This window comes from Phenylobacterium sp. (assembly GCF_004799515.1).
In the GTDB taxonomy this organism is placed as follows: Bacteria; Pseudomonadota; Alphaproteobacteria; order Caulobacterales; family Caulobacteraceae; genus Phenylobacterium.
The window spans coordinates 1-53,113 of record NZ_SSMX01000009.1; the positions used below are offsets into that span (position 1 = coordinate 1).

59 protein-coding genes and 1 pseudogene (1 of these 60 cut by a window edge) are annotated in these 53,113 nt (G+C 69.6%); 31 read left to right on the forward strand and 29 right to left on the reverse strand.

The genetic code is table 11. The annotated features are described in order from the left end of the window. Positions 1-239: 239 nt before the first annotated feature. Complete coding sequence (locus E8A49_RS04555; protein WP_293376823.1) at positions 240-899, reverse strand: LuxR C-terminal-related transcriptional regulator; 660 nt, start codon at positions 897-899, stop codon at positions 240-242. Beyond that, a complete protein-coding gene (locus E8A49_RS04560) occupies positions 892-2,118 on the reverse strand; it encodes a hypothetical protein (protein ID WP_293376825.1) in 1,227 nt (408 codons plus the stop codon). The genes E8A49_RS04555 and E8A49_RS04560 overlap by 8 nt, the downstream gene beginning before the upstream one ends. Positions 2,119-2,270: 152 nt before the next feature. Here E8A49_RS04560 and E8A49_RS23135 point away from each other — a divergent pair. Next, a pseudogene (locus E8A49_RS23135) lies at positions 2,271-2,564 on the forward strand (response regulator); the annotation flags it as partial. A 97-nt stretch (positions 2,565-2,661) separates the two neighbouring features. Here the strand turns inward: E8A49_RS23135 and E8A49_RS04570 are convergent. Then, the gene (locus E8A49_RS04570; protein WP_293376829.1) at positions 2,662-3,165 is read right to left on the reverse strand and encodes a hypothetical protein; all 504 of its coding nucleotides are present in this window, start codon (positions 3,163-3,165) and stop codon (positions 2,662-2,664) included. Between the two features lie 493 nt (positions 3,166-3,658). Between E8A49_RS04570 and E8A49_RS04575 the strand changes: the two genes are divergently transcribed. Further along, positions 3,659-3,886: a hypothetical protein gene (locus tag E8A49_RS04575; RefSeq protein WP_293376831.1), complete on the forward strand. Its 228-nt coding sequence runs from the start codon at positions 3,659-3,661 to the stop codon at positions 3,884-3,886. Here the strand turns inward: E8A49_RS04575 and E8A49_RS04580 are convergent. Further along, entirely contained in the window at positions 3,871-4,503 is a 633-nt protein-coding gene (locus E8A49_RS04580; protein WP_293376833.1) for an FxDxF family PEP-CTERM protein, read from the reverse strand. The genes E8A49_RS04575 and E8A49_RS04580 overlap by 16 nt on opposite strands. A 397-nt stretch (positions 4,504-4,900) precedes the next feature. Between E8A49_RS04580 and E8A49_RS04585 the strand changes: the two genes are divergently transcribed. Further along, positions 4,901-5,737, forward strand: a complete 837-nt coding sequence (locus E8A49_RS04585; protein ID WP_293376835.1) for a MipA/OmpV family protein — start codon at positions 4,901-4,903, stop codon at positions 5,735-5,737. A 135-nt stretch (positions 5,738-5,872) separates the two neighbouring features. Beyond that, positions 5,873-6,169 (forward strand): hypothetical protein, encoded by a 297-nt coding sequence (locus E8A49_RS04590; protein ID WP_293376837.1) that lies wholly within the window; start codon positions 5,873-5,875, stop codon positions 6,167-6,169. Here the strand turns inward: E8A49_RS04590 and E8A49_RS04595 are convergent. Next, positions 6,166-6,348 (reverse strand): DUF3606 domain-containing protein, encoded by a 183-nt coding sequence (locus tag E8A49_RS04595; protein ID WP_111528073.1) that lies wholly within the window; start codon positions 6,346-6,348, stop codon positions 6,166-6,168. The genes E8A49_RS04590 and E8A49_RS04595 overlap by 4 nt on opposite strands. A gap of 147 nt (positions 6,349-6,495) precedes the next feature. Between E8A49_RS04595 and E8A49_RS04600 the strand changes: the two genes are divergently transcribed. Then, positions 6,496-6,900: a hypothetical protein gene (locus E8A49_RS04600; RefSeq protein WP_293376841.1), complete on the forward strand. Its 405-nt coding sequence runs from the start codon at positions 6,496-6,498 to the stop codon at positions 6,898-6,900. Positions 6,901-7,082: 182 nt separating this feature from the next. On the opposite strand, the gene E8A49_RS04605 is transcribed toward E8A49_RS04600, so the two are convergent. Continuing rightward, positions 7,083-7,388 carry a hypothetical protein gene (locus tag E8A49_RS04605; RefSeq protein WP_293376843.1) on the reverse strand — a complete coding sequence of 102 codons (306 nt, stop codon included), beginning with the start codon at positions 7,386-7,388 and terminating at the stop codon, positions 7,083-7,085. 123 nt (positions 7,389-7,511) lie between these two features. Between E8A49_RS04605 and E8A49_RS04610 the strand changes: the two genes are divergently transcribed. Then, a complete protein-coding gene (locus E8A49_RS04610) occupies positions 7,512-7,700 on the forward strand; it encodes a hypothetical protein (RefSeq protein ID WP_293376845.1) in 189 nt (62 codons plus the stop codon). A gap of 94 nt (positions 7,701-7,794) precedes the next feature. Further along, on the forward strand, positions 7,795-8,592 hold the full coding sequence (locus E8A49_RS04615; protein WP_293376847.1) for an enoyl-CoA hydratase/isomerase family protein: 798 nt from the start codon (positions 7,795-7,797) through the stop codon (positions 8,590-8,592). Positions 8,593-8,614: 22 nt separating this feature from the next. Here E8A49_RS04615 and E8A49_RS04620 read toward each other — a convergent pair whose 3' ends face one another. Together E8A49_RS04620 and E8A49_RS04625 are read right to left on the reverse strand one after the other, a co-directional pair. Continuing rightward, the gene (locus E8A49_RS04620) at positions 8,615-8,818 is read right to left on the reverse strand and encodes a hypothetical protein (RefSeq protein ID WP_293376849.1); all 204 of its coding nucleotides are present in this window, start codon (positions 8,816-8,818) and stop codon (positions 8,615-8,617) included. Positions 8,819-8,968: 150 nt separating this feature from the next. Beyond that, positions 8,969-10,090, reverse strand: a complete 1,122-nt coding sequence (locus E8A49_RS04625; RefSeq protein ID WP_293376851.1) for an energy transducer TonB — start codon at positions 10,088-10,090, stop codon at positions 8,969-8,971. Positions 10,091-10,309: 219 nt separating this feature from the next. Between E8A49_RS04625 and E8A49_RS04630 the strand changes: the two genes are divergently transcribed. After that, a complete protein-coding gene (locus E8A49_RS04630) occupies positions 10,310-11,047 on the forward strand; it encodes a PEPxxWA-CTERM sorting domain-containing protein (protein WP_293376853.1) in 738 nt (245 codons plus the stop codon). 56 nt (positions 11,048-11,103) lie between these two features. Here E8A49_RS04630 and E8A49_RS04635 read toward each other — a convergent pair whose 3' ends face one another. Both E8A49_RS04635 and E8A49_RS04640 read right to left on the reverse strand, forming a co-directional pair. Continuing rightward, positions 11,104-11,298 (reverse strand): hypothetical protein, encoded by a 195-nt coding sequence (locus E8A49_RS04635; RefSeq protein ID WP_293376855.1) that lies wholly within the window; start codon positions 11,296-11,298, stop codon positions 11,104-11,106. Between the two features lie 155 nt (positions 11,299-11,453). Continuing rightward, positions 11,454-12,542, reverse strand: a complete 1,089-nt coding sequence (locus E8A49_RS04640) for a hypothetical protein (protein WP_293376857.1) — start codon at positions 12,540-12,542, stop codon at positions 11,454-11,456. A 251-nt stretch (positions 12,543-12,793) separates the two neighbouring features. Between E8A49_RS04640 and E8A49_RS04645 the strand changes: the two genes are divergently transcribed. Further along, positions 12,794-13,672, forward strand: coding sequence for a hypothetical protein (locus E8A49_RS04645; protein WP_293376859.1), 879 nt, complete (start codon positions 12,794-12,796; stop codon positions 13,670-13,672). A 181-nt stretch (positions 13,673-13,853) separates the two neighbouring features. Here the strand turns inward: E8A49_RS04645 and E8A49_RS04650 are convergent, their stop codons facing one another. The 3 genes from E8A49_RS04650 to E8A49_RS04660 form a co-directional block, all read right to left on the reverse strand. Next, on the reverse strand, positions 13,854-14,276 hold the full coding sequence (locus tag E8A49_RS04650) for a hypothetical protein (RefSeq protein ID WP_293376861.1): 423 nt from the start codon (positions 14,274-14,276) through the stop codon (positions 13,854-13,856). Positions 14,277-14,325: 49 nt separating this feature from the next. Beyond that, a complete protein-coding gene (locus tag E8A49_RS04655; protein ID WP_293376862.1) occupies positions 14,326-14,856 on the reverse strand; it encodes a UrcA family protein in 531 nt (176 codons plus the stop codon). A 112-nt stretch (positions 14,857-14,968) separates the two neighbouring features. Then, complete coding sequence (locus E8A49_RS04660; RefSeq protein WP_293376864.1) at positions 14,969-16,264, reverse strand: MFS transporter; 1,296 nt, start codon at positions 16,262-16,264, stop codon at positions 14,969-14,971. 183 nt (positions 16,265-16,447) lie between these two features. On the opposite strand from E8A49_RS04660, the gene E8A49_RS04665 reads away from it, so the two are divergent. After that, positions 16,448-17,212, forward strand: coding sequence for a methyltransferase (locus E8A49_RS04665; RefSeq protein WP_293376866.1), 765 nt, complete (start codon positions 16,448-16,450; stop codon positions 17,210-17,212). Between the two features lie 162 nt (positions 17,213-17,374). Beyond that, entirely contained in the window at positions 17,375-18,541 is a 1,167-nt protein-coding gene (locus E8A49_RS04670; protein WP_293376868.1) for a GAF domain-containing sensor histidine kinase, read from the forward strand. Here E8A49_RS04670 and E8A49_RS04675 read toward each other — a convergent pair. Continuing rightward, a complete protein-coding gene (locus E8A49_RS04675; protein WP_293376870.1) occupies positions 18,538-18,747 on the reverse strand; it encodes a hypothetical protein in 210 nt (69 codons plus the stop codon). The two genes, E8A49_RS04670 and E8A49_RS04675, sit on opposite strands and share 4 nt — an antisense overlap. Positions 18,748-18,920: 173 nt before the next feature. On the opposite strand from E8A49_RS04675, the gene E8A49_RS04680 reads away from it, so the two are divergent. Next, positions 18,921-19,283, forward strand: a complete 363-nt coding sequence (locus E8A49_RS04680; RefSeq protein WP_293376872.1) for a hypothetical protein — start codon at positions 18,921-18,923, stop codon at positions 19,281-19,283. Between the two features lie 14 nt (positions 19,284-19,297). Further along, a complete protein-coding gene (locus tag E8A49_RS04685; RefSeq protein WP_293376874.1) occupies positions 19,298-19,660 on the forward strand; it encodes a hypothetical protein in 363 nt (120 codons plus the stop codon). 1 nt (position 19,661) lies between these two features. On the opposite strand, the gene E8A49_RS04690 is transcribed toward E8A49_RS04685, so the two are convergent. Further along, positions 19,662-20,723 carry a hypothetical protein gene (locus tag E8A49_RS04690; RefSeq protein ID WP_293376876.1) on the reverse strand — a complete coding sequence of 354 codons (1,062 nt, stop codon included), beginning with the start codon at positions 20,721-20,723 and terminating at the stop codon, positions 19,662-19,664. 147 nt (positions 20,724-20,870) lie between these two features. Between E8A49_RS04690 and E8A49_RS04695 the strand changes: the two genes are divergently transcribed. The 4 genes from E8A49_RS04695 (at position 20,871) to E8A49_RS04710 (ending at position 22,396) form a co-directional block, all read left to right on the forward strand. Further along, positions 20,871-21,122: a DUF3297 family protein gene (locus E8A49_RS04695; protein WP_293376878.1), complete on the forward strand. Its 252-nt coding sequence runs from the start codon at positions 20,871-20,873 to the stop codon at positions 21,120-21,122. Positions 21,123-21,256: 134 nt separating this feature from the next. Next, positions 21,257-21,466, forward strand: coding sequence for a hypothetical protein (locus tag E8A49_RS04700; RefSeq protein WP_293376880.1), 210 nt, complete (start codon positions 21,257-21,259; stop codon positions 21,464-21,466). Between the two features lie 159 nt (positions 21,467-21,625). After that, positions 21,626-21,856 carry a hypothetical protein gene (locus E8A49_RS04705; RefSeq protein WP_293376882.1) on the forward strand — a complete coding sequence of 77 codons (231 nt, stop codon included), beginning with the start codon at positions 21,626-21,628 and terminating at the stop codon, positions 21,854-21,856. A 63-nt stretch (positions 21,857-21,919) separates the two neighbouring features. Continuing rightward, positions 21,920-22,396: a cupin domain-containing protein gene (locus E8A49_RS04710; protein ID WP_293376884.1), complete on the forward strand. Its 477-nt coding sequence runs from the start codon at positions 21,920-21,922 to the stop codon at positions 22,394-22,396. Between the two features lie 131 nt (positions 22,397-22,527). Here E8A49_RS04710 and E8A49_RS04715 read toward each other — a convergent pair whose 3' ends face one another. Both E8A49_RS04715 and E8A49_RS04720 read right to left on the reverse strand, forming a co-directional pair. After that, on the reverse strand, positions 22,528-22,998 hold the full coding sequence (locus E8A49_RS04715) for a DUF992 domain-containing protein (protein ID WP_293376886.1): 471 nt from the start codon (positions 22,996-22,998) through the stop codon (positions 22,528-22,530). Between the two features lie 107 nt (positions 22,999-23,105). Next, entirely contained in the window at positions 23,106-23,630 is a 525-nt protein-coding gene (locus E8A49_RS04720) for a hypothetical protein (RefSeq protein ID WP_293376888.1), read from the reverse strand. A gap of 216 nt (positions 23,631-23,846) precedes the next feature. Between E8A49_RS04720 and E8A49_RS04725 the strand changes: the two genes are divergently transcribed. Next, complete coding sequence (locus E8A49_RS04725) at positions 23,847-27,338, forward strand: tetratricopeptide repeat protein (RefSeq protein WP_293376890.1); 3,492 nt, start codon at positions 23,847-23,849, stop codon at positions 27,336-27,338. Positions 27,339-27,350: 12 nt separating this feature from the next. Here E8A49_RS04725 and E8A49_RS04730 read toward each other — a convergent pair whose 3' ends face one another. After that, positions 27,351-29,270, reverse strand: a complete 1,920-nt coding sequence (locus E8A49_RS04730) for a S9 family peptidase (RefSeq protein ID WP_293376892.1) — start codon at positions 29,268-29,270, stop codon at positions 27,351-27,353. A 105-nt stretch (positions 29,271-29,375) separates the two neighbouring features. Next, positions 29,376-30,074: a pirin family protein gene (locus E8A49_RS04735; protein WP_293376894.1), complete on the reverse strand. Its 699-nt coding sequence runs from the start codon at positions 30,072-30,074 to the stop codon at positions 29,376-29,378. 259 nt (positions 30,075-30,333) lie between these two features. Between E8A49_RS04735 and E8A49_RS04740 the strand changes: the two genes are divergently transcribed. The 3 genes from E8A49_RS04740 to E8A49_RS04750 all read left to right on the forward strand — a co-directional run bounded on the left by E8A49_RS04740 (position 30,334) and on the right by E8A49_RS04750 (position 31,781). Then, positions 30,334-31,122: a peptidylprolyl isomerase gene (locus E8A49_RS04740; RefSeq protein WP_293376896.1), complete on the forward strand. Its 789-nt coding sequence runs from the start codon at positions 30,334-30,336 to the stop codon at positions 31,120-31,122. A gap of 94 nt (positions 31,123-31,216) precedes the next feature. Continuing rightward, positions 31,217-31,393 (forward strand): hypothetical protein, encoded by a 177-nt coding sequence (locus E8A49_RS04745; RefSeq protein WP_293376898.1) that lies wholly within the window; start codon positions 31,217-31,219, stop codon positions 31,391-31,393. Positions 31,394-31,574: 181 nt separating this feature from the next. Beyond that, positions 31,575-31,781: a hypothetical protein gene (locus E8A49_RS04750; RefSeq protein ID WP_293376900.1), complete on the forward strand. Its 207-nt coding sequence runs from the start codon at positions 31,575-31,577 to the stop codon at positions 31,779-31,781. 54 nt (positions 31,782-31,835) lie between these two features. On the opposite strand, the gene E8A49_RS04755 is transcribed toward E8A49_RS04750, so the two are convergent. Further along, on the reverse strand, positions 31,836-32,120 hold the full coding sequence (locus E8A49_RS04755) for a hypothetical protein (RefSeq protein ID WP_293376902.1): 285 nt from the start codon (positions 32,118-32,120) through the stop codon (positions 31,836-31,838). 142 nt (positions 32,121-32,262) lie between these two features. Between E8A49_RS04755 and E8A49_RS04760 the strand changes: the two genes are divergently transcribed. Next, on the forward strand, positions 32,263-33,498 hold the full coding sequence (locus E8A49_RS04760; protein ID WP_293376904.1) for a dicarboxylate/amino acid:cation symporter: 1,236 nt from the start codon (positions 32,263-32,265) through the stop codon (positions 33,496-33,498). Positions 33,499-33,531: 33 nt separating this feature from the next. Next, positions 33,532-34,311 carry a thioesterase family protein gene (locus E8A49_RS04765; RefSeq protein ID WP_293376906.1) on the forward strand — a complete coding sequence of 260 codons (780 nt, stop codon included), beginning with the start codon at positions 33,532-33,534 and terminating at the stop codon, positions 34,309-34,311. A 128-nt stretch (positions 34,312-34,439) separates the two neighbouring features. Here E8A49_RS04765 and E8A49_RS04770 read toward each other — a convergent pair whose 3' ends face one another. Further along, complete coding sequence (locus tag E8A49_RS04770) at positions 34,440-34,970, reverse strand: MarR family winged helix-turn-helix transcriptional regulator (protein ID WP_293376908.1); 531 nt, start codon at positions 34,968-34,970, stop codon at positions 34,440-34,442. Positions 34,971-35,077: 107 nt separating this feature from the next. On the opposite strand from E8A49_RS04770, the gene E8A49_RS04775 reads away from it, so the two are divergent. The 3 genes from E8A49_RS04775 to E8A49_RS04785 all read left to right on the forward strand — a co-directional run bounded on the left by E8A49_RS04775 (position 35,078) and on the right by E8A49_RS04785 (position 38,397). Beyond that, the gene (locus tag E8A49_RS04775; RefSeq protein WP_293376910.1) at positions 35,078-36,502 is read left to right on the forward strand and encodes a PhoPQ-activated protein PqaA family protein; all 1,425 of its coding nucleotides are present in this window, start codon (positions 35,078-35,080) and stop codon (positions 36,500-36,502) included. 75 nt (positions 36,503-36,577) lie between these two features. Further along, positions 36,578-37,219, forward strand: a complete 642-nt coding sequence (locus E8A49_RS04780) for a glutathione S-transferase family protein (protein ID WP_293376912.1) — start codon at positions 36,578-36,580, stop codon at positions 37,217-37,219. Beyond that, on the forward strand, positions 37,219-38,397 hold the full coding sequence (locus E8A49_RS04785) for a pyridoxal phosphate-dependent aminotransferase (RefSeq protein ID WP_293376914.1): 1,179 nt from the start codon (positions 37,219-37,221) through the stop codon (positions 38,395-38,397). Before E8A49_RS04780 ends, E8A49_RS04785 begins: the two co-directional genes overlap by 1 nt. Before the next feature lie 2 nt (positions 38,398-38,399). On the opposite strand, the gene E8A49_RS04790 is transcribed toward E8A49_RS04785, so the two are convergent. Further along, positions 38,400-39,092 (reverse strand): hypothetical protein, encoded by a 693-nt coding sequence (locus E8A49_RS04790; RefSeq protein ID WP_293376916.1) that lies wholly within the window; start codon positions 39,090-39,092, stop codon positions 38,400-38,402. Between the two features lie 57 nt (positions 39,093-39,149). Further along, the gene (locus E8A49_RS04795) at positions 39,150-42,779 is read right to left on the reverse strand and encodes a hydantoinase B/oxoprolinase family protein (protein ID WP_293376918.1); all 3,630 of its coding nucleotides are present in this window, start codon (positions 42,777-42,779) and stop codon (positions 39,150-39,152) included. 59 nt (positions 42,780-42,838) lie between these two features. Between E8A49_RS04795 and E8A49_RS04800 the strand changes: the two genes are divergently transcribed. The 4 genes from E8A49_RS04800 to E8A49_RS04815 all read left to right on the forward strand — a co-directional run bounded on the left by E8A49_RS04800 (position 42,839) and on the right by E8A49_RS04815 (position 45,432). Next, complete coding sequence (locus E8A49_RS04800; protein ID WP_293376920.1) at positions 42,839-43,534, forward strand: molecular chaperone DjiA; 696 nt, start codon at positions 42,839-42,841, stop codon at positions 43,532-43,534. A gap of 111 nt (positions 43,535-43,645) precedes the next feature. Further along, positions 43,646-43,930, forward strand: coding sequence for a hypothetical protein (locus tag E8A49_RS04805; RefSeq protein ID WP_293376922.1), 285 nt, complete (start codon positions 43,646-43,648; stop codon positions 43,928-43,930). A 212-nt stretch (positions 43,931-44,142) separates the two neighbouring features. Further along, positions 44,143-44,436 (forward strand): putative quinol monooxygenase, encoded by a 294-nt coding sequence (locus tag E8A49_RS04810; RefSeq protein WP_293376924.1) that lies wholly within the window; start codon positions 44,143-44,145, stop codon positions 44,434-44,436. A gap of 258 nt (positions 44,437-44,694) precedes the next feature. Continuing rightward, positions 44,695-45,432 carry a PEPxxWA-CTERM sorting domain-containing protein gene (locus E8A49_RS04815; RefSeq protein ID WP_293376926.1) on the forward strand — a complete coding sequence of 246 codons (738 nt, stop codon included), beginning with the start codon at positions 44,695-44,697 and terminating at the stop codon, positions 45,430-45,432. Positions 45,433-45,510: 78 nt separating this feature from the next. On the opposite strand, the gene E8A49_RS04820 is transcribed toward E8A49_RS04815, so the two are convergent. After that, the gene (locus E8A49_RS04820) at positions 45,511-46,788 is read right to left on the reverse strand and encodes a cytochrome P450 (RefSeq protein WP_293376928.1); all 1,278 of its coding nucleotides are present in this window, start codon (positions 46,786-46,788) and stop codon (positions 45,511-45,513) included. 277 nt (positions 46,789-47,065) lie between these two features. Between E8A49_RS04820 and E8A49_RS04825 the strand changes: the two genes are divergently transcribed. Continuing rightward, a complete protein-coding gene (locus E8A49_RS04825) occupies positions 47,066-48,247 on the forward strand; it encodes a hypothetical protein (protein WP_293376930.1) in 1,182 nt (393 codons plus the stop codon). On the opposite strand, the gene E8A49_RS04830 is transcribed toward E8A49_RS04825, so the two are convergent. From E8A49_RS04830 to E8A49_RS04850, 5 genes are all read right to left on the reverse strand, one after another. After that, entirely contained in the window at positions 48,244-49,929 is a 1,686-nt protein-coding gene (locus E8A49_RS04830; RefSeq protein WP_293376932.1) for a response regulator, read from the reverse strand. The genes E8A49_RS04825 and E8A49_RS04830 overlap by 4 nt on opposite strands. Further along, positions 49,926-51,425 (reverse strand): ATPase domain-containing protein, encoded by a 1,500-nt coding sequence (locus tag E8A49_RS04835; RefSeq protein WP_293376934.1) that lies wholly within the window; start codon positions 51,423-51,425, stop codon positions 49,926-49,928. Before E8A49_RS04835 ends, E8A49_RS04830 begins: the two co-directional genes overlap by 4 nt. Before the next feature lie 115 nt (positions 51,426-51,540). Next, positions 51,541-52,452: an SMP-30/gluconolactonase/LRE family protein gene (locus E8A49_RS04840; RefSeq protein WP_293376936.1), complete on the reverse strand. Its 912-nt coding sequence runs from the start codon at positions 52,450-52,452 to the stop codon at positions 51,541-51,543. 47 nt (positions 52,453-52,499) lie between these two features. Further along, positions 52,500-53,018, reverse strand: a complete 519-nt coding sequence (locus E8A49_RS04845; protein ID WP_293376938.1) for a dihydrofolate reductase — start codon at positions 53,016-53,018, stop codon at positions 52,500-52,502. Between the two features lie 61 nt (positions 53,019-53,079). Continuing rightward, positions 53,080-53,113 carry the end of a thymidylate synthase gene (locus E8A49_RS04850; protein ID WP_293376940.1) on the reverse strand. It continues 812 nt past the right edge of the window, so only the last 34 of its 846 coding nucleotides appear in the window; the start codon falls outside the window, past its right edge — the gene reads right to left on this strand; it ends in the stop codon at positions 53,080-53,082.

Consider the following 53,113-nt stretch of genomic DNA (forward strand, 5'->3'; position numbering starts at 1 on the left):
CCAGGTCGCGGACTATGCGCGGCGCAAGGGCTGGGCGGTGAGCGAGGCCGAGCGGTGGCTGGGGCCGATTTTGAATTATGAGGCGGGGTAGGGGGATGCTTCTGACTCTTGCCTGACCTCCGGCAGGTCCGCTGTCGAGCGCTGAGACAGCTTGGCAACGAGCGCAGGTGGCTCATTCAGACGTGGGTAGCAGTGCATGGACGCCCGGTCTCTGCCCAGGCCCGACGCCGCCTTAGCTGTCAGAGCCCCGCAGCGATCCCGATCCGGATGAGGTCGCTGAGACTGCGGGCGCCGGTGCGGGTCATGATGGCGGCGCGGTGGCATTCGACGGTGCGCACACTAAGCCCCAGTTCGTGGGCGATCGTTTTGTTGAGTTTTCCGGCCATCACCTCGCGGAGAACGCCGCGCTGTCGGTGGGTCAGCGTCGAAATCGTAGCGGTAGCGGCGGTGCGCGTCGGCGCGGCTGTCGAACGAAAGGGCTGCGCGCCCAGGACCTGCCTGACCGCATCGGCAAGCGCGGCCCACCCCACCGGTCCATCGAGAACGTCGGCGGCCCCGACCTTCATCACCGCCACCGCCAGAGCGACGTCGCCGCAGCCGCAGACCACCACCGGATGATTTGGCGCCGCCAGGCGCAACCGATCGAGGACGTCGACGGCGCTCCACATCGAGCCGGCAAGATCGAGGACTATGCAACCGGGCTCCAGCCAAGGGGCTGCGACCATGAGGGCCTCCGCCGACGGGTGAAGACGCGCCAGAAATCCCTGTCGGCCGACCCAGAGGGGAAAGCCGTCGCGCGAAAGGCCTTCGACGTCCACAAGGTGGATCCAAACTGGCGCCTGGTCGGCATGGAGCAGGCGTTCGGGCTCGAATTTGGCCGCAGAGGAGAACCTAGACATCCTCTCGCGCCCATTCCCTGACGCTCGCATGGGTCGCGCCAATTTCAGCCGCGAGCGCGGCTTGTTGGAGTGAAACGAGCTGGTACAGGAGCATCGACCTGACAACGCGCCGCGCCGCTTCGACCGTCGTTTTCATCCAGCGGACGAACGCGGCGTCGGTAAGCCGCTGCGGGCACTCCACCGACAGGGCTTGCACACCGGAGTGCTTCAGTTGGGCGAGCGTGGCGGCGGCGGGGGGTCCAAGATCAATCCGCGCCACGACGAAAAGGCAGTAGGGTCGGATCAGCGACACCACGTGAAGCATCACCCCCTGCGGCACGCCCTCGATGTCGCTGATCTCGCAGATCACCCCTCGTTTGACCAAGTCGCGGGCCTCCATAAGCAGCCCGGCGATCGCCGTCCGCCCGCGCTGGCACGAGAGACTGATGAACGAGACCGGCATGATGAGACTGGGCGGCGGCTCGCTCGATTCCGCGGCTCGCAACGCCTCCATTCCCCGCGCCGCCGCCGCCAGATCGATCCGCATGATATCCGCGCGAGAAAGCTTGCGAACCATCTCGGCCGTTATGGTCTCGTCTGAGCCGGCGACGAACACCCGCCGAGCGATCCGAAATCCGATTTGTCCATGCGCTTTCAGCTCGACGACGGGCTCCAGACGGCAGGCGACCCGCAACTCGCGCCCGTCCGATGCGATGAATGGCGTCCAACGGTCCAGGGTTCGCCGCGGACGCGCGGAGGCTCTGGCCTCACGCTCCATCCGTTCGCCCTTCTCCACCTCGGCGGCGCGCACCCGCGTGCCCTGGATCTCGGACGTACTGACCTTAGTGACCTGATGGACCCAGTCGTCGGCGTGGGCGGCGTCCCCGATGAAATGGTTCAGGACATCACGCAGTATCTGCAGGCAGGCTGCTTGACCCGCAAATCGGCCGACTTCCGGTTGGCAGATAAGGAAGTCCGTCTCGGAGATTCTGAGGTGGTAGCCGTCGGAACCTAGCCGACGTTCTATGAACCGAGTGACATAGTCGTGGATTTGGCCGCGGCGCGTGTTCCAGCGTGCGCCGAGCCTCTCCACGATGGCGTCGAGAGCGATCAAGTTGATCTTGCCCTCGGTCAGAAGTCCCGCATCGCTGAACTGGTCGAGAGCAGCGGCCAAGTCGACCGAAGTTATCCGCCTGGCCGCTGCGCCATCAGCACAGGGGTCGTTTTCCGGCTGTTCCATTCGCCTCGTCCGAGAGCCGGGTCCATCGCCCGTAACGAGGTTCTGCGCGAAAATTTCGCGAAGTTCTTCCGACCGAGGCCCCAAATTGGGCCTGCCTGGAGTACCCGCACCGCCTCATGCCGCGTAGCACTTCGCAGATGGCGGAGCCGCACATGGCGCATACAACTGTATTCCTGGTGGACAATGACCTTGCCGCTTGGGCGTCGACCCGGGACGCGCTGAGCGGCGCAGGCTACGCGGTTGATGAGTTCTTGTGCGGACGCCGGGCGCTAGAGCGTATCCTGGCCGAACCTCCCGATGTTCTGATCACCGAAATCCTGATGCCGGACTGCGACGGCATAGAGCTGATCTCTGCCGTGACGCGGGCTCACCCAGCGGTGCGCATCATCGCCGTCGCGGCGCGTCGCTTCCTCGGTGGGTTGGACTTGCTCGACCTCGCGAGCAAGCTCGGTGCTCACGCCGCGCTGGACAAGCCTCTAGAGGCCGAAGGACTTCTGGCCACGGTCCAGCGGGTGATCCCTACAGAGGCGCCTCGAGGCAAAGTTATTCGTCAGGTGATCCCGCGAAACGCTTGCGCGCCAGATCCGCCACCACGCGAAAATTGCTCACCGCGAGATCCTCGATGGCGACGCGCACGCCAGCCAGATCCTGGTAGGCGACCGCGGTAAACCGCAGCTCATTGCCGACGCGTGCTATCCAGCCGGCTTCGATGAGTTCACTGACCTTACGGCGAACAGTCTCCTTAGGCGTGCCCGTGGACTCGGCGACGGACCGCACATTTGTGCCAAGCGTCGGAAAGACGGGGACCTCGCCACTTAGCAGCTGCGCTTGGCTGTAGGCGGAAAAGCGCTCGTGTTCGGTGGTGCGGATCGCGATCACCAGCATGATGAGGAATTTGTCGACATCGCCCCCACAGGCCGCCCGGGAAAGACTGAGAAGATGCAGCAGCGGCCGCAGTAGGCTGCGAGCTATCGCCGGATAGTTTTCGGCGACCAGGCGGCGGATCGCGTCGGGCCCAATGTTCGTATCGTCCGATCGAACCGCCACTTCGTGGCTCCTGTTCCCGACTACATACTGTCACACCCGCAGGCGATAGGCATTCGGAACGTGGGAAATCCCGAGGTCCGCTTCGCGGCGCACTTGAACGTCCAGACATGGCGCAAAGCCGCCATCTCAGCATGCTCCGCCGCCCGGCCGCCTCAAGGACGAACCGCTCCGCGGTCGGCTACGCCGATCCTTGACCCGACCGGGCGGCGGAGCTTTGGGCTTGGCATGGGCTTAAGGGCAGGCGTGGCGCATCAAGGTCGCCTTGGTCCTCTCCCTGAGGATGGCGGCCGTGAGCCCCGGCTCGGATACGCAACCGCCGAGGGTATCCGGCCTGATGGCCGCAGTTCCTTTTCCCAGTTTTCGAGAATCGGCCAGTCGGGCGAACACCTCCGCCGCCGCAAGATTCAGATGTCGGCCCAGGAATAGGCCATAGCTGTCGCCCATCTGCGCAACGCAGGCCAGGCCGGCCTTCTGGGCGCCGGCGCCGGGCGCGGTGTGGGCCGACAAGCTGCGCGTCGACACCATCCGCTGGATGGCCGCGCGCCAGGCGCCGCGCAAATACTGCGAGCGGCTGCAGGTCGAGGCCGAGCTGGAGGAAATCCGCGCCGAGGCGGCGGCGCGGGGTGAGGGCGGCGGCAAGGGGTTCACGGTGATCGTCAAGCGCTTCACCGACGTGACGCCGGAGGAAGTGGTCGCCGCCGAGGCCTATGAGCGGCTTTGAAGCGGGCGGTGCGACGTCGCATCCGCGCGGCGGCGCTGGCGCAGGGTCGCACCGACCGCGCCGAAGCCCATGCACAGCAGCGCCCAGGCGGCGGGCTCGGGAACGGCGCCGACGGAGCCCTCCGAGTCCGAGGCCTGGATGAAGCTGACCGTGCCGCCGAAGCTGGCGGCGGATCCGCCTTGGCCGGTGATGATCAGCTCCTGCTCGCCGCCCGCCACGACGTCCTGGAACGACACGTGCGCTGACGAGACGCCGCCGCCGGTGGCCGTCGACCCGCCGGCGCCGTTGAGGCTGATGCCGGTGAAGGTCAGGTCGTTCGCGGCCTGGCCCGAGAGGGTGGTGATGACTGACGCCCCGGCCTGGCCGGTCGGCAGGACGAAGCTGTAGGTGTCGGTGAACATGCCGGTCGCGACGTCGTAGCTGTGCGTCGAACTGCCCGACGGACCCGCCGGGCTGCCGCCCGCGACGCCCAGGCCGTTGTCGCCGATGGCGGCGGAGAAGTCGCCGCTCGCCGAGGTCGTCCACGGTTCGATGAAGGTCGCGGCCCCCGCCGCGCCGGCGGTCGCCAGGGTCAGGGCGGCCAAGGAGGCGCCCCAGAGGGTGAGTTTAAGCGACATGAGGTCCAGCCCTTCGTCCAAAAAGATCAGCAGACGGCAGGAATTTCATCGCCGGTGCGGATGCCCAATTCGGTTCGAAGGATTACGTTCCATGAATAACGTTCGCGAACGATTTGACGATCTACAGCCTAGGGTCGCAGGTGGTTCGGAGATGCAGCGGAAATGGGAGTTCGAATACAGTGTTCGGGGCTGTCGGAGCCGCCATTTTGCAGGGGAGAAGCTTCAGCTTAGCGGGTCGGCGCCGCCCGCGGCCGCGGCCGATCTTGAGTTGTGGGGCGGGCTAGGCGGGCCGGTCTCTATCCCGGATAGTTCCGGCCGGCGGGAGGCTGGGTCCGGCCGGCGGAACGAAACCCCGCCGCAGGCGCTTGGCCTCTGGATTCCACGGTGGGGCATTTCCATGATCAAGACTTTTGCGGCCTTCGCCGGCGCTGTCGCCGGCGCCGCGATCCTGATGAGCGCTTCGGCGTCGGCAGCGCAGAGCGACGCCCCGCCAAGCGATGGGGGCGCGCGCGGTTGGACGATCTTCGGCTGGTCGGTGTCCGGCAGCGTCTCGGGCCAGGTCGCGCCGGACTACATGGGCTCGAAGTCCTACGAGGTCGATCCAAGCGGCAGCCTGCAGTTCCACCGGCCCGGCGTGCAGCCGAGCTTCGGCGCGCCCGACGACAGTCCGGGTCTGCAGGTGCTCGGGGACAAGACCCTGTCCGCCGGCGTCGTGGTGCGCGGGCGGTCGAGCCGCGACGATAGCGACGACAGCGTCCTGCGCGGACTGCACAAGATCGACTTCGCCTTCGAGCCGGGCCTCTACGCCGAGTGGTGGCCCACGGACATCCTGCGGTTCCACGCTGAGGTGCGCCACGGCGTGGTCGGCAATTCGGCCTGGTCGGGCGATGTCGCGGCGGATCTCGTGCATCAGGACCCTAGGTGGGTGCTGAGCATCGGGCCGCGGGTCCACCTCGGCGACTCGCGCTTCACGCGGACCTATTTCGACGTCACCGAGACCGACGCGGCGCGCAGCCCGTTCGCGATCGGGCCGTACAACGCCGACGGCGCCTATGTCGCGGTCGGGGGCCTGGCCAGCGCCGAATACCGCTGGACACGGCGCTGGAGCGTGCTGGCGAACCTGAGCTACCAGCGGCTGACGGGCGACGCGGCCGACAGCCCGCTGGTCGCCCGGCTGGGGTCGCCCGACCAGTTCACGGGCGCGCTCGGGCTGCGCTATCGCTTCGGACGCTAGGCGGGGCGGGCGCGCGCCGCGCCTGGATCTGCGCGTCCGTCACCACCTCGGCGTGTGTTATGCCTCCGCCACATCTTGACCGATTAGTCCGCGAGGCGGAACCTCCAGTCGGCGGGACGGCGGCAAGGGGTGTCGATGAGGATCGCGGAGGGGCTCTTCGCCCTGGCGGCGGCTCTGGCGGGCGCGGCGATGCTGGGCGCCGATCCGCCGCTGCCCGTGGCGCCGGGCAGTCCGGCCCATGTCGCCAGGTTCCTGTCCACGCCGGGGCTGTTCGGCAAGATCCTGACGGTCGCGCAGGACCAGCGCATGACCCCGCTGGGCGACTGCCCCGCCGGCCTGAAGCCGGGCCGGATGCGCAGGGCGGACGGCAAGGTCGTGGCGGTCGGGGACGTACTGGCGGCCGGGGGCCAGCCCTCGCCGCCGAAGCCCTAGCGCTTCTTGCCGAGCTCGGCGGCGATGTCCTTGGTCAGGCGGCCGACCTTGCGGTGGGCGGTGGTGATCTGGTCGCGGGTGACGCCCCAGCGCTTCATCCAGTATTCCACGGCCTTGCGCTCGGAGAGGTCGAGCCGCTCCTTGTCGATGAATCCGCGCTTGTCCTTCAGGCCGGCCATGGGTGCTCGCTGGGGTGGGCGGGCACTGAAGCAGAACCCGGCGCGGGTCACAACGTCCGCCGGTTGCGGGGCCGGACCGTTGCAGGGCTGGGCGGCCTGTGGTCCCATGGCCAAGCTTGGACCGACATCCGTTTGAGGGGACAGACCATGAGGACCGCGCTTCCCGCATTTGCCGTCTTGGCCGCGCTGGCCGTGACCGGCGCCGCCCAGGCGCAGACGGCGCCGACCAACTGCCAGAAGGTGGGCGACCAGACGATGTGCGACGGCCCGGCCGGCCACACGACCATCCGCCAGGTCGGCGGCCAGACCGTCACCACCTTCGGCGACGGGCGCACGGCCACCACGCGGCAGGTCGGCGGCGGCCAGACGATCACCACTGGCAGCGACGGCTCGGTGGCGACCTCGCAGCAGGTGGGCAATCAGCGGGTGACCACCTTCAGCGACGGCCGGACCGCGGTCACCCAGCATGTGGGCAACCAGACCATCACCACCACCAGCGACGGCCAGACCCGGGTCTGCCAGATGGTCGGGGCGATGAAGGTCTGCAACTGAGGGCCGGGGGCCGCTTTCGGAACCTGAACCGTTGGACGCCGTTACGGTGCGGCTTTCGGTTCAGACAGGCTTGGAGAGGCCCTCATGCGCTCGGTTCTGCTGCTCTTCCTGGGGGTTCCGATCCCGGTGATCCTGCTCTTGGCGTTCTGCACGCACCACTTCTAAGGACCGCTCGCCTCGCCCTAGCGGTGCAGGTTGGTCAGGCGCTTGATCTCGCGGACGTCCATGCCGGGCGCCCAGGCAAGGTCGGCGCGCCACCGGACGTGGTGGCAGGCCGGGCAGTTCCAGCCGATGCGCCGGGCGACCTGCTCCAGCGGCGTGCCGTGGCCGCCGGTGTTGAGCTCGCGCAGCCGGGCGATCACCCGCTCGGGATTGTAGCTCTTCTCCCAGCCGCACAGCGCGCAGGTGATCAGGAGGCGGCAGCCCGGATAGCGGCGGTGGTCGCCCACGGTCCCGCGGCCGGAGAGCGCGATCGGACGCATCTTCATCTGGGAAGCCATTCCAGAACAAAAGCAGAACATACCGCAAGCGCCAAGCGGAAAACGCGAGGCGGGCCGGAACCCAAGCCAAGCTTGCGGCTTCGACCCAGAGGCGGGGCGAAAGGGCTTTGAATGCCTCATCACCTGGAGTTCTGGGCAGCGGTGGGCCTGGTGGCGGCGCTGGGCGTGCTGCTCTTGGCGCGGCTGGCGTTCAAGCGCGGGCCCCGCTCGCGGGCCGAGCAGGCCAAGACCGACCAGGGCGTGCCGCCGGGCCAGGCGGCCGAGGCCGCGCGCGACCTGCCGCCCAGAAACGACGGCTAGAGGGGAACGACGGCTAGGGCGGCGACGGCCAAGGTGGACGACGCGCCACGCGGCCCTATGCTTCCGCCAAAATGGCGGGAGGAGCTGCGGGATCATGGGCAAGCTGGTGAAGGTGTCCGACGCCGGCCACGTGCGGACCATCATGCTGGACCGCGCGGAGAAGAAGAATGCGCTCAGCCAGGAACTGGCCTGGGGCGTGGTCGAGGCGGTGGACGCCGCGGCGGCCGACGACAATGTCTGGGTGGTGGCGCTGACCGGCTCGGGCGACGCCTTCTGCGCGGGCCTCGACCTGTCGCCGGGCGCGGAGCCCTATTCGCCGTACACGGCGCAGACCGCCATGCTCGACGACATCGGCTGGGTGGGCCAGTTCCTGCTGGCGATCCGCAAGCGCTGCGACAAGCCGGTGGTGGGCGGGGTCAACGGCGTGGCGGTGGGGGCGGGGCTGGGCCTGGCCATGGCCTGCGACGTGCGGCTGATCGCATCCAGCGCGCGGCTGATGGCCGGCTACACCCGCATCGGCGGCTCGCCAGACGCGGGGCTGACGATCACCCTGCCGCAGGCCATGGGCTACGAGAAGGCCATGCGCTTCATGATGGAGAACCGCACGGTGACCGGCGCGGAGGCCGTCGACTGGGGCATGGCGGGCGAGGCGGCGGACGACGCGCGATTCGCCGAGCGGCTGGCCGAGTACGCCCAGGGCCTCTGCGACTGGTCGCCGATCACGCTCAGGCTCCTGAAGCGGGGCATGGTGCGGTCCTACGAGAGCGCCGACCTGGAGAGCCAGTTGCGCTACGAGGTCGCCAACATTCGCAGGGCCTTCGGCAGCGAGGACGGCCAGGAGGCCCGGCGCGCCTTCCTCGAGAAGCGCAAGCCGGTGTTCACCGGGCGCTGAGGCGGCCGCCGGGCGCGCCGCCTCAGCGCGGCGCGCAGTCGTCGTAGCGGGGGCAGGCGGAAAGGCCCGAGTCGCAGTCGTGCTGCCGCAGCGCGACCTCGAAGGTCTTGGGCTGGCAGCACGGCAGGATCTGGGTGAAACGGACGAACAGGGCCAAGCCGACCAGCCAGGCCATGATCGTAAGCCAGCGCCGCTCGCGAGGCGTTAGGCTGATTGCCCAGGCCATAATGTCGATCTCCCCGAAGCCGTCCTCGTCCCCGCGGCTCGTGGATTAACCAAGTGCCGACGCGAGGTGCTCTGGGCCATGTGTACGATTGACGCTGCGACCGCTTGGCGACAGGAATGAGGTTAATTCCTGGCAGCTTAACCGTAAGACCTAGCCGCCCACGGCCTTCAGATTGAGGCGGATCGGGATGTGCACGACCCCGCCTTCCACCGGCGCGCCGTCGGTCGACCAGAGGTTCATCTTCATGGTCGAGGCGAGCTTGGCGGCGGCTTCGGAGAAGCCCAGGCCCGCGGGATCGCCAGCCTCGGGCGCGCACTTGGTAAGGCTGCCGTCGTTGGCCACCAGGCAGCGGGCGACGCCACGGCCCGTGGTCAGGCCGCTGGCCACGGCCTCCGGCGGGAACAGCTTGGGCGCGGCTTTCAGATCGAAGCCGGTGATCCAGGCCGGCGCCATCACCGTGCGCTCGGCCGCCGGCGCCGGCGGCGGCAGGCGGATCGGGATGTCCACCCACAGCTGACCGGAATGGCGGGCCTGGGCCAGCTGCGGCGCCACCTTGAACCGGGCCGCCAGGGCCACGGCGGCCTTGCCGAAGCCCCTGCCCTCCGGCGCTTCCTTGATGGCCTCGCAGTCGGTGAGCGCGCCAGTATGCAGCACCCGGCAGTGCACCGCCGCATAGCCCTCCTCGCCGCCGCCCTTGACCGGATAGGCCCGCGCCAGGTCGTCGAAGGTCGCGGCCTCGGCCCACACCGGGTAGTCCAGCATGGTCACAGCCCGTAGGGCGAGCGGATTGCCGGCGCCGACGGTGTCGCCGCCCATCACCTTCTTCATGTCGAAGTCGCGTTCCGGCGGCTTGAAGGTGAGCGCGATGGTCTTCATCGAGGCCACCGGGCCGTCGGGGCCCATGGCCGGGGTTAACTTGAAGGTGGTGCGCAGCTCGAGCGCGGCCTTGCCGAAGCCCCTGCCCTCAGGCGACTCCGAGGCGACGCTGCAGCGCTCGGCCAGGCCGTGGGCGTCGACCAGGCAGCGCAGGGTGACCAGGCCGCGGATGCCGATCTGGTAGGCTGAGCCCGGCCAGATGACCACCTGCTGCTCGACGTCGTCGCCGCTACCCTGCATGTCGATGCGCACGTCGGGCGCCTCGGTCTTGGCCGGCGGCGGCACCTCCACCGGCGAGACGGTCTTTGGGGGAAGCGCTTGGGCCGGGGCGGGCGCGGCGATCGGCGCGGCCTGCGGATCGGCCGCCGCCATCAGGAGCAGAACCTGGGCCAGCATCGCATTCCCCCGAACATCGGTGTCCCTCAGGCCGAATTTGCCATGAGGTCAGACGGTTGGGTAGCCGACGCTCCGGATAACCTGCGCCAATACTCGGATACGTTGCATGGTTCCCGCCGTCCCGGGCACATTTTCGTGAACGCCCGAGAGGTTGGAGATCAGCTCAGCTACAGGTAATACTACCTCAGGTAGGGGGGCTTTCCCCGAGGGAGGCCTTGAATGCGTGGGTTGGTTGGGATTTGCGCTGCTGGTTTGGTGGCGCTGGGGGCGACGCGCGCGGGCGCCGTTGTCGTATTCAGCGATAATTTCGATGAACAGACGGTCCCGCCGGTTGGCGAGATCCTGAACGACAATTCGTTTGTGAACTTCAATGTGGACGGCGGCGGGCCGGGCGGCACGGTGGACCTGCTGACCTCGAAGAACACCTGGAGCCTGCACGGGTCGGGCGCCAACACATCCGGCAATTTCGTCGACCTCGACGGGTCGTCCAACGACGGCGGGTTCCTGCAAACCAAGCAGGCCTTCAGCTTCAACGCCGGGGACACGGTCACCCTGTCGATTGACGTCGGCGGCAGCGAGCGCATGGGCACCGACACCATGTACGCGGGCTTCCTGTTCTCCGGGATCCCTGACATCACCGGCGTGACCACGACCAACTTCAACCAGCCCAACCAGACCCCGGGGCAGGAGCTCCTGGGCTTCTCGCAGGTCGGGAGTTCCGACCCGTTCCAGGTCTTCACGATCAGCTTCGTGGCGACGGCGCCGGGCAGCGTCATGGCGCTGGTGGGCACCACCAGCAAGGACAACGTCGGTCCGTTGCTCGACCAGCTGACAGTCACCGACGACCCGGCGGCAGACGCCCTGGTGCCCGAGCCGGCCAGCTGGGCGCTGATGATCCTGGGCTTCGGCGGGGTGGGCAGCCTGTTGCGCCGCCGCCGCACTGAGGTTTTCGGCTAGGGGCAGCCCCCAAATCCGCCCATCCCGGCGAAAGCCGGGGGCCTGCAACGGAAAGTCTAGGGCGTCTCCGGCGGCTTGGGCGGAGGCGGCCTGGCGGTGATGTCGCGGTAGGCGAGCGAGAAGTCGGGCGTTCGCCGCCGCGCCAGCCGTTGCTCGAGAAGGGCGGCCAGCAGGGCGGCGACGACCACCAGCGCCAGCGGATGGGCCGCCAGCGCGTGCAGGCGATGCAGGACCTCGAGAAACTGGCTCATGCCTGGACTCTGGGCCGATACTGGATGCGACGACGCCAGTCTAAACGCCCATGCCTAACCGGCTGTGAAGCAAGTTGGCTAACGATGACAGATAGATAGCAAAAGGCCCCGGCGTGGACGCCGGGGCCTGTAGCTTTGCGATTCAGCGGTGTCGGCTACTGGCCGCCGGTCGGCGCGGCCTTAGCCTTGGCGGCCGCTTCCTTTTCCTGACGGCGCGCGCCGCCCAGCATGCCGGGCAGGGCGTAGTTACCTTCGTGGCAAGCGTATTCGTAGATGATGCCCTGCAGCTTGTAGAACTCGTATTCGCCACCCCACGGCTTGGCCCAGGTGGTCGGGTCGTCGATCGTGTAGGAGTAATAGACCCGGTCGGCGCCGTCGCGGCTGAAGCGCTCGGTGACCTTCAGGTTCTTCCACGAGCCGTTGTAGGCCTGGGTCTGCGGGATGTTGGTGGTCTCGACCACCAAGGTGTTGCCTTCCCAGTGGCCGACCGAGTCGCCCATCCACGGCCGCACGCCGTCGGTGCGGTGGGTGGCGTTCATGCGGATCACCCGGGTGTCGTGCACCATCTCCACTTCGATGACGAAGTTGTCCTTGGTCTGCACGAACTCGTAGTTGTTGTTGTAGAAGCCGTTGGGCAGCATCGGCGGCCCGGCGTTGCGGCCGAAGCCCATGATGCAGCGCTCACCCAGCGAGCGGTTCTCTGGATTGTCGAACGAACCCATGCCGCGCGGGAAGCCGCCGGCGCCTTCGGCGCTGGCCAGGCGGGCCGGAGGCTGGCCGTCCGGCGTGGTCAGGAATGAGGTGCGGGGCTCGCCGTGCACCCGCATCACCGAGGAGCCGGGATCCAGCCAGCCGCGGTTGTAGCCGCCGACGTCGCCGCCGGCCGCGGCGAATTCCGGGCGCAGGTTCTTGGGGTCTTCCTTGCCGCCCTCGACGCCGGAGTTGGGGTCGGTGGGCTTGTTGCCCTCCTCGACCTCCTTGACCACGGCGGTCTCCATCTTCTTCGCCTCGTCAGGGGTGTAGTTGAGGCGGTTGCCGAGCTTCGCCGGGCGGCGTTCCGGCGTCAGGGTGGCGTTGGACCAGAAGCCCGAGAGGTCGGCATGGCCATCGGCCGCGATCGGCGTCTTAGCGGCTTTCGCCGAAGCGGGCGGCGCGGCGGTCGGAGCGGCGGCGGTTTGGGCGGAGGTCGCGAGCGGGACGGCGCAGAGCGCGGTTCCAACGGCGAGGAAAAGGGCGCGGTTCACAGCTAACTCCAGAAATTTCGGGGCGCGTTTTTTGAGGGCGCGTCTGAGATCACCTAACAAAATACGGCGACGGCGGCCCTTGGACAATGAGTCCCACGCGGGCCAAGCCTTCGGCGTCGCGCGCTCCTTTGCGCTCTGATCTTTGCGGAACTGTTTCAGGGACGGGCCGCGGGCGTCCTCGGGGGGCTCGAATTCGACGAAGTCCAGGCGCTGCCTGCGCCGCCGAGGGGCGGCCTTCAGGAGTTCGCCAGATGGACATGACGGACAACGAGACGGGAACCGGCCAGGGGACCGGCGGCCGGGCCTTCGAATTCACGGTGACCGGCGGCGCGGTGACCGCCGAGCAGGCGGTCTTTGGCCAGCACACCGAGACGGTGCGCATCCCTAGCGATGCGACGTTCGCGGTGGGAAGCGGGACGATCACCGAGACCCTGGCCGGGACGCACGACACCGACACCACCCAGTTCACCGCCGAAGCCGCCAACGCCAACCTCTACCGGGTGAGCGCGGAAACCCAGACGGTGGATACGCCCACGACCACCGACCCCAACGGCCATGTCTTCGGCTTCAGCTTCACCGAGAGTGGGACCAGCGTGACGGCCGAGCAGGCGGTGTTCGGATCGAGCGCTTCCTCGACCCACAGCCACACCGTGCCCACCCCGCCCGACGCCGAGTTCACCGTGAGCGGCTCGACGGTCACCGAGACCACCGTCCAGGGCCACGAGGTCGACACCACCACCTTCACCCAAAGCGGGACCGCGGGCCTCTTCGCGATCAGCGCTGAGAGCGAGAGCTTCATCGCCGAGGGGAGCGCGACCACGGCTCTGTCGGTCGACCCCTTCGAGCGGGCGGAATTCACCTTTGGCGCGGGCGGAGCGGTGAGCGCGATCTCAGCGGTGCATGCCGACGGCTCGACCACCGCGTTCACGCCGGGCGCAAACGAGACCTTCACGCAGCTCGCCCCGGACTTCGTGCAGGAGACCATCACCCACGGCTCGCACGCCGAGTTCGTGGTGTTCGCGGACGGCAACGGCGACGGGATCTACACCGCCATCGCTCACGGCGAAGGCGCGTCCGTCGACCTGACCGGCCTGCAGGCGCAGCTCGCCACCATCGAGCCGTTCCTCTAGAGGGGCCGGTCAAGAGCCCCCGGCGCTGATACTCTCCCGGCGCCGGGGGCTCGGCCGCCGACCGGCGGTCCAGCGGGGTCCGTCCGCGACAAGGCACGCAGCCGCGTACGGACGATCCCATCCTGGGCGCCGGCGCCTGACCGGCGCATGAACCACGGTGACGGTTGGGAGCAGGCCAGGCCTAGGTCGGCGGATCGAGGTCGGGCTGCGGCGCGGGCGCCGTCTGCGGGCTGGCGTCATCCGAGGCCGCCGGCGCGGCGGCCGGGGTCGGGGCGTCGGGCGCGGAGGCCGCGGTGTCCTGGGCCGCGCCCGAGGCGTTGGGGGCGGCGGCCGGCGGGGCGCTGTCGTCCGCGGCGGCGATCTTGTGCGCGCGGAGCGGCGCGGCGGCCTGCAGGACCGGGGCGGGTTCGGCCTCGGCGATCTTCTGGTCGCTGGGCGCGCGGAGCTGGGTGGCCGGGAAAGGCGAGGGGCCGCGCGGTTCGAGCTGGCGGCCGAGGCCGGAGGCGAAGGCGGCCGCGCCCAGCACGAGCAGGCCCGCCGCCGCCAGGCCGCTCAGGCGGTGCGAATGGGGACGGATATCCAGGGGGCGGGACGCGCCGGGCATACGAGTCAAATCCCGCGCCCGGCGCATCGTTCCGGCTTCGGCCTTAGAACTAATTGCCGCTGGCGGCGGTGCGCTTGCCGGCGTTGGAGTTCGGACCGCCGTAGCGGGCGCGGTTGGCTGGGGTGTCGGGGATCGGGCCGTTGCCGACGGTCGCGGTCTGATAGCTCGCCGTGTCGGGGACCGTGGCGCTGGCCTGGGCGCCGTAGGCGTTCACATAGGCCGTGGAATCGGCGCTGGCGAAGGCCTGGCGCACCTGGCCCATGGCGCCGCGCACGGCGAGGTCCTGGCAGGACTTGCCGAGGTTGTGCTGGTTCGGCGAGGCCTCGTTGAGCTCGGTGCAGACGCGGCGGGCGGCGTTGTTGACCCGGTGCTCCAGCCGCGCGCGGTCGCCGGAAAGGCGCAGGTCGAGGTCGGCGTAGCTGACGGTGGCGCTGAGGCTCATCGGACGCGCGCCGGGGGCGGGCGGAAGCTGGCCGGTGACGGTCAGCTCGTCGACGGCGCTGTTGTCGTAGCGCTGAGCGACGGCGGGCGCGGCGCAGAGCGCGGCGGCGGTGAGGGTGGCGAGCGCGAGGGTGCGCATGGGTTCGGCTCCTTGGTCCAAGGGATCGGGCGGGCTCGCCGCGCCGGTCCCGGAATGGAAAGCTAAACCGCGCCGGCGGAACGCGGGTTCCTACGGCCCCGGCGGTGTCCGTTCAGGCGTCGTGGCCGGCGGTGATCCGCTTGGGCACGAAGGGGATGACCAGGAGGATGGCGGCGTAGACCGCGATGGTCGCCCAGAGCGTGGCGTTGAAGCCGCCGTGGTGCTGGTAGAGGTCCGCGCCCCACAGGTCGCCGCCGCGCAGCGCGATCCAGTAGAGCGCCAGGAACAGCATGATCATGGTGCCCTCCAAGCCCTTGGGGCTGGAGCGGATGGTGAGGTCGGTGAAGGCCGCCTGGCCGATGCCGCCCAGCAGGCCCATGGGCACGGCGGCCCAGAGCGCGCCGGTCGGCGAATGGATGAACAGCAGGCTCGCCATCTGAGGCACCGCCAGAACGCCGCCGATCCACACCAGGGGGCGCAGGGCCACGCGCCGGGCGAGCCAGCCGTAGACGCCGTACATCGGGATGAAGCCGACGTAGAAGATCGTGTAGAACAGCCCCACCTGGGCGCCGCTGGCGTGGATGTCGTTGCTGAGGTGGAACTGCATGGCGATGCCCGCGCCGGGGGCGAACTGCCAGAGCAGCTGGATGAGCAGGGCCGGATAGATCGGCCAGTACTTCAGCAGGCGGATGAAGTCGCGGCCCGGCGAGATCGCCTCCGGCTCGGTGCGCCCGTCCTCGTAGATCCGCTTGGGGCCGAAGGCGCCGAAGGCGCAGACCAGCACCATGAGCGCCGCCCCGATCAGGAAGACGGGCCTGAGCGCCTGGCCGGCGGGCAGGCCTTCGATGGAATCGGCCAGCAGGCCGCCCAGCCAGCCGCAGGCCACGGCGGGCACGATGATGGCGGTGTTCATCCCCGTGCTCATCTGGCCGGACATGGCGTGCCGACGGCCGATGGCGGTGGCGATGCCGCTGACCGCGGCGCTGACGAACTGCAGGAAGATCCCGACAAACAGGCCGCCAATCAGCAGGACCGCATAGGTGGGCGGGGCGAAGGCCAGGGCGGCGTAACCGGCCACGCAGGCCAGGCCGAAGACCACCAGATAGCCGCGGTCGCCGCGGCCGAACGGGTTCCAGCGGTCGCGGACGAAGCCGAAGAACCCGCCCAGATAGGTCGGGGCCGCGGCCACGAAGGCGAACAGCGCCACCTGGTCCGGGCTCTGGTGCAGCCGGTTCTTCAGGAAGAACACCAGAGGGAGCGCGATGAGCTGCAGATAGGGCGCGGCGAAGTTGATGATCAGGACGGGGAAGCCGATCCCCAGCAGGAGCCAGGTGCGCTGGGCCGCCGGCAGGGGTGTGGCCAGGACGCCCGGGACCTCCTCGACCGTGGAGTCGGCGCCCGCCGTCACGCGCCGAGCCCCGCCGTGGCGGCCGCCGCCCCTTGGAAATTCCGCATGCGCTGTTCCCCGAACGCGTAAGGCGTAGCGCGCGCGTTCCCGGAGCGGAAGGGGCAAGGCGCGCGAAACCGCGGGCTGCGCCGGTCAGCGAACCGGTGATAGGTTGCCGCAACAGCCTGGCTTGGGAGGGACGACATGGCGCGCGGTCTTATGGTTTCGGTTCTTGGGGCTTCGGTTCTGGCGGCGCTCGCCGTCGGCGGAGTGGCGATGGCGGCGGTCCCGGCGAACATCACCGCGGCCCTGGGCGACATCAAGCGCCCGCCGGCCGACTCGTCGCGCGACGTGGCCCGCAAGCCCGCCGAGCTGCTGGCCCTGGCCGAGGTGAAGCCCGGCCAGAAGGTGGCCGACTTCATGATGGGCGGCGGCTATTTCACGCGCATCCTGTCGCCCGCCGTCGGGCCGAAGGGACAGGTCTACGCCTATCAAATCGGCGAGCTGATCAAGATGCGTCCCGCCTCCGGGACCGATCAGCAGAAGGTGGTGGCGGACTACGCCAACGTCACCGCGCTAAACGGCCCCATCGCCCACGCGGGATTGCCGGAGGGCCTGGATCTGGTCCTGACGGTGCAGAACTACCACGACCTGCACCTGAAGGCGTTCCCGGCCGACAATGCCGACACGGTCAACAAGGAGGTCTTCAAGGCCCTGAAGCCGGGCGGCCTCTACGTCATCGTCGACCACGCCGCGACGCCCGGGTCGCCGCTCGCCGTGGCCGACAGCCTGCACCGCATCGACGAGGCGATCGTCAAGCAGGAGGTCGAGGCCGCCGGCTTCAAGCTGGTCGCCGAGGACGACAAGCTGCTCGCCAGCCCGGCCGACGCGCACGACAAGAACGTTTTCGACCCCGCGATCCGCGGGCATACCGACCAGTTCATCCTGAAGTTCCGCAAGCCGAAGTAGCGGCGGGTAAGTGGCCTGGCCGACAGATCGGACGCGCCAGGGCTGCGGACCCGTGTTCGGCGAAGATGCTTCGGCCTATGTCGGGCGCCCGTCAGACGCGACCGGCAGCGCATGATCCTTTAGGATCGAGGGGCTGGCGTGAGAATGAGGGGCGGATTGTCCGTGGACATCGCCGAAGACGTCGACGCGATCGGTCGGATCGAAGTCGTTCCGATGATCCTGGAAGTGATATGCCGCACCACCGGCATGGGCTTCGCCGCCGTGGCGCGGGTCACCGAGGACCGCTGGGTCGCCTGCGCCGTGCGCGACGAGATCGCTTTCGGCCTGGCGCCGGGCGACGAGCTGGCGGTGGGCACCACCATCTGCGACGAGATCCGCAAGAGCGGCCAGGCGGTGGTCATCGACCACGTGTCCGAGGACCCGGAGTTCCGCGGCCACCCGACCCCGGCGCAGTACGGCTTCCAGAGCTACATCTCCCAGCCGATCTTCCGCGACGGGATTTTCTTCGGGACGCTCTGCGCCATCGATCCCAAGCCGGCGCAGCTGAAGAATCCGCAGGTCATGGGGATGTTCAAGCTGTTCGCCGACCTGATCGCCCAGCACATGGACACCCAGGACCGCCTGGCGAAGAGCGAGGCGGCGCTGTTGAGCGAACGGCAGGCCGCGGAGCTGCGCGAGCAGTTCATCGCCGTCCTGGGCCACGACCTGCGCAACCCCCTGGCCTCGATCCAGGCGGGCGGGCGGCTCCTGGCGCGGACGCCGCTCGACGCGCGCGCCGTGACCCTGGTCGGCGCCATGCAGGCGAGCGTCAACCGCATGGCCGGGCTGATCGACAATGTCATGGACTTCGCCCGCGCCCGGCTGGGCGGCGGGTTCGAGATCGAGCGGCGCAGCGACCCCGGCCTGCAGGAGGCGATTCAGCAGGCGGTGGACGAGCTGCGCCTGGCCCATCCAGACCGGGTGATCCTGGCGGACCTGGACCTCAGCGAGCCGGTGGCCGCCGACCGGGCGCGGGTGGCGCAGCTCACCTCCAACCTGCTGGCCAATGCGCTGCGGCACGGCGAGGACGGCGCGCCGGTCAGCGTGCGGGCGCGGGTGGCGGGCGGGCGGTTCGAGCTTTCGGTCGCCAACCAGGGCCCGCCGATTCCGCCGGAGCGCCAGTCGATGCTGTTCCGGCCCTTCGAGCGGGCCGAGCACCATCACGGCCAGCAGGGCCTGGGCCTCGGCCTCTACATCGCCGCCGAGATCGCCCGGGCGCACGGCGGGACCCTGGGCGTGGCGTCCGACGCCACCGAGACGCGGTTCACCTTCGCCATGCCGCTGAGCTAGGGCGCCGGCGGCCGCAGCTCGGCGGCGATGCGGCGGGAGCCCGCCACGGCGATGAAGCGGCCGCCCTGCCAGAGCTCGGCGCGGATGTCCCCGCGCTTCGGCGGGTGAAGCTTGCAAACCGCCTCTTCATCGGTGGCGCAGTAGAAGCTCTCGTCGGGTTGCAGGCGTCCGTCGTCGTGCACCAGGTAGATTCTGTAGACGGCCATTGGTCTGCTCCTTCAGGCCCCGGCGTCTTCTAGGCCTGGGAGGCGACGCCGGTATGTCGAGTGCAAGACCGGCCCGTCATGCCCGTGCCTTAGTTATGGCGGAGCTTGCCGCCCGGTGACCCACGGGGAAGAATCCAAGGCTCCGCTCGGCGGGGCGAAGATAGGGAGTCCGGATGTTCCGAACCCTGATGTCAGCCTTCACCAGCCCCGCGGCGGGGCCGGTGGGCTTCGCCTTGGCGGTTGTCATGTGCGGCTTGTTGATCGCCACCACCCTCACCGCGCAGCAGCGGGACACCGAGCTGCGGGCGCGGATCGCTGGCCTGACGGTGCAGAACCAGCGCGACGGGATCGCGCTGCACGCCCGCCTGGCGGCTTGCGAAGGCGCGCCGGCGGACCTGGCGAAGAGCCGGCTGACGAACGCCAACCTGACGCCCGAGCAGCGCGCCCAGAAGCTGGCCGGGCAGGAGCCGCAGGGCTTCGACGTCTGTGCGCGGATGGAAAGCGCCGACCGCGCCGTCCTCGAGACCCTCAAGTGAAGCGTTTGGGGGAGATGAGCCGCCTCCAGATGGGGCCGGTCCCTGCGGCGGCGCTCTGCGCGCTGGCGCTGGCGGCCTGCCAGAGCCTGAAGCCGAAAGCCGCGCCGCAGATCGCGGTGGCTCCGCCGCCGGCGCCGGCGGCCGCGCCGGTTCCGGCCGCCGCGCCGGCTCCCGCCCCGCCGGTGGTGGTCCGGGTGCCGGTGAAAGAGGCCTGTGTGCCGAAGACCCTCTCCAAGCCGCCGAAATACCCCGACACCGACCAGGCCCTGCGCGACGCCGGCGGCGCGGCCGACCGCTACCAGCTGATGGCCGCCGGCCGGATCCTGCGCGAACGCCGCCTGGCCGAGCTGGAGAAGGTGGTCGAGGGCTGCCGCTGACCTAGTTCGTCCCGCCGCCGCCGGGCGCGGCGGGCTTGCCGGAGGCGAGCGCTTCCTTTTCCTGCTGTCGGGCGCCGGCGAGGATGCCGGGCAGGGCGTAGTTGCCCTCATGGCAGGCGTATTCGTAGAGCGGCCCCTTGGTGGCGTTCAGCGCCACCTCCCCGGTGTAGGGGGCGGTGTAGGTCTGCGGGTCGTCGACGGTGAATGCGTACTTGATCTGGGTCGGGCTGACCCGGGTGAAGCGCTCGACGATCTTCGAGCCCATGGAGGCTCCGCGGAAGTTCTGTTCGGGGCGCATGTTGGTGGTCTCGACCACCAGGGTGTCGCCTTCCCAGTGGCCGATCGAGTCGCCCATCCAGAGCTTCATGTTCGCCGGGATGTGACCGCCGGTCAGGTGGATGTGGCGCACGTCGTGGACCATCTCCACGTCGATGGCGATCTCGTCCTTGGTCTGCACGATCTGGTAGTTGTTGTTGTAGAGCAGCGGCAGCATCGGCGGCCCGGCGGAGGAGCCGAAGCTCATCAGGCAGCGCTCGCCCAGGGACCGGCCCTCGGGGTTGTCGGCGGCGCCCGTGCCGCCCCGGCCGCCCGCCGAGGCCAGCCGCGCGCGCATCTGCGCCTGGGCTTCCGGCTTCATCGGCGGCAGGCGGCCGTTGGCCGGCGAGACCAGGATCGAGTCCCGCCTGACGCCTTCCATGTCGATGATCCGGGTGCCGGGATCGACCCAGGCGGAGTTGTAACCGCAGTTCACGCCGGTGAAGCCGCGGCCGCAGTCGGTCGGCAGGTCGGTGACCTTGGCGTTGGGGTCGGTGGGCTTGTTGCCGTCGGCGACGAGCTTGGCGTTGCCGTTCTCCAGGTCCTTCACCTCCTGGTCGGTCAGCGCCAGGCGGTCGCCGTACTTCGCGTCGCGCTCGAAGGGGGTGATGGTGGCGTTGGACCAGTCGCCCTGCAGGTCCGGCTGGCCGTCGGGGGTGCGCGGGGCCTTGTAGGGGGCGGCGCCGGCCGCGGCGGCGACCGCCAGAGCGCCCGCGGCGGCCAGTATGGATAGGCGGTTCAGCCTCATGGTCAGCGCCTCCCTGCGCTTGCATCGGCCGGATCCCGTTGGCGGGACTCTCGATACCGATATTTCGGATATTACGCCCGACCCCGTGGCAGCGCCAAGAGGCGCCGCGGCTTGAATCCGCGGGCCGGCTGTGCGAGGCGGGCGGCCATGAGCGAGCAACTCCCCAACGGCCTGCCCGACCGGCTGGCCACCGATCCCGACAGCCCCTACTACGACGCCGATATCCTGGCCCGGAACGTCGGCGTGCGCTTCAAGGGCGAGGACAAGACCAACGTCGACGAGTACTGCGTCTCCGAAGGCTGGGTGAAGCTGGCGGTCGGCGCGGGCAAGGACCGGCGCGGCAAGCAGCTGACCATCAAGCTGAACGGCCCGGTCGAACCCTACTTCCGCGAAGGCTAGGGCGCGGCCGCGCGGCGGCCTTAACCTGCCGGTGAGGGCGATTGTGGCTTCTTGTCAGCCGACTGCGACCATCGGACGCCGCGAAAACGACGGCCGTTCGGTGAAATAAGGCGGTCCCAAGGCAGGAGAGCGCGATGTTCGATCTCAGCGTTGTGGCGTTCGACGGCCGTTGGCTGCTGCTCGACGAGGCCGAGGGCGAGCTGGGCCGGTTCGAGACCCGCGACCAGGCCCTGAAGGCCGTTGGCGACTTCGCCATCCTCGACCGCGAGCCCCGGCACATCCTGATCCAGGACGAGGTCGGCGAATGGCACGAGACGGTGGTCGAACCGCCCCTGATGCACTGAGGGCGCAACGCCTGCACGCCGGCTGGTCCGCCCCGACATCTGCGGCGGCGCTTCGTTTCGTCCCGCCGGAACTCTGAAACAGAGCGGCCCTAGGGTGGCCCCGTTCCCGCGCGAGCAAGTCTGACGCCGCCTTCGGCCCGCCAGCGGGAGATCAGAGCCTTGCCCAGCTTCATCTGGCCGAACCTGAAGAGAGCCCGCGTGGGCGCCGCCGGCGCCGTCGGGCGGTTCCTGCACTGGACCGGGGTCATCGTCGCGGGGCTCTGCGCCCTGCTGGCGGTGGAGCTGCTGGTCGAGGGCTGGGGCCAGGACCTGTCGCACACCCTTCTGATCGTGGCGCTGGGGCTGACCTTCGGGACGCGGGGGCTGCGCTACGTCCTGGCCCGCGAGTAGGCCGGCCGCCGCTTACCAAGCCCACGCTTGCCAAGAACCGGGCGCCCGCGCTCTTCTGGCGGCATGAGCGATCCCTCCGAAACGCCGCCTGACGGCTGGAAGCACAGCGGCGTCCGCGTAGTGCCCGGCGACCAGCTGGGCGAGGTTTCCGCCACCACGCCCGGCATGGACCGCGCGGTGGCCATCGACCGGGCCCGCATGGGCGCCCAGAAGCTGTGGGCCGGCACCGTCCACATCCACGCCAACGCCAAGACCGGCGCCCATCACCACGGCCCCTTGGAAAGCGTGATCTATGTGGTCAGCGGCCGGGCGCGGATGCGCTGGGGCGAGGCGCTGGAGTTCACCGCCGAGGCCGGGCCGGGCGACTTCATCTATGTGCCGCCCTTCGTGCCGCACCAGGAGATCAACGCCTCCACCGACGAGACCCTGTCCTGCGTCCTGGTGCGCAGCGATTCGGACGCGGTGGTGGTGAACCTGGAGATCGAGCCGGTCGAGAAGCCCGAGGGCGTCGCCTGGATCGACCCGATCCACAAGAGTTAGGGTCGGAACGCCCTGAGACACCAAGGCGGTGTTGTGAACCCGGGATCGAGCCGGCCGAGCCGCCCAAAGGCCTGGCCCGCACCGACCCGATCCGCAGGTCCTAGCGGCCCCGTTAGGGCCCGGTCGGCGCCCTATTCCTCGGCGCGCAGGGTCATCGAGCCGATGCCGGCGGCGACATCCAGGCCGGTGGTGCCGTCGACGCTGACCGGCTGCAGGGCGATGCTCCGGTCGAGGCCACCGATCAGGGCGTTGGCGCCGATGCCGACGCCCGCCGTGGCGCTGGCGGTGCCGCCGGCGTAGTGGCCGGCGAGCGCGCCGTGGCCGGTGTCGGTATGCGGGGCGATCACCGTCCAGAAGAGGGCGCCGGAGTGCTGGTATCCCAGGTCGAGACCGATCTTAGTCATCCGGCCGTCGTAATGCTCGATCCGGTCGCCGCTGGTGAAGGTGCAGCTCATCGCGCGGGACGAGCCCAGGACCAAGCCCCAGCCGCCGTGCTCGTTGCAGGACAGGGTGCCGATCTTCACGCCGCCGGATTCCGCTTGCGCCGGAACCGCCAGGCCAACCGCGCCGATGAGGGCGGCGCACGCCAGAAACTTGTTCATCACTCAACTCCCGTAGGCCCCTCCAGGCCTCCAGGTTGCCCGTAAGGCCTAGCCCGCGAGGTGGTTCCCGCCGCGAATCCGGGGCGCCGGGCGGCGTGGATTTAATGTCACTTCACCCGATGCAGCACGCCGGTGGCGATGGTGTGCAGGGTGGAGGTGCCCTGCGGCAGCATGCCGAAGGTGACGGCGAGCGTGTCGGGAGCCTTCAGCTCGTACTCCAGGCGATAGGCCGGCTGGCCCTCGTCGGAGGGGCTCATGAAGGTCACCGAACGGCCGGGCCTGACCTTGGCCTGCTGGTAGTGGATGACGTGGCCCTCGCCGTCGCTGTAGTCGGCGCGCAGGCCGCCAGCCTCGGTGTAGATCAGCATGACCTGACTGAACCCGCCGGCCGGCTTGCCGTCGGCGCCGGTGAGGTCGGTGCGGTCGCGGCGCAGCAGCGACCAGCCGTCGCTCTCCACGGTGATGTGGCTGGTCCCCGCCGAGGTCCCGCCGGTGTCGGCCACCTTGCCCGCGTCGCTCTTCCAGTCCCCGACCAGGAAGCCGAGCGGCGCCAGCACCGGCTTCAACGCCGGTTGGGCCAAGGCGGGAGCCGCAAGGGCCAGGGTGGCGAGCGCGACCAGGGCGAGTCTCAAGGTTAGCCTCCCACGCCTGTCCCGACGCGGCGCCGGAACCTGAAGCTGAGCCGGATGCGCGCGCGGCGCAAGCGGTCCCGCATTCGCCGCGCACGTGCAGAAGATGGTGGGCGTGCGCCGGTTGTGGCAGCTTCACCGTGGGGATGTGAGGAGGTGCTTGCGGTGGGCGCGTGGCGGCGGCTCGGGAGCGTGCTTGGCGCGGCGTTGACGCTCGCCATGGGCAATAGCGTGGCGGCGCAAGCGCAGCAGACCCAGGCGCTTCAAGCGTTGCAGGCGCGCCCACAATCGGTGGTCGGTGCGGCGCCCGTCGGTGCTGACGCGGACGAGGCGCGGCGGCTCAACGGCCAGGGCCAAACCCTCATCCGCCAAAAGCAGCTCGAGGCCGCCGAATCGCTGCTCAACCAGGCGATGGCGATCTGCAACGGCGCCCTGCACGGCGAGCACTATTGCGTCGCCGGCGTCAGCCAGAACCTGGCTGATATCGCCGAGGCGCGGGGCGATCTGATGGGCGCTGAGCGCCTGCTCGCCCGCGCCGCCCAGGTCACCCAGGCCGCGATGGGGCCGCAGGATGTGCAGTTGGGCGCAATCGAGCGCAAGCTCGGCCGGATGCTGGTCCTGGAAGGCAAGTACCGGCAGGCCGAGCCGGTGCTGAAGGCCGGCATGGCCATCGGGCAGCGCGCCGGAGATATCCGGGGCGTGGGGATCTCCGCGGACGACCTGGCGAAGGTCTATCGCTGGACGCAGCGGGACCCAGAGGCGGAAGCCTTGCTGCGGCAGCTCCTGCCGATCTGCCCCCGCGTCGACCCGACCTGCGAGGCGACCACTCGGACGCGGCTGGGCGAGGCGCTCTGGCGCCTGAACCGGCGCGAGGAGGCGGAGGCTGAAGTGCGCAAGTCGGCGGACCTCTATGCCGCACTGGGCAGCGAGGACTCCCGCGAGGGCGCCCTGCTCGCGCTTAGCGACCTCTTCCTCGACGCCGAGCTCTATCCGCAGGCCGAGCCCCTGCTCAAGGCGCAGATCGCCGCCGAGGCGACGAGCCAGACCGTCACGTCCCTGACTCGTGCGGCCCACGAGATGGACCTCGCCAGGGTCTACGCCAACACCAATCGCAAGGCGCTGATTGAGCCCTTGCTCAAGGACGCCCAGGCGCGGCTGGCGGCGGCTCCGCCGTCCTCGCTCGAGACCGGGGCCGCCGAGACGAAGGTCGCGGCCGTGCTGTTGTTGCTCAACCGGACCGCGGAAGCCAAGCCGCTGTTGGAGCGCGCAATGGCCATACCGACGCCGGGTCTGGCCCTGCCACCGTGGTGGAAAGTCGAGGCCGAGTCGCGTCTGGGCGACATCGCCTATGTCCAACTTCGTTCGGCGGAGGCGGAGGTCCTCTACCGCAAGGCGGCGGACGACTATGAGAACGCCTCCTCGTTGGGCCGGAGCCGGTATTGGCGCGACAGCCAGGCGGCCGCGATCCTCGACCAGCACCGGCTGGACGAAGGGGAGGCTATCCTGAAGACCCTGCTGCCTCAGATGAAGGCCACGCGGCCCGAGGATCCGCGCGGCGTGGCCATGGTCGAGGCGAACCTTGCCCGCGTGGCCAACGAACGACTGGACTTCAAGACCGCCGAAGGGCTGGCTGCCGAGGCGCTGGCGGAACAACAGAAGCTCGCGGCGCCTCCGGGCCCCGATCAACAGATGTCCGGCATCCTCTATGCCCTCGGCGTCGCGGAGAAAGGCCTGGGCAAGTTCGCCGCCGCCGAGACCCATATGCGCGCCTCGCTGGACCTCACGGCCGTTTCCGAGGAGAACCCGGGCTACGTGGTGAGCGAGCGTCATCAGCTTTGCCAGATCCTCGCATTTGAGGGAAAATTCGCCGAGGAAGCGGCATGCGCTCGCGATCAGGTGGCGCAGGTCGACCGCTGGACCGGCGCGACGCCAGCCGTTCGGGTCGGCGCGCTGATGATCCAGGGCAATTCTCTCATAGATCAGTCGCGCTACGTTGAGGCGCGCGATGTCTTTCTGAAGGCACGCGCGCTGCATCCGGCGGGCGAAGCGCCGGACGCCCAACTCGGTGGCGTGGCCATGAGCCTGGGCCAAGCTTACGCCTTTTCCGGCGATCCGCTGAAGGCGGCCGTAGCGCTGGGTGAGGCGCGGGCGATCTTCGCCGAGCTGGGGCTCGGCGACAAGGAAGAGGGGATAGAAGCGGCCCGGCGGCTGGGCGACGTCGACATCACACTTGGCCACGCCCACGAGGCGGAGCCACTGATCCGCGCCTCGGTCGCCTGGTTTGAGGCACACATCGGGCCGGAGCATCCGCGCACAGCCACCCAGTACCGCAGCCTGGGCCAGGTGCTGGCCACACAAGACCGGCTAGTGGAGGCGGAGGCGGCGTTCAACCGGGCGCTCGCCATTCGCAAGGCGGCGCCGAACCTCGGGCTGGTGGCTCAGAGCCTCGGCGACCTGGCCGACTGCGAGAAACGCCTGAGCCGGTTCGACCAGGCCCGCGAGCTGTTGCGCCAGGCCGAAGCGGCCGAGGTCGCGGCGCATGGCAAGTCCGACTGGACGGTGGGCGAAGTCGCCCGAGAGCTGGGCGAACTCGACGCCGAGCAGGGGCACAGGGCCGACGCCGAGGCCAACTACAAACGGGCCCTGCCGCTGCTGGCCGCCGCCGGCGCGACCCAACAGCGCCAAGCGATGACGCTGCAGAACAACATCGGCTGGCTCGACGAGGCCGAGGGCCGCTACGCCGAGGCGCGCCGCGTGTTCGAGGCGAACCTCACCCAAGAGGAGAAGGTGCTGGGCCCGGACGATGTGATGCTGATCGACCCGCTATCGGCCCTGGCCGCGCTGGACCGCAACGCCGGGCGCTTCGACGCAGCCGTAGCGCGGTTCGAGCGCGTGCAGGAGATCGCGCGCAAGACCTACGGCGACAGCTCCACGCGGCTGGAGGGCGCCTGGCTCGACCTGGCGGGGATCTACAGCTCAACCGGTCGCGCGGCGGAGGCCGAACAGGCCGTGGCCGCAGCCCTGGCGCTGCAGCGGGCGGGGCCGGGCCTCGACAATGGGAGCAGTGTCCTGCAACTGGCGCGGGCGGCCGACATCTATGACGATATCGGCAAGCTGGCCGAAGCCCAGGCGGCGGCGGACCAGGCGGTTGCGGTGGCCCGGGCCCACCCTGGCGATACGGGACACGGCCTGATCGTCGCCCTGCTGGCGGAGGCCGCTTGCGACCGGCGGTCCAAGAAGTTTGCCGACGCCGAGGCGGCCCTGGCCGAGGCCCTCGCCAAGAGCCGCGCCCTTTGGGGCGACGACAGCGTCGCCCTGGTCTCGCCGCTGGCGGTCGCCGGCGGGGTGCAGCTCGACCTTGGCCGGGCGGAACGGGCGGAGGAGCTGTTCGCCCAGGCCGCCGACATTGCCGCCAAGCAGATGCCGCCCGAGCACACGATGAACGCCTATCTGACCAACGACCTGGCGCAGGCCTACATCGCCGAAGACCGGCCGGGAAAGGCCGAGGCGGTCCTGAAGCCCCTGCTGGCGCGGCTGACAAAGCAGGGCGACCCGGCCGCCTTGGTCGCCGCCTACGCGGAGATAACGCTCGCTAAGGCCTACGCCGCGCAGGAGCGGCCGGCTGAGGCCGCAGCGGCCATCGCCGACGCGCGGAAGTTCCTGGGCCAGGCGCCCCTGAAGCCGGTGTTCGCCGAACCGGCCCGCAACTGACGGGGCGGCCTCTTACGGCTGGCCGAGGTACTTGTCGAACCAGGCCAGGGTGCGGCGCTTCAGGTCCTCGCGGTGCTCGGCCTCGCGGATGCCGTGGCCTTCGCCCGCGTAGATCACCAGGCTGTTGGGCACGCCCATGGAGTCGAGGCCATGGTGGAACTGCAGCGACTGGTCCGGCGGGCATTCCACGTCGCGTTCGCCGACGTAGATGAAGGTCGGCGTCTTGGCGGCGTGGATGTAGCGGATCGGCGACATGCGGTCGTAGGTGGCCGGGTCGTCGTAGGCCGTGGCGCCGAAGAACGGGACCATCCACTTGTCGATGCCGTTCTCGCCGTAATAGCTGACCCAGTCTGCGATGCCGGCCCCGGCCACGCCCGCCTTGAAGCGCTGGGAGTGGGTGACGGTCCACATGGTCATGAACCCGCCGTAGGAGTGGCCGTAGACGCCCAGGCGCTTGTCGTCGACGGGGGCGACTTTCTCCACCGCGTCGACGCCCGCCAGGATGTCGCGCAGGTCGCCGCCGCCGAAGTCCTTGATGTTGGCCTTGGTGAAGGCCTCACCCTGGCCGAAGGAGCCGCGCGGGTTGGCCTGGAAGACGAAGAAGCCGTGCTGCACCAAGTCGTTGGTCGTGCCCTTCCACATGTAGGTGGGCTGCACCGCCGAGCTGGGCCCGCCGTGGACCAGGACGATCATCGGATATTTCTTGCCAGGCTCGACATGGGCCGGGCCGGTCAGCCAGCCCTGGACCTCGAAGCCCTCGTTCTTCCAGGTGATCGAGCGCGCGGTGACCTGCGGCGTGACCGCATCGTTCTCGTGGGTTATCTGGTGCGGCGAGCCGACCGGACCCGCGCCGATGTGCGGCGCGGTGGTGAAATCCTCGGAGACGCCGGCCAGGATCTTTCCGTCGGCGCTCAGCGACACCTTGCCCTCGCCGGCGGAGAAGGTGGCCGGGGCGGTGAACAGGGTCTTGGTCGCGCCGCTGGCCGGATCGACGGTGAGCACGGCGTTGTTGTCGCCGACGATGGCGGTGGCGAAGAGGGTCCCCTGCCGCCAGGCGAGCGAGGTGAAGCTGCCCTTGAAGCCGGGCGTCTTGTCCGTCGCCCTGCCGCCGGCGAGGGGTACGGTCCAGATGTCGCCGCCGGTCGGGCCGAAGTCGGAGTGCAGGCCGCCGATGAAGCTGACGCTGCGGCCGTCCGGGGAGGCCTTGGGCCACTTCATCTGCACGCCGGGGTCGGCGATCACCCGGAAGGAGCCATCGACGCCCACGGCGGCCAGCTTGGCGATCCACCAGTTGTTGTCGCCGTCGCCCTTGGCCGCGGTGGCCACGAAGGCCTTGCCGTCCGGGGTCCAGTCGTACTCGTAGACGAAGGTGTCGGCGGGGGAGAGGAACTTCAGCGGCCCGCCGGCCGAGGGCAGGATGGCGATGCGCTGCTCGTCGGTGGCCGCGCCGATCTCGCCCACCAGGGCCGCGCCGGCCTGGGTGGCGCCGGTCTGCTTGCGAGGCCGGTCGGTGGCCAGCACGGCCAGCGTCTGGCCGTCCGGCGACCAGCGCGGGGTGTCCAGGAGGCCCGCGAAGTCGAGGGCGACGGCGGCCTTGCCGTCGCGCACGACCTCAAGCGTCGCGGTGCGCGTCTTGCGGTTGGAGGAGACGAAGGCCAGGGCCTTGCCGTCCGGCGACCAGGCGGCGCCGGCGTAGAAGCAGGTCGGGCAGGGATCGTAGGTCGCCAGCACCTTGCCGTCGGCGCGGCTGCGTACCACCACCACCGGATGCGGATCGGCCTCGGACTGCAGGGGATCGTCGGATTCGATGCCGGCGATCAGGTCGCCGGCCGGCGAGATCACCACGTCGTGGTACTGGTGGACCTTATCGGGCGGCGTAGGCCCCGCCGCCGGCGCCGCGGCCAGCGCCAGCGCCATGATCAAGCCCGCCATCAGGTCCTCCCCCGGAAATCCGTACCCGGAGGTGGCTATGGGATTGGACGCGCCGCTTCAAGCCCCAGGATGCCCCACGGGAACCCCAAGCGGCGCGCCTTGTCATCAGGCGGCGTCGACCAGCACGACCTCGGAGTCTTCCAGGGCCTTGATGGTGAGCCGGCTCTCGCCGGTAATGGCCGCGCCGTCGCGGGCGTCGAGGCGCACGCCGTTGACTTCCACAGCGCCCACCGCGGGCACGAGATAGGCGTGGCGCGAAGGGTCGAGGTCATAGTCGGCGGTCTCGCCGGCCTTGATGGTCGCGCCGGCCACGCGGGCGGTGGTGCGGATCGGCAGGGCGTCGCTGTCGCCGGGCAGGCCGGACGCCAGGGTCACGAACTTCCCGGCCCGGTCGGCCTTGGGGAAGGGCTTGGCGCCCCAGGCGGGCGGGCCGCCGGCCTGGTCGGGCTCGATCCAGATCTGGAAGATGCGGGTGAACTGGTCCTCGAGGTTGTACTCGGCGTGGCGCACGCCAGTTCCGGCGCTCATCACCTGCACGTCGCCGGCCTCGGTGCGGCCCTTGTTGCCCAGGGAGTCCTGGTGGGTGATCGCGCCTTCGCGGACATAGGTGATGATCTCCATGTCGGCGTGGGGATGCGGCGGGAAGCCGGACTTGGCGGCGATCTCGTCGTCGTTCCAGACGCGCAGCGCGCCCCAGCCCATGCGCTTGGGCTCATAGTAGTTGGCGAACGAAAAGTGGTGCTTGGCCTTCAGCCAGCCGTGGTCGGCGCCGCCGAGGCCCGCAAAGGGTCGTTTGTCGATCATGGTGTGATCCTTTCTCGACGCCCAAGATAAGCTGCCGTTTCGTGGGGGAAAGCCGCGATTGGGCGGAAGATTGTTTCCGGATTGGATGCAAAGCTCCCCGCGCGTCATCCCGGAAAGCGCGCAGCGCTTGTCCGGGACCCATAGACGCGAAAGTCTCCGGATGGGCTTCGAAACGTGGGCGTATGGGTCCCGGTCTCCGCGTGCCGCGAAACCGGGATGACAGAGGGGTGGGGCGATGCGGTGGGCTTGTTTGGCGGTCATGGCCGCGGCGGTTCTGACGATCGGCGCGGCGCCTGCGAGCCCCGACTGGCGGGCGCTGGATCCCACCCAGACCCTGGTGATCGACACATCCAAGGGGCGGATCGTGGTGGAGATGGCGCCGGCGCTGGCGCCCTTGGCCGTGGCGCGGGTCAAACAACTGGCGCGCGAGGGCGTCTACGACGGCCTCCTGTTCCATCGGGTGATCGAGGGCTTCGTCGACCAGACCGGCAATCCGAACAACCACGACGGCGGGACCTCGGCCCATCCCGACCTGCCGGCCGAGTTCTCCACCCGTGTGCCGGCGGAGGCTCTGACGACGGTGGTCAGCCGCAGCGACGGGATCGAGGGCTTCGTGGGCTCGGTCCCGGTCGCCGGCGTTTCGGCCAGCGAACAGAAGCTGGGCGGCGACCATCGCCCGCGGGTCTGGGGCGCCTATTGCGATGGGGTGGCCGGCATGGGCCGTCAGGCGGGGATCGACACCGCCAACTCCGAGATCTTCTTCATGCGCGCGCCGGCCCGGCGGCTGGATCACGACTACGCCGTCTGGGGCCGGGTGGTGCAAGGGCTGGAGGTGGTGCGCGCGATCAAGGTGGGTGAGCCGCCGGCCGATCCCGACCGGATGACCCGCGTGCGCCTGGCCGCCGATCTGCCGGCGGCGGAGCAGCCGCGCCTGCTGGTCGCCGACACCGCCGGACCGGCCTTCCGCGCCCAGGCCGTCCGCCTCAAGGCGCAGGCGGGCGCAGGGTTCAGCGTCTGTGATTTGAAGATCGGCGTTCGGCAACCCTGACGTGCGACAGCGCGCCGCAGCGAGCGGGCCGCACACGCGGCAGGTGTCTTAACGTTCGCGCGGGTACCGCTGCGGTCGCAGTGGACGGAACTCCATGAAGTTCGAAGTACTCGAAGACACCGACGCCTGGATCGTGCGCCGGGACGGCGTCGAACTGGCGCGGTTCGACGATCAGGACCAGGCGCTGGCCGATGTCGCCCAGCGGTTACGCGGTCCTGCCCGGCCCGACCTCAGCTATTCGCTGGCGGTCCGCTACCAGGTGCGGGGCTGAACGACAGACGTCATCCGTCGGCAGCCGCTCCGGGTAAGCGCCAACACAGTGTCGGGTGGCGGACAAACACGGTGTTTTTACTCGCGAGTTCCTGAAATTTGCTTTGGCCTTGGCTGTGGTTAGGAGCAATCTGACGCCAATCGGACGGGAGGTCTTCACTCCCGCCACGCTTGGAACGGTGATGGCCTACTTCTGCTACATCCACCGCAAGGCTGGCGGCGTGCCGCACTTCGAGGTGCTGCCCGAAACAACGCAGGGCAATGCGGTCGACGCGGCCCAGCGCCTGCTGGCGCAACGCGAAGACGCGGTGCGCGCGGAGATTTGGGAGGGCGAGCGCCTGCTGCTCACCCTGCCGCGGACCTCGCCGATGCAGTCCTCCGCCAACTGAGCTGACGGTCTGCATCCCAAGGTAGCGCTTGGTGGTTCGCCGCCGGGGGGCGGATCAGACCCGCATTTCGAAATAGGCGACGTCGGCGCCCTCGGAATGGCCAATCAGGGTGATGCGGAAGCGCGCGCCATCCTGCAGCTTCAGCTCCGCCTCGCCGGCGCGGAACGCCTCGGCGGCCACCTCCGGGGTGGTGGTCAGGAAACCGCGCAGCCGCGCGGGCCCCAGGCGCAGGGCCGAGGGCTCGCCCTGGATCTCATAGTCCACCGTTCCGGTGAAGCCGCGGTAGTGGAGCTCGCCCGCCCCCAAGTGGGACGGAAGCTGTTTACGCAGGCGCGCCATCGAGACTCCTTGTGGGGCTGAGGTTGGATAACGCCCAAGGCGCAGGTTCGATCCCTCAGCGGCGGGCGGTTCCTTGCGCGTGGCGACGGCGCAAGCCTAGGGTCCTTCAAGGTTGGCCCACGGGCCGCGGGCGGGGGCCGGAATGCTGCGATCGCTGAGCGTGCGGGTGATCATCGCCCTGGTGCTGGGCCTCAGCCTGGGCGCGGCGGCGGCGGCCTTCGGCGGCGACCTGGCGCGCCAGGCCATCGAGCTGATCGCCGCGGTGGGGACTCTGTGGTTGAACGCCCTGCGGATGACCGTGGCGCCCCTGATCTTCGCGGTGATGGTGACCGGCATCGCCGGGGTGGCGGACGCCGCGGCCACCGGGCGGCTGGCGGTGCGCGCGCTCTTGCTGATCGCCATCCTGATGACGGTGAGCGCCTGCTTCGCCCTGGGGTTCGCCCGGGTGTTCTACGCGGTCTGGCCGGTGGTGGGGCCGGGCGTCGAGGCGCTCCGGGCCGGGGCCGTCGCCGCGCCGGAGATCGCCAAGGCCGCGCCGACCTTCGTGGGCTTCGTCTCGGGCCTGGCGCCGGCCAATGTGCTGAAGGCGACGTCCGAGGACGCCATCCTGCCCATGGTGGTGTTCGCGGCCTTCTTCGGCTTTGCGGTGACCCGCCTGCCGGAGCCGCGGCGCGCGGCCTTCACGGCGTTTTTCGAAAGCCTCGGCGAGGTGATGGTGACCATCGTGCGCTGGGTCCTGTGGGCCGCGCCGGTAGGCGTGTTCGCCCTGGCGCTGGGCGTCGGCCTGCGGGCGGGCGCCGGCGCGGCTGGCGTGCTGCTGCACTATGTGTCGGCCATCGTGCTCGGCAACATCGGCATGACCCTGGTGGCCATCCTGGTGGCGGCCATGGGCCGGGTTCCGCTTGGCCGTTTCCTCCGCGCGGTGGCGCCGGTGCAGGTCACCGCCTTCGCCACCCAGTCGTCGCTGGCCTGCCTGCCGGCGATGATCGAGCGGTGCCGTGACGACCTGGCTGTGCCCGACCGGGTGAGCGGCCTCGTCCTGCCCCTGGCGGTGTCGGTCTTCCGCATCACCGGGCCGGTGGCCAACTTCGGCGTCGCCCTCTTCGTGGTGCAGGTCTACGGCGTGCATCCCAGCGCCGTGCAGTACCTGGGCGCGACCTTCGTGGCGGTGGCGACCTCCATGGCCTCGGTGGGCCTGCCGGGTCAGGTGTCGTTCTTCGCCTCCATCGCCCCGATCTGCCTCAGTCTCGGCCTGCCGGTGGACCTGCTGCCGATCCTGATCGCCGTGGAGGTGATCCCGGACATCTTCCGCACCGTCGGCAACGTCACCGGCGACATGGCGGTCACCGCGGTGCTGGCGAAGGGTGAGGCGGCTTGATCGGGAGCGGCCGCGCCTCTACCCAGCCTGGCCATGACGAACGAACCCTTTTTCATCATCGAGGGGACGCACTACGTCCCGACCCCGACAGCCCGCGGTCCATGGAACCCGAACTCCCTGCATGGGCGGGTGATCGCCGGTCTGCTGGGCGCGGAGATCGAGCGGCTGCACGGCGATCCGGAGTTCATCCCGGCGCGGCTGACCGTCGACATGTACAAGCTGCCGGATCTGTCGCCGGTGGAGGTGACCACCCGGGTGGTGCGCGAGGGCCGGCGCATCAAGGTGATCGACGCGGAGTTCATCTCCGGCGGGGTCAGCGCGGGCCGCGCCACCTGTCAGCTGCTGCGCCGCACCGAGAACCCGCCGGGCAACGTCTGGAAGCCGGACGACTGGGTGGTCCCCAAGCCCGCCGACATCCCCGCGCCGGAGCCGCGCGCCGGCATGGGCGGCATGTGGGCCATGCGCCGCATCGCCGGCGACTTCGGGACGGTCGGCCAGAAGCGCACCTGGCTCAGTGAAGTGCGCGAGCTGGTGGGCGGGCGGCCGCTGACCCCATTCGTGCGCGTGGCGGTCTCGGCGGACTTCGCGAGCCCCTTCGCCAACGCCGGCGACGCCGGGCTTGAGTTCATCAACTCCGACGTCAGCATCTACCTGCACCGCGAGCCGGCCGGCGAATGGATCGGCTATGAGGTCACCGACCATGGCGCGACCGACGGCGTCTCCCTCGGCGCCTGCCGGCTCTATGACGAGGAAGGCCCGATCGGTACGGCGTGCTGCGCGGCGCTGGCGCAAAAGATGCGGCCGCGCAGCTGAGACAAAATAAGCAGGGCCGTCCTGGAACAGCCCAGGACGGCCCTGCCGACGCTCAGACGTGTGGTTGGGAGCCGCCGAGCCACCGCAGATTGCGGCAAAGCCTGCTGAGTCGTTAACGTGGCAGGGCGTCACATCGTAGTTGTACGGAGGCTGGCTTCGCCGTCGGCGTGACGTTCGGCGTCGGCGGCCAGTTCGGCGGCGCTGCGCCATTGCGGCAGGCGGTCGAGTGCGTCGACGGCGTTCTCGATGGCATGGCGGTCGTCGGGACTGAGCGCGGCCAGGCGCGCGGCGATGCGGTCGCGGCGGATGCGGGCCATGCGCGTCAGGACCGCGTGGCCGGCGGCGGTGACCGCCAGGCCGACGCGGCGGAGGTCCGCCCGCTCGACCCCATCGCGGGCGATCAGGCCGGCGGCTTCCAGGCGCTTGACGCGCTCGCTGATGACGGAGCGGGCGACCTGACCCATGCCGGCCAGGTCGGAGACGCCGGCGCCCGGATGGCGGCGCAGGTCGAACAGCACCATGGCGTCAGCCGAGGAGACGCCGATCTCGGCGCTTTCCCAGCGCAGCTCGCGGTTCAGGCGGATCACCAGCCGCTGCAGGCGGTGAGCCAGGTCGGACTCCTCCGGACGCACCTGTGCTTCCCACCTCCAGAAAGCCATTGGGAACTTGTTCGGCTGCCTAACAATCAGACGGGCGCTTGGCCCTGTCAACGACCGGCGCCATGGTGGCGGCAAGGGCTGCGTGGATGGCCCATGGGAGGCGTTGAATGAGACTCGTGAAACTGTTGGGCGGCGCGCTGGGGAGCGCTCTGGCGCTGAGCGTGATCGCCACCGCTCCGGTGCTGGCCAATCCGAAGAATGCGCTGGACGCCTATGTGGCCAAGCCGGACCCGGCCTTCGCCTGGAAGGTGGTCGCTCCGGTGTCCGGGCCCGGCTACCACGGGGCGGTGCTGGAGCTGACCTCGCAGAGCTGGCTGACCGCCAAGGAGGTGGACAAGCCGCTCTGGAAGCACTGGCTGACCGTGATCGTGCCGGACAAGGTCGAGCACCCGAACGCCTTCATGTTCATCACCGGCGGGAACAACACCGACGCCGCGCCGAAGACCGCCACGGAGCGCTTCGCCAAGATGGCGGTGGAGACCCATTCGGTGGTCACCGAGCTGGACGACGTGCCGAACCAGCCGCTGCGCTTCACCGAAGACCCGAAGCCGCGGGTCGAGGATCAGATCATCGCCTATCAGCAGGCGAAGTTCGCCAAGGACCGCAACCCGCTCGACCTGGTGCGCCTGCCGATGGTCAAGAGCGGGACCCAGGCGATGACCGCCATCCAGCAGTACCTGGCCAGCGACGCCGGCGGGAAGCTGAAGGTCGACGGCTTCGTGGTCTCCGGCGGCTCCAAGCGGGCCTGGACCACCTGGCTGGTCGGGGCCATCGACCGGCGCGTGGTGGCGATCATCCCGATCGTCATAAACGTCCTCGACGTCGACGCCACGGCCAAGCACCACTGGGAGGCCATGGGCTATTTCTCGCCAGCCCTGCAGGACTATGTGGAGAACGGCCTGATCCCGGGGCTGATCGGCTCGCCCGGGATGATGGCGGTCAACAAGCTCGAAGACCCGCTGAACTACCGCGACCGTCCGGCGATGAAGATGCCGAAGTACATTATCAACGCGGTGGGCGATGAGTACTTCCCGCCGGACAACACGCGGTTCTCCTACCACCTGCTGCCGGAAGTGAAGCGGCTGCGGATGATCCCCAACTCCAAGCACTCCACCGCGGGCACCGACATCAACGAGAGCATGACCGCCTTCTACAATGCGGTGCTGAACCACCAGCCGATCCCCAGCTACTCGTGGACCGTGCGGCCGGACGGGGCGATCGTGGTCAGGTCGGGGGCGAAGCCCACCGAGGTCCGGCTCTGGCAGGGGAGCAACCCCAAGGCCCGCGACTTCCGCGTCGACACCATCGGCAAGGCCTTCACCTCGACGGTGCTGACGCAACAGGCGGACGGGACTTGGGTCGGCAAGGTCGACAAGCCGGCCAGCGGCTGGACGGCCTATTTCGTGGAGCTGACCTACCCCAGCGCCTCGCCCTATCCGTTCAAGTTCACCACCGAGGTTTCGGTGATCCCCGACACCTTGCCCTTCAAGTGGAAGGACGCCCGCCCGATCACCGCGCCGGACGGAAAATGACGCCCAGCACGGGTCGCTTCACGCGGCGGGTCGTGTAGAACCCGGACGAACTTACCGAGTCTGGGGACGCCGCCGATGATCCTGATCGGACAGTACGATTCGCCGTTCGTGCGGCGCGTGGCGATCGCGCTTGCGACCTACGGCCTGGCCTTCGAGCATCGGCCCTGGTCGGTGTTCGGGGATGTCGAGAAGATCGCCAAGCTCAATCCGCTGCGGCGGGTCCCGACCCTGGTGCTGGACGGCGGCGAGGTGGTCACCGACAGCCTGACGATCCTGCTGGCGGTCGACCAGCTGGTGGGGCCCCAGCGGGCGAGCCTGGCGCGGGGCGGGGATGACGGGCGCGAGCTGCAACGCCTCAGCGCCTTCGCCGCGGGCGTGGCCGAGAAGGCGGTCAGCCTGGTCTATGAGCGGGAGCTGCGCGACGAGGCGTTCCCGCTGTGGGTCGAGCGCTGCCGCGCGCAGGTGGGCGAGACGCTCGACCTGCTGGAGGCGATGCGCGAGGCGCGCTCATCCGTCTATCTGTTCGACGACGCGCTCAGCCACGCCGACGTGATCCTGGCGGCCGCGATCCGCTTCGTGCGCGAGGCCCTGTCCGCGGAGTTCGGCTGGAGCGGCTGGCCGGCGCTGATCGCGCACTCGGACCTCTGCGAGGCCCTGCCGGCGTTCCGGGAGATGTCCCAGCCCTTCAAGCTGGCCACGCCGGACGGCGCCGCCTGATGGCCGACCCGACCGCCAAGGCTGTCGCGCGCCCGGAAGTGCTGGCGCTCCGGATGTCGGAGATCCGCGAGGTCGCCAACGAGGGCATGGGCCGCCCCGACGTGCTGAAGTTCTGGGTGGGCGAGAGCGACCAGCCAACGCCGGCCTTCATCCGCGAGGCCACCGCCCAGGCCCTGATGGACGGCCACACCTACTACACCCACAATCTGGGGCGGCCGGACCTGCGCGAGGCGTTGTCGGGCTATCTGGAGCGGCTGCACGGGCGGCCGTTCGGGATGGATCGGCTGGCGATCACCTCATCCGGCGTCAACGCGCTCATGCTGGTCGCCCAGGCGGTGGTCTCGCCGGGCGACAAGGTGGTGGTGACCACGCCCGCCTGGCCGAACATCGTGGAGATTCCGCGCATCCTGTCGGCGCGGCTGGCGCTTGTGCCGCTGGACCCGGCGCAGGGGCGCTGGCGGCTCGACCTCGACCGGCTGATGGACGCGCTGACGCCGGACACCAAGGTTCTGTTCCTCAACTCGCCGAACAACCCGACCGGCTGGACCTTGCCGGCGGAGGACCGCGCCGCGATCCTGGCGCGCTGCCGCGAATACGGCATCTGGCTGATCACCGACGACCCCTATGAGCGGCTGATCTTCGGGCCCGGCAAGTCGGCGCCGTCCTTCCTGCCGCTGGCGGAGGACGACGAGCGGGTGGTCTCCACCAACACCTTCTCCAAGGCCTGGCGGATGACCGGCTGGCGGATGGGCTGGATGGTGCTGCCGCGCTCGCTGACCGACCGCATCGGGGTGGTCGTGGAGTACAACACCTCCTGCGCGCCGGACTTCATCCAGACCGGGGCTGCGGTGGCGTTGACTAAGGGCGAGGCCTCGATCGCCGATCTGCGCGCCGAGCTGACCGCGGCCAAGGACCTGGTGCTGGGCGCGCTGCGCCAGATGCCGGGCGTCGAGGCGCCGGAGCCGGAGGGCGGCATGTACGCCTTCTTCCGCGTCGACGGGACGGTGAGCTCGCTGGCGCTGGCCCAGGACATGCTGCGGAAGGCGGGCGTGGGCCTGGCCCCTGGCTCGGCCTTCGGCGACGAGGGCCAGGGCTGGCTGCGCTGGTGCTTCGCCAACCGCCCGGAGAAGAACGCCGAGGGCCTGCAGCGGCTGGCGGATTATCTCAAGGGGCGCTGAGGTTAGCGGCCCGCGGCCTGCGGCGTCTCCGGCTTCGGCGCGTCGAGGAGGGGCGCGGCGGGGTCGGTGGATGGCGGGGCGTCCGTGGGCGCGGGCGTGGGCGAGGCCTGTGACTCCGCGGGCGGCGTCTCGGTGGTCTCGTTGATCTTGAAGGCGCCGCCCAGCAGGGTGGCGTTGGACTTCAGCGCCTTGGCGGTGGTCTCGCAGCGGGCGGGCAGCGCCCAGCTCATCCACTCCTGCGCCAGGCGCGCGGGCGTCACGTCGGGGGTGATGCGCCAGATGTCGTGGCCCTTGGCGACGGCGGCGGCGCCGGCCGTGTTGATCGGCTTGAGGCTGGCCTTTTCCGCGGCGGTCATCGCCGCCTGGAAGTCCTTCAGCTGGGCTTTGCCGGCCTTCTGCATGTCGGCGTAGACGGCCAGGTCGTCGGAGAGCTTGCGGTCCGGCGGCCGGTAGGTGGATTCGATCCGCGTCACCTCCGGCATGACCTTGTCGTGCAGGTCCAGGTAGCCGCGCAGCGAGCCGTAGCACCAGGCCACGAACTGGTAGTCGTCGCGCGGCGCGCCGGTCGGGAAGGGCGCTTCCTCCGGCGCGGCGGCGGCATCTGCCTCGGCGGACGGGGGCGGCGCGGCCGCGGCCTCGGCGGCGGGCTGGCCTTGCAGGAAGAGGGCGGCGAGGACGAAGGCGATCGGCGTCATGGATTTGGAACTTACCTTGGAAACTCAAGCGAAGATCTGGGGAAACTTCAGCGGAATTCAGGCGGCGCCGAAACCGCCGCCGCCGGGGGTCTCGATCTCGATCAGGTCGCCGGCGGCCACCTCAACGGCGAAACAGCCTTTCAGTTCTGTAACCGCCCCGGACGCGGCGATCAAACGTTGCCGGCCGGGGAGCGCGGCGCCGCCGCCCTTCAGCCCCTGCGGCGCGTGCTCCCGGCGGGAGGAGAGCAGCGCCGCCTCCATAGGGGCGAGGAAGCGGATACGCCGCACCGCCCCGTCGCCGCCGCGCATGCGCCCGGCGCCGCCCGAGCCGTGGCGCACGCCGAAGCTCTCCACACGGACGGGATAGCGCCGCTCCAGGATCTCCGGGTCGGTGAGGCGCGAGTTGGTCATGTGGGTGTGGCAGGCGCTGGCGCCGGGCGCGCTGGCCGTGGCGCCGGAACCGCCGCAAATGGTCTCGTAGTACTGCTTCGTCGCGTCGCCGAAGGTGAAGTTGCTCATGGTGCCCAGGCAGTTGGCCATGACGCCGAGGGCCGCATAGAGGGAATCGACCAGGTGCTGGCTGGTCTCGACGTTGCCGGCCACCACGGCGGCGGGCGGGTTGGGATCGAGCATGGAGCCCGGCCGCGTCAGGATCTTCAGCGGCTCCAGGCAGCCGGCGTTCAGCGGGATGTCGTCGTCGACCAGGGTGCGGAAGACATAAAGCGCCGCGGCGTCGACGATGGCCGAGGGGCCGTTGAAGTTGGTCGGCAGCTGGTCGGAGGACCGGGTGAAGTCGAGCGTCGCGGTCCCGGCTTCGGCGTTGACCGTGGTGGTCACGACGATCTCGCCGCCGCCATCGAGGGGGATGCGGGCGTGGCCGTCGGAGAGCTTGCCGACCGCCCGGCGCACCGCGGCGGCGGCGTTCTGCTGCACGAAGGTCATGTAGCGGGCGACGACGTCGGCGCCATAGCTGCGGATCATCTCCGCCACCGCCGAGGCGCCAGCCTGGCAGGCGGCGATCTGGGCCTTCAGGTCGGCGAGGTTCTGCGCGGGCGTGCGGGCCGGATAGGGGCCGGCGACCAGGGCCGCGTGGGCCTCGGCCTCTAGGAAGCGGTGCTCGCGCATGATCGGCAGCGCGTCCAGCATGACGCCTTCTTCGTCGATGGTGCGCGAGAAGGGCGGCATGGAGCCCGGCTGCACCCCGCCCACGTCGGCGTGGTGGCCGCGGGCGGCGACGTAGAAGGTTGGCTCACCGCCGGAAACCCCCTCCGTCGGCTGCGCCGCCACCTCCCCCTGGGGGGGAGGAATAAACACCGGCATGACCACGGTGATGTCGGGCAGGTGGGTGCCGCCGGCGTAGGGGTTGTTGAGCGCGAAGGCCTCGCCGGGGTACAGGACCGGATGGCGGTCGCGGACGGCGCGGACGGATGCGCCCATGCTGCCCAGGTGCACCGGCATGTGCGGGGCGTTGGCCACCAGGCCGCCGTCGGCGTCGAACAGGGCGCAGGAGAAGTCCAGCCGCTCCTTGATGTTCACCGAATGCGCGGTGCGCTCCAGGGCCGCGCCCATGGCCTCGGCGACGCCCATGAAGCGGCGGTTGAACAGCTCCAGGGTCACCGGGTCGGGCTTGTCGAGGGCGATGGCGTGACGGCGGCCCGCGCCGGTGGCGGTGAGCCGGATCAGGCCGTCGGCCTCGGCCGTGGCGCGCCAGCCGGGGGCCAGCGCGATCTGGGTGTCGGGGCGCACGATGAGGGCCGGGCCCTCGATCTCGCAGAAGGCGTCGGCGGGGATGACGGGGGCGTCGTGCCATTGGCCGTGGGCGAACATCCTGATCCGGTCGTCTTCTGAAACCACGGAAGGTGCGGATTTCACGGAAGGCGCTTCGAGCGGAGCGGGACTCTTTCCGTGCTTTCCGTGGTTCTCTTCCTTGGAGGTGGCCTCGGCCTCCACTGTGGCGATCAGGATGGGGCGGGCGGGTTCGATGAAGCCGAACAGGCGCTGGTGGGCGGCCTCGAAGGCGGCCTTGGCAGCGGGGAGGGCGCTCAACGGAACCGGCAGCTCGGCGTCGGCGCCGTCGTAGCGCAGACGGAGCGTCTGGCGCACGGTCCCGGCGTCGGCGCCCTGGTCGGCCAAGGCGGCGCGGGCGGCGGTCTCGACCTCGGCGAGGAGGGCCTCGGCGCGCGCGAGGCCGGCGGCGTCCAGGGGCGTTTCCAGACCGGCCTGGCGCAGGGCGGTGACCTCGGCCTGGCCGATGCCCCAGGCGCTGAGGACGCTGCCGTAGCGGGGGCAGAGGATCTCCGAGACGCCCAGGGCCTCGGCGGTCTGGCAGGCGACCTGGCCGGCGGCGCCGCCGAAGGCGGTCAGCGCATGGTCGCGTGGGTCGAAGCCGCGCTCGGTCGAGATGCGGCGCACGGCCTGGGCCATCTGCTCGACGGCCACGGCGACGAAGCCTTCGGCGGCGGCCTCGACGCTGGCCGCGCCCATGGCGTCCGCCAATTCGGCCAGCCGGGCGTGGGCGGCGGCGGGGTCGAGCGGGGCGTCGCCTGCGGGGCCGAAGACCGACGGGAAGTCGCGCGGGTCGAGGCGGCCCAGCACCAGGTTGGCGTCGGTGACGGTGGCGGGGCCGCCGCGGCCATAGGCGGCGGGACCGGGGACGGCGCCGGCGCTGGCCGGGCCTGCGCGGGCGCGCATGCCGTCGAAGGTGAGGATCGAGCCGCCGCCGGCCGCCACGGTCTCGACGTCCAGCATGGGGCTGCGGATCTTGGCGCCGGCGACCCTGGCCACGTCGCGCCGCTCCAGGTGACCCGCGAAGCGGCAGACGTCGGTGGAGGTGCCGCCCATGTCGAAGCCCAGCACGGCGGGCGCCTCCGCCGCCGAGGCGGTCTTGGCGACGCCCACCACTCCGCCGGCCGGGCCGGAGACCACGGCGTCCTTGCCGCGGAAGGCTTCGGCCCGCACCAGGCCGCCGGCCGAGGTCATGAAGTAGAGCGGCGCGCCGGCCACGGCTTTCGCCACCTGCTGGACGTACGACTGCAGGACGGGCGTCAGATAGGCGTCGGCGATGGCGGTCTCGGCGCGCGGAATAAACCTCGGCAGGGGTGAAACCTCATGGCTCAGCGCCACGAATGGGAACCCGGAGGCCCTGGCGATCTCGCCGGCGGCCAGCTCGTGAGCGGGGTTGAGGTCGGCGTGCAGAAAGGCGATGGCGCAGGACTGATAGCCCTCGGCGAGCGCGCCCTTCAGGGCCGCAGCCAGGGCCTCGCGGTCGAGCGGGCGCACGACCTGCCCCTGGGCGTCCAGCCGCTCGTCGGCCTCTATGACGCCAGAGTAGAGCGGCGCGGGCCGCACGATGGTCAGCGCGAAGAGGTCGGGCCGCGCCTGGTCGCCGATCAGCACCCCATCGGCGAAGCCCTGGGTCGTGACGAACAGGGTCTTGGCGCCGGCGCGTTCCAGCAGTGCGTTGGTGGCCACCGTAGTGCCCATCTTGATCGCTTCGACCCGGGCGGCGGGAAAGGGCTCCCTGGGTTTGGCCCCCAGTATGCGGCGCATGGCCTCCACCGCGGCGTCCGGATAGGCCGGCGAGGCCGACAGCAGTTTCGCGGAAACCTCCTCGCCGTCGGACGCATGGCCGATGACGTCGGTGAAGGTGCCCCCGCGGTCGATCCAGAAACGCCAGGACCTGTCCAAAACTTAACCCGTCCCGCGATTGTTTTCCGAGCCGTCCGCTCGTATGGCTGCTTATCCCAATGAGCTTCTGGCGCAAGATAGCCGGCCTCGCCGCCCGTAACCTCGACGAGGCCGAGTGCGACGTGTGCCCGCCCGGCCTGCCCGGCGAGGATCCGGCGTTCACCACGGCGGTGACGGCGCTTGGCGCGAAGCTGGCCAAGGCCGACGGCGAGGCCCAGGCCCGCGAATACGCCGCCTTCTCCCAGGTCTTCCATCCGGAGGCCGGCAGCGAGGGCAATGTGCGCCGCCTCTACCAGCTCGCCCGCCAGACCACGCGGGGCTTCGAGGGCTACGCCCGGCGGCTGACCAAGCGCTACCACGCCTGCCCGCAACTGCTGGAAGACGTGCTGGACGGCCTCTTCTACATCGCCACCTCCGACGGCGTGGTGACGGCCGAGGAGCTGGCCTATCTGGCGCGGGTCTCCGAGCTGTTCGGCCAGGGCCCGCTCACCTTCCGCCGCATCCGAGCCACTCACCTGGGCCCCGAGGCCGACGATCCCTACGCCGTGCTGGGCGTGGCTTACGACGCCCCCGACGAGGCGCTGAGGCTGGCGCGGCGGGCCATGCTGTCGGAGGCGCATCCCGACCGGGCGCGCGCTCGCGGCCTGCCCAGGGAATTCATCGAGGTCGCAGAGGCGAAGTCCGCGGCGATCAACGCCGCCTACGACGCCGCCATGCGCGAACGCCGGGCATCGAGCTTGCAAGGCGTGGCATAAGTACGCGTGAGCGTCCCTTTGCGGTTGTCGAGTGTTGACGACCGGAAACCTTGGGACAACATTCGAGGTTCAGGTTCGGCCTCAACAAGAGGCTGGGCCAGAGAGGACGCCATGGTGAAAGAGTTCGCCGTTCGGCACGGATCCGCCCTTCGCAGCCTGGCTGTGCTGGTGGGCCTGCTTGCGACCATCGCCGCGGTGGTGGTGGGCGCGGTTCTGGCCGTGGTCTTCGCCGCCACGGTCGCGGTGATCGCGGTGATGGCCAGCGCGCTGCTTGGCTTCGCGGGGCTGGCGCTCCGCGCCCGGCGCACCGCTCGGGCCCGCAACGACGGCGTCATCGAAGCCCGCCACCTGGGCGGCCACCACTGGGTGGCCTACGGCTGGAACGAGCGGCGGTAGTCACGCCCAGGGCGCCATCCCGGTTTCGCATAGCGAAGACCGGGACCCATGAACTCCGAATTTGAAGATTGAAGGCGGTTTGCGCGCCTGCGCCTTTGTCCTTCGGCGTGAGCGCGTATGGGTCCCGGACAAGCGCAGCGCGCTTTCCGGGATGACACGTGGAGAGGCCTTCTCTACCGTCCGTTCAAACAACTGTTTTGCTGGAGGACGGCATGAGCATCGGCGTGATCGCGACCTTGAGGATCCAGGACGGCAAGGCCGCCGAGTTCGAGGCCTTCTTCGGCGAACTGGCCCAGCAGGTGCGCGGCCAGGAGCCCGGCAACCTCGCCTACCAGCTCACCAAGAGCCGCACCGAGGCCAACACCTACAAGGTCCTGGAAGTCTACAAGGACCAGGATGCGCTGACCCATCACGGCGGCACGGACTACTTCAAGGCCGCCGGCCCGAAGTTCGCCGCCGTGCTCGCCGGGCGGCCGGACATCGAATACCTGGACGGCGTGGGCTGAGCTTCCCAAGCTGTACCTTAGACGTCCCGCCTGACCCGGCGATCTCCCCATAATAAACCAATAAGAATTCGCCGGCTGGACTTGCGGTTAGGTTTAACTTTTCTCGCCTGGGGCGAGTTTTCGCATCTCAGGCGTGCTGCGCGCACGGAAACACCTGAATTTGCTTGCTATAGTGTGGAAGGCATCTAAAGGATTTGTTGACCCTGTCCTCTCGGACGTGGGCGCTGCCCTCCTGGACCGAGGGCGATGGGGACTAGAATGAAGCTTATCGCCTTTACCGCCGCCGCCGTTGTGGGCGTCGCGCTCGCCGGATCGGCCGCCGCCGCTGGGCCGAACCTGATCACCAATGGCAGCTTCGAGGACGCCGGCACGACCGGGCCCGCCGCGATCATGACGCCGTGGACCTATACGTCGAGCTTCGGCACCGACACCACCCACCCGGCGACGATCATCCAGTACAATTCGACCGCCGGCTATCCGTCTGGCGCGTTTGGCGAGTCCATCCCGACGGCGCCGCAGATCTCCGGCGACCCCGATCACCCGGGCAACTTCGCCGCCTATTTCGTGGCGGATGACGCGACGGAGACGCTGTCGCAGACGATCCACCTGAATCCGGGCACCTACACGATCGGCTTCTCGGCCTACATCCCGCTGAACGGCTTCGACAACAGCGGCGACGCCTCCTTCACCGGTGAAGTGGCGGGCCAGAACCTGGTGACCTTCGACGTCCACAGCTCCGGGCTTCCGGTGCAGGAGTGGCAGACCTGGGACGAGACGCTGACGGTGGCGACCGCCGGCGACTACCTGACCCAGTTCACGTACCACTCCGGCGCCGCGCCGGCCGCGGACGTCGTCATCGACGACGTCTTCGTGGTGGCGGGCAACATCACCAGCAGCGCGCCGGAACCGGCCGCCTGGGCCCTGATGATCGTCGGCTTCGGCGGTGCGGGCGCGGCCCTGCGCAGCCGCCGCCGTCAGGTCGCCGCCGCGGCCTGATCGCAGCGACGAGCCTACGAAACTTGAAAGCCCCGGCCTCGCGGCCGGGGCTTTTTCGTTGCGCCCGTTTGGGGCCGCTCAGTTGCGGGTGGGGATGATCACCTTCAGCTTCTCGTAGCCCTTCACGAACGGCGAGTTCACGTGCACCGGCGGCGCGGTGACCTCGATCTTCGGGAAGCGCTTGAGGATCTCCTCCCAGATGATCTTCAACTGCAGCTCGGCCAGGCGGTTGCCCACGCAGCGGTGGATGCCGAAGCCGAACGAGAGGTGCTGGCGCACCCGCTCGCGGTCGATGATGTAGTCGTTGGGCCGCTCGATGACCTCTTCGTCGCGGTTGCCCGAGACGTACCACATGGCCACCTTGTCGCCGGCCTTGATGGTCTTGCCGCGCAACTCCACGTCGCGGGTGGCGCTGCGGCGCATATAGGCCAGGGGCGTCTGCCAGCGGATGGTTTCCGACACCATCGACGGGATCAGCGCCGGGTTCTCGCGCAGCTTCCTGTCCTGGTCGGGGTTCTGATGCAGGGCCAGGACGGAGCCCGAGATGGTGTTGCGGGTGGTGTCGTTGCCGCCGACGATCAGGAGGATCAGGTTCCCCAGGTACTCCATGCGGTCCATGTCCCGCGTGGCCTCGCCGTGCGCCAACATGGAGATCAGGTCGGGGCCGGGCTCGGCGTTCACCCGCTCGTTCCACAGCCGCGTGAAGTAGTCGGCGCACTCGAAGAGCTCCATGCGGCGCTCCTGCTCGGCGATCTCCGGGTCGCTGGAGGAGAACAGGCCGCTGTCCGGCGCCGCGGTGGCCACGTCCGACCAGCGGGAGAGCTTGCGCCGGTCCTGCATCGGGAAGTCGAACAGGGTCGCCAGCGTCATGGCGGTGAGCTCGATGGACACCTTGTCCACCCAGTCGAACTCCTCCCCGATCGGGCATTCGTCGAGGATGTCGGCGGCGCGGGCGCGGATGATCCCTTCCATCTTGGCCAGGTTCGGCCCGGCGACGATCGGGCTCACCGTCTTACGCTGGGCGTCGTGCTTCGGCGGGTCCATGGCGATGAACATCGGAAGGGTGAAGTCTTCCTCCGGATCGGGCAGGACGATGGTCGGTTCGGACGAGAAGGCCTCGTGGTTGGTGTCCACGGCCATGATGTCGTTGAACTTGGTGACCGACCAATAGCCGCCGACCTCTTCCTCGGGGCTCACCGACCAGTGCACGGGATCCTCGGCGCGCAGGCGCTCGAAGTAGGGGCCCCAGGTGTCGGTGCGGAAGATCTCAGGGTCCGACGGATTGATGTCCGCCAGAGGCATGGCGTAGGCGGTCTCACGCGCCGCGCGTTTCACGTCGATCGAACCGTCGTCCATGGCGGGGTCCTCCTGCGGGGCCGTCTCAAGCGGCCCGTTATCGGCGATCAGTATGCGCGCCAAATCCCGCCGAAAGGAAGCCGCCACAAGCCCCGGCGCTCTCGGAAAACACGTTCTGCGAGCATCAGCCTTAACCGATTTGTAGAGCTTCCTCCGGATAGTGCCCTCCAAGTCAGGGCAGTCGGGGGACGGTCCGCGCGGCGCGCCGCCGCGCCCGCCGTGCTACGCGCCGTTCTGAAGCCGCGACGCCCGGGGGCGCCGCTTTCGGAGGTGGATCGTGGTCGCGCGCGCACAAGACCGCTCGTTCCGGAGCCTGAGCGGGCTCGAGCGGACCGCCTCGACCAGCCGTGTGCTCAACCTCGCCGCCGTCGCCAACCAGAACGCCGGCGACCCGGAATACGAGGCCGCCCCCTTCTTCAAGGCCAGTTCGCTCAACGGGGCGGTGATCATCAAGCACCGCCTGCGCGCCGACGAGCAGTACATCTTCGAACAGGCCAAGCGGATCTCCACGAAGGTGATCATCCCCTTCGAGCGCACGGACCTGGGCCTCGGCGGCCGGTCGCTGTTTGTGGGCCAGCGCGGCTGGCAGGAGCTGCTGTACCAGCTGCGCGGCGACCAGGACGAAGAGGCGCGCGACATCGCGCTCCTGGAAGCGCTGGACGAGCTGCCGTCGCTGGACCCCTTCCTGCTGCGCGAGCATCTGAAGCGGCGGGATTTCCGGATCGCCAACTGCTACTTCGCCATCTCGCCGGCGGACCTCGACCGCATGCAGCGCTTCGTCTCCGGCGAGATCTCGAAGCTGGTGGAGCTGGCCTACGGCCGCTCCAGCAGCGGCGCCAACGCCAACATCTCCAAGCTGGTGAGCCTCCTGCTCTCGGGCCAGGACGACACCCGCCTGGAGCCGTTGCGCCTTACGCTCGGCCTGGAGGGCGAGAACTTCCGCGAGGGCATCTTCAGCTGGAAGGGCTTCCTCTACTACAAGTGGGTGCTGAACAGCCTGTGGCCCGAGCTGCGCGACGTCATCGCCGAGCTCACCGAGATCAAGGTGGTGGGCCCGCGCGACAACGAGCTCTTGAACCAGGTCAAGGACGTGGGCGCGCGGGTGAACCAGGCGATCCTCGGCCAGGTGCGCAAGGTGCGGGTCACCCTGCAGGTCTACGATGACGCCTTCGCCGAGCTGACCCAGGCCGGCAACCCCATGGCCTTCCGCAACTTCCTGCTGAAGTCGCCGGAGATGTTCATCACCCTGGGCGAACGCACCGGCATGGTCAGCCACATCGCCAGCTTCTGGCGCTACCGCTTCCCCAAGGGCCGGCCGCTGAAGGTCGAACTCGACGAGCTGTTCGACATCCTGCAGGACTTCCACACCGGCCTGGGCGACGACGAGGACAAGGCCAAGGCGGAGAACGCCCTCGTCGACACCACGAGTTCCGAGACCCTGGGCCGCGCGCTGATCTAGGCCGGCCGCAGGACCGAGCTCAGCTTGGCGGCGAGGTCCTTTTCCACGAACGGCTTGCGCAGGATGCCGTCGTCGCCGGCGGCGGCCAGGGCCTCGGTGTCGGCGTAGCCGGTGAGGAACAGGATCGGCAGGCCCGGCCTGCGCGCATGCACCTCGCGGGCCACCTCGGCGCCGTTCATGCCGGGCATGGCGAAGTCGAGCAGCAGGAGATCGATCCGATCCTGGTGGTCGAGCAGGTCGAGGGCCGCGCCGCCGCTGCCGGCCTCCACCACGCCATAGCCCAGGTCCTGCAGGATGCCGGCGGTGACCTCGCGCACGGCGCTGTCGTCGTCGACCAGGAGGACGTTAAGGTCGCGCGGCGCCGGGGCGGCCTCGCTAAGCCCATCGACGGCCTCGGCGTCCGGCACGCCCGAGGCGCGCGGCAGGAAGACCTGGACGCAGGTCCCCTCGCCAGGGGTGGAGTCGATGCGCACCCCGCCGCCCGACTGCTTGGCCAGACCGAACACCTGGCTAAGGCCCAGGCCCGAACCCTTGCCGACCTCCTTGGTGGTGAAGAAGGGCTCGAACACCTTGGCCAGCACTTCCGGGGTCATGCCGGAGCCCGTGTCCTCCACCGCGATCCGCACATAGTCGCCGGCGGCCGGCGCCTCGGGCGTGGCGGGCGGCGGCAGGGTGACGTTGCCGGTCTCCACGGTCAGCGTGCCGCCCACCTCCATGGCGTCGCGGGCGTTGATCGCCAGGTTGAGGATGACCAGCTCGATCTGGGTGGGATCGATCATCGCCGGCCAGAGGTCCGGCTGCAGGCCGGTCTCGATGCGGACGCTGCCGCCCATGGTCGCCTGCAGCAGGTCGCGCATGCCGCGGACGGTGTCGTTGAGGTCTACAATGCGTGGCTCCAGCCGCTGGCGGCGGGAGAAGGCCAGCATCTGGGCGGTGAGCTGGGCGCCGCGCTCGGCGGCCTGGGCCATCATCGCCAGCCGCCGGCCGGTGGGGGGATCGGAGGCGGCCTTCTGCATCTGGCGCACATTGCCCAGGATGACCATCAGGAGATTGTTGAAGTCGTGGGCGACGCCGGAGGTGAGCTGGCCCACGGCCTCCAGCCGCTGGGTCTGGCGCAGCACCGTCTCCACCCGCTCGCGCTCGGCGATCTGGCCGGCGAGCTGGCGGTTGGCGCTTTCCAGCTCGGCGGTGCGTTCCTCGACGCGGCGCTCCAGCAGGGTCTCGGCGGCGCGGATGGCCTCGATGCGCTCGCGGGCCTCGTACTGGCGGCGGCGGCCGCGCAGCGCCGTCTCGATGACGCTGACCAGGGTGGTCGGATGGAAAGGCCGCTCCAGGAAGGTGACGTTGCCGAGGGCGGCCGCCAGGCGCCGTGCGAAGGGGTTGCGCTCCATGCCGCCGCCGCGGTGGGCGATCAGCACGATGGGCAGGTCCGACCAGGCCGGCTGGCCGTCGATCCAGCGCACCAGGTCGGGATAGTCCGCGCTCTGCAGGGCCTCCTCGGCGATCAGGGCCACGCCGACGCCCTGGGCGAACTCGGTCAGCAGGCAGGGCAGGTCGCCGCAGACCAGCAGCGAGGCGCGCGCCTCCTCGAGGATCGCCCCGGCGATGGCGGCGTCACGGCCCATCGGGGCGACGATCAGGACCCGTTCGGAGACCGATGCGGCCGGCGCCGCGACGTTCATGCGGAGGGGTCTCCCATCAGCCCGGAGCCCTTGCCTACGAAGTTCGGGACGCCACGCAGCACCCCGTGGAAATCGACCAGCGGATCGCCGACGGTGAGGCCCTCGTCGCCGATCTCGAACTCGCGGATGGTCTTCTCGTGCTGGCCGCTGCGCTTCTTGATCACCGACATGGCCCGGCGCACCTCGCCCGTGGCCTCGAAGTAGCGCAGCAGGATGACGGTGTCGGCCAGGTAGGTGACGTCCACCGGCGCCTTCATGTCACCGACCAGGCCATGTTGGGCGACGGTCAGGAAGGTCGTGGCGCCCTGCCGGTTCAGGTACTGCAGCAGCTCGTGGATGTGCAGGACGAGGAAGTTCTCCTCCGGCATTGCCGCCTGGTAGCCGTTGAGGCTGTCGATCACCACGGTCTTGATGCCCTTGGCGTCGACGCACTCGCGGACGTTGGCGGTGAACTCGCCGGGCGACAGCTCCGCGGCGTCCACCTGCTGGACGATGAGGTCGCCGGAGTCGCGCATGGCCTCCAGGTCGATGCCGAAGGCCTTGGTGCGCGCGAACAGCAGGCCCAGCTCCTCGTCGAAGGCGAAGAGGGCGGCCTTTTCGCCGCGCTGGATGGCCGAGAGGATGAAGTAGAGCGCCACCAGCGACTTGCCGGTGCCGGCCGGCCCGAGGATCAGGCAGCTCGACCCGCGCTCGATCCCGCCGCCCAGGACCGCGTCCAGGCCCGCCACGCCGCTCGTCATGGGCGTGCGCTTGAAATCGGTCTTGTGCTCGGCGGAGACCAGCCGCGGATAGACCTCCAGGCCGCCGGTGCGGATCATGAAGTCGTGGAAGCCGCCGCGGAACTTGCGCCCGCGGTACTTGATCACCCGCACGCGGCGCCGCTCCGCGCCGTACTCGGGCGCCAGCTCCTCCAGGCGGATGACCCCGTGGGCGACGCTGTGGACGGTCTTGTCGAGGCTCTCGGTGGTGAGGTCGTCCAGCATCAGGACTGTGGCCCCGTGCTTGGCGAAATAGTGCTTCAACGCCAGCACCTGGCGGCGGTAGCGCAGGGAGCTTTGCGCCAGGAGGCGGATCTCCGACAGGCTGTCGATCACCACCCGGCGCGGCTGGACGCGCTCCACGGCCTCGAAGATCATGCGGGTGGTTTCGCCCAGCTCCAGGTCGGAAGAATAGAGCAGGCTCTGCTGCTGCTGTTCGTCGAGCAGGCTTTCCGGCGGGACCAGCTCGAAGACCTCGACCCCGTCCAGGTTCCAGCCGTGGGAGTGGGCGGTGTCGCGCAGCTCCTCCTCGGTCTCGGAAAGGGTGATGTAGAGCGCCGTTTCGCCGAGCGCCGCGCCGGCGCGCAGGAAGCTCATCGCCGCGGTGGTCTTGCCGGTGCCCGGGCTGCCTTCCAGCAGGTAGACGCGATCGCGCGCCAGCCCGCCGATCAGGATATCGTCCAGCCCAGGAATGCCCATGGAGGCGTCGGCTTCGCCGGCGAGCCTCATGTTGTTCATCACGCCTCTCTCGTTGACCGCGGCGTCTCTGGCTTCAGAAACCCCCACCCTGAAGCCGTTAAGCGCTCAAATCGCTCGATTGTTCCCGCTCAGCTTTGCGTGGGGAGGGGCGATCCTAGGCGTTGAAGTTCAGCTTCAGGCCCGGGCGGGGCCAGCGGGCCTTGTAGAGCTTGCCGGTGGACGAGGCGGTCACCCAGGCGTCGCGCAGGTCGGCGCCGCCGAAGCAGATGTTGGTGCAGATCAGGTCGGGGAAGGCGTGGTGCTCGACCCCGCCGCCGGGGTCGAAGGCGGTGATCCCGCCGTTGATGATGGTGGCCACGCAGACCTTGCCGCCCGCCTCGACCGCCAGGCTGTCCAGCAGCTGGTAGTCCGGCAGGTTGCAGATCACCCGGCCGGGCGCGAAGCCGGGACCGGGCGCGAGCACGCCCGGCTCGGCGACGTCGAAGGCCCAGAGGCGCCCGAGCTGGGTGTCGGCGGCGTAGACCACCGTCTCGTCGGGCGACAGGCCAATGCCGTTGGGCGCGATCAGGTGGTCGCGCTGGCGGCTGATGTGCGAGCCGTCGGTCTTCGCATAGTAGATCCCGCCGTACTTGCGGCCCTCGGGCGTGGCGCAGCCGTGGTCGGTGAACCAGACGCCGCCCTGGCGGTCGAAGACCAGGTCGTTGGGCCCGATCAGCCGTCGGCCGTCGCAGGCCTCGTAGACGGTCTCCAGCTTGCCGGAGGCGAGCTCGTAGCGTTGCAGCGAACCGCCGATGTGGCTGGCGGCCGTCGGGCCGGGGATGGTCAGGCCGTTGACGTCCAGCCAGGTGAACACCCCGCCGTTGTTGGTGATCCAGATGGCGCCGTCCGGGCCGATGGCCGCCCCGTTCGGCCCGCCGCCGGTCTCGACAACCGTCTCCTTCCGGCCGTCCGGCGTGACCCGGGTCAGGCGGCCGGCCTTGATCTCGGTCAGGACGATAGAGCCGTCGGCCATGGCGATCGGGCCTTCGGGGAATTCCAGGCCCTCGCAGACCAGCTCGATGTCCATGGCGCGTCTCCCGGCATTTCTCGTTGGACGCGAGCCTAGCGGGGCGATCAGCGGCGTTCCAGCACCCGGATCACCACCGGATAGTCGTCGCCCTCGCCGGCCGGATAGGCCTTGGCGCTGACCTCATGCCAGACCGCCGGGTCGAGGGGGGCCAGCGTCACGTCGCCTTCCACCTCGGCGTCGACGTCGGTGAGGTAGACGCGGGTCGCCTTGGCCAGCGCCAGCTCGAACAGCGAGGCGCCGCCGATGACGCAGACCTCGCGCGCGCCGTCCTCGGCCGCCTGCTCGCGGGCGATGGAGACCGCCTCGCCGAACTCCTCGCAGACCACCGCGCCCTTGGGCTCGAAGGAGCCGTCGCGGCTGAGCACGATGTTGGTGCGTCCGACCAGCGGCTTTTTCGGCAGGCTGTCCCAGGTCTTGCGGCCCATGATCACCGGCTTGCCCATGGTCACGGCGCGGAAGTTGGCGAGGTCGGTCTTCAGCCGCCAGGGCAGGCCGCCGTCCTTGCCGATGACGCCGTTGCGCGCGCGCGCGATAGGACCGGCGGTGAGGGTGATGATGGGCATGCGGACTCTTTAGCATTCCCCGGGCGTCCCGGCGAAAGCCGGGACTCACGCGGCGTCAGGATCAGACCGCGATGGGCGCCGAAATGCTCGGGTGC

Bases quoted from the DNA above. Each gene is read 5' to 3' on its own strand.
- E8A49_RS04830 (WP_293376932.1), bottom strand. From the start codon at position 49,929: ATGAACGTCGCGGCGCCGGCCGCATCGGTCTCCGAACGGGTCCTGATC.
- E8A49_RS04715 (WP_293376886.1), bottom strand. From the start codon at position 22,998: ATGAACAAGTTTCTGGCGTGCGCCGCCCTCATCGGCGCGGTTGGCCTG.
- E8A49_RS04690 (WP_293376876.1), bottom strand. From the start codon at position 20,723: ATGAGGCTGAACCGCCTATCCATACTGGCCGCCGCGGGCGCTCTGGCG.
- E8A49_RS04820 (WP_293376928.1), bottom strand. From the start codon at position 46,788: ATGGACGACGGTTCGATCGACGTGAAACGCGCGGCGCGTGAGACCGCC.
- E8A49_RS04615 (WP_293376847.1), top strand. From the start codon at position 7,795: ATGGGCAAGCTGGTGAAGGTGTCCGACGCCGGCCACGTGCGGACCATC.
- E8A49_RS04805 (WP_293376922.1), top strand. From the start codon at position 43,646: ATGGTGAAAGAGTTCGCCGTTCGGCACGGATCCGCCCTTCGCAGCCTG.
- E8A49_RS04745 (WP_293376898.1), top strand. From the start codon at position 31,217: ATGAAGTTCGAAGTACTCGAAGACACCGACGCCTGGATCGTGCGCCGG.
- E8A49_RS04740 (WP_293376896.1), top strand. From the start codon at position 30,334: ATGGCCGCGGCGGTTCTGACGATCGGCGCGGCGCCTGCGAGCCCCGAC.
- E8A49_RS04725 (WP_293376890.1), top strand. From the start codon at position 23,847: ATGGGCAATAGCGTGGCGGCGCAAGCGCAGCAGACCCAGGCGCTTCAA.
- E8A49_RS04585 (WP_293376835.1), top strand. From the start codon at position 4,901: ATGATCAAGACTTTTGCGGCCTTCGCCGGCGCTGTCGCCGGCGCCGCG.
- E8A49_RS04730 (WP_293376892.1), bottom strand. From the start codon at position 29,270: ATGGCGGGCTTGATCATGGCGCTGGCGCTGGCCGCGGCGCCGGCGGCG.
- E8A49_RS04765 (WP_293376906.1), top strand. From the start codon at position 33,532: ATGACGAACGAACCCTTTTTCATCATCGAGGGGACGCACTACGTCCCG.
- E8A49_RS04625 (WP_293376851.1), bottom strand. From the start codon at position 10,090: ATGCTGGCCCAGGTTCTGCTCCTGATGGCGGCGGCCGATCCGCAGGCC.
- E8A49_RS04595 (WP_111528073.1), bottom strand. From the start codon at position 6,348: ATGGCCGGCCTGAAGGACAAGCGCGGATTCATCGACAAGGAGCGGCTC.
- E8A49_RS04710 (WP_293376884.1), top strand. From the start codon at position 21,920: ATGAGCGATCCCTCCGAAACGCCGCCTGACGGCTGGAAGCACAGCGGC.
- E8A49_RS04775 (WP_293376910.1), top strand. From the start codon at position 35,078: ATGAGACTCGTGAAACTGTTGGGCGGCGCGCTGGGGAGCGCTCTGGCG.
- E8A49_RS04655 (WP_293376862.1), bottom strand. From the start codon at position 14,856: ATGCGCACCCTCGCGCTCGCCACCCTCACCGCCGCCGCGCTCTGCGCC.
- E8A49_RS04695 (WP_293376878.1), top strand. From the start codon at position 20,871: ATGAGCGAGCAACTCCCCAACGGCCTGCCCGACCGGCTGGCCACCGAT.
- E8A49_RS04680 (WP_293376872.1), top strand. From the start codon at position 18,921: ATGTTCCGAACCCTGATGTCAGCCTTCACCAGCCCCGCGGCGGGGCCG.
- E8A49_RS04635 (WP_293376855.1), bottom strand. From the start codon at position 11,298: ATGAGCCAGTTTCTCGAGGTCCTGCATCGCCTGCACGCGCTGGCGGCC.
- E8A49_RS04750 (WP_293376900.1), top strand. From the start codon at position 31,575: ATGGCCTACTTCTGCTACATCCACCGCAAGGCTGGCGGCGTGCCGCAC.
- E8A49_RS04600 (WP_293376841.1), top strand. From the start codon at position 6,496: ATGAGGACCGCGCTTCCCGCATTTGCCGTCTTGGCCGCGCTGGCCGTG.
- E8A49_RS04770 (WP_293376908.1), bottom strand. From the start codon at position 34,970: ATGGCTTTCTGGAGGTGGGAAGCACAGGTGCGTCCGGAGGAGTCCGAC.
- E8A49_RS04620 (WP_293376849.1), bottom strand. From the start codon at position 8,818: ATGGCCTGGGCAATCAGCCTAACGCCTCGCGAGCGGCGCTGGCTTACG.
- E8A49_RS04685 (WP_293376874.1), top strand. From the start codon at position 19,298: ATGAGCCGCCTCCAGATGGGGCCGGTCCCTGCGGCGGCGCTCTGCGCG.
- E8A49_RS04580 (WP_293376833.1), bottom strand. From the start codon at position 4,503: ATGTCGCTTAAACTCACCCTCTGGGGCGCCTCCTTGGCCGCCCTGACC.
- E8A49_RS04735 (WP_293376894.1), bottom strand. From the start codon at position 30,074: ATGATCGACAAACGACCCTTTGCGGGCCTCGGCGGCGCCGACCACGGC.
- E8A49_RS04555 (WP_293376823.1), bottom strand. From the start codon at position 899: ATGTCTAGGTTCTCCTCTGCGGCCAAATTCGAGCCCGAACGCCTGCTC.
- E8A49_RS04560 (WP_293376825.1), bottom strand. From the start codon at position 2,118: ATGGAACAGCCGGAAAACGACCCCTGTGCTGATGGCGCAGCGGCCAGG.
- E8A49_RS04790 (WP_293376916.1), bottom strand. From the start codon at position 39,092: ATGACGCCGATCGCCTTCGTCCTCGCCGCCCTCTTCCTGCAAGGCCAG.
- E8A49_RS04815 (WP_293376926.1), top strand. From the start codon at position 44,695: ATGAAGCTTATCGCCTTTACCGCCGCCGCCGTTGTGGGCGTCGCGCTC.
- E8A49_RS04605 (WP_293376843.1), bottom strand. From the start codon at position 7,388: ATGAAGATGCGTCCGATCGCGCTCTCCGGCCGCGGGACCGTGGGCGAC.
- E8A49_RS04785 (WP_293376914.1), top strand. From the start codon at position 37,219: ATGGCCGACCCGACCGCCAAGGCTGTCGCGCGCCCGGAAGTGCTGGCG.
- E8A49_RS04840 (WP_293376936.1), bottom strand. From the start codon at position 52,452: ATGGACATCGAGCTGGTCTGCGAGGGCCTGGAATTCCCCGAAGGCCCG.
- E8A49_RS04810 (WP_293376924.1), top strand. From the start codon at position 44,143: ATGAGCATCGGCGTGATCGCGACCTTGAGGATCCAGGACGGCAAGGCC.
- E8A49_RS04755 (WP_293376902.1), bottom strand. From the start codon at position 32,120: ATGGCGCGCCTGCGTAAACAGCTTCCGTCCCACTTGGGGGCGGGCGAG.
- E8A49_RS04700 (WP_293376880.1), top strand. From the start codon at position 21,257: ATGTTCGATCTCAGCGTTGTGGCGTTCGACGGCCGTTGGCTGCTGCTC.
- E8A49_RS04645 (WP_293376859.1), top strand. From the start codon at position 12,794: ATGGACATGACGGACAACGAGACGGGAACCGGCCAGGGGACCGGCGGC.
- E8A49_RS04665 (WP_293376866.1), top strand. From the start codon at position 16,448: ATGGCGCGCGGTCTTATGGTTTCGGTTCTTGGGGCTTCGGTTCTGGCG.
- E8A49_RS04630 (WP_293376853.1), top strand. From the start codon at position 10,310: ATGCGTGGGTTGGTTGGGATTTGCGCTGCTGGTTTGGTGGCGCTGGGG.
- E8A49_RS04845 (WP_293376938.1), bottom strand. From the start codon at position 53,018: ATGCCCATCATCACCCTCACCGCCGGTCCTATCGCGCGCGCGCGCAAC.
- E8A49_RS04780 (WP_293376912.1), top strand. From the start codon at position 36,578: ATGATCCTGATCGGACAGTACGATTCGCCGTTCGTGCGGCGCGTGGCG.
- E8A49_RS04760 (WP_293376904.1), top strand. From the start codon at position 32,263: ATGCTGCGATCGCTGAGCGTGCGGGTGATCATCGCCCTGGTGCTGGGC.
- E8A49_RS04650 (WP_293376861.1), bottom strand. From the start codon at position 14,276: ATGCCCGGCGCGTCCCGCCCCCTGGATATCCGTCCCCATTCGCACCGC.
- E8A49_RS04610 (WP_293376845.1), top strand. From the start codon at position 7,512: ATGCCTCATCACCTGGAGTTCTGGGCAGCGGTGGGCCTGGTGGCGGCG.
- E8A49_RS04800 (WP_293376920.1), top strand. From the start codon at position 42,839: ATGAGCTTCTGGCGCAAGATAGCCGGCCTCGCCGCCCGTAACCTCGAC.
- E8A49_RS04590 (WP_293376837.1), top strand. From the start codon at position 5,873: ATGAGGATCGCGGAGGGGCTCTTCGCCCTGGCGGCGGCTCTGGCGGGC.
- E8A49_RS04675 (WP_293376870.1), bottom strand. From the start codon at position 18,747: ATGGCCGTCTACAGAATCTACCTGGTGCACGACGACGGACGCCTGCAA.
- E8A49_RS04835 (WP_293376934.1), bottom strand. From the start codon at position 51,425: ATGAACAACATGAGGCTCGCCGGCGAAGCCGACGCCTCCATGGGCATT.